Annotated in this window: 38 protein-coding genes and 1 pseudogene (1 of these 39 only partly in view); 18 read left to right on the top strand and 21 right to left on the bottom strand. The window is 72.5% G+C overall.

The genetic code is table 11. The features are described from left to right. Window positions 1-88: 88 nt before the first annotated feature. Window positions 89-691, bottom strand: a complete 603-nt coding sequence (locus ACHUEU_RS11540) for an isochorismatase family protein (RefSeq protein ID WP_394216272.1) — start codon at window positions 689-691, stop codon at window positions 89-91. A 117-nt stretch (window positions 692-808) separates the two neighbouring features. Here ACHUEU_RS11540 and ACHUEU_RS11535 point away from each other — a divergent pair, with 117 nt between their 5' ends. Beyond that, window positions 809-2,872, top strand: a complete 2,064-nt coding sequence (locus tag ACHUEU_RS11535) for an oxidoreductase (RefSeq protein ID WP_394216271.1) — start codon at window positions 809-811, stop codon at window positions 2,870-2,872. A 48-nt stretch (window positions 2,873-2,920) separates the two neighbouring features. Then, the gene (locus ACHUEU_RS11530; RefSeq protein ID WP_394216270.1) at window positions 2,921-3,397 is read left to right on the top strand and encodes a nucleoside deaminase; all 477 of its coding nucleotides are present in this window, start codon (window positions 2,921-2,923) and stop codon (window positions 3,395-3,397) included. A 17-nt stretch (window positions 3,398-3,414) separates the two neighbouring features. On the opposite strand, the gene ACHUEU_RS11525 is transcribed toward ACHUEU_RS11530, so the two are convergent. Next, window positions 3,415-5,307 carry a penicillin-binding transpeptidase domain-containing protein gene (locus ACHUEU_RS11525; protein ID WP_394216269.1) on the bottom strand — a complete coding sequence of 631 codons (1,893 nt, stop codon included), beginning with the start codon at window positions 5,305-5,307 and terminating at the stop codon, window positions 3,415-3,417. Between the two features lie 30 nt (window positions 5,308-5,337). Here ACHUEU_RS11525 and ACHUEU_RS11520 point away from each other — a divergent pair, with 30 nt between their 5' ends. The 6 genes from ACHUEU_RS11520 (at window position 5,338) to ACHUEU_RS11495 (ending at window position 14,820) form a co-directional block, all read left to right on the top strand. Beyond that, a complete protein-coding gene (locus ACHUEU_RS11520) occupies window positions 5,338-6,249 on the top strand; it encodes a PfkB family carbohydrate kinase (protein WP_394216268.1) in 912 nt (303 codons plus the stop codon). Window positions 6,250-6,381: 132 nt separating this feature from the next. Next, entirely contained in the window at window positions 6,382-6,870 is a 489-nt protein-coding gene (locus ACHUEU_RS11515; protein ID WP_394216267.1) for a glutathione peroxidase, read from the top strand. A gap of 65 nt (window positions 6,871-6,935) precedes the next feature. Next, complete coding sequence (locus tag ACHUEU_RS11510) at window positions 6,936-8,057, top strand: SPFH domain-containing protein (protein WP_394216266.1); 1,122 nt, start codon at window positions 6,936-6,938, stop codon at window positions 8,055-8,057. A 112-nt stretch (window positions 8,058-8,169) separates the two neighbouring features. Then, a complete protein-coding gene (locus tag ACHUEU_RS11505) occupies window positions 8,170-10,881 on the top strand; it encodes a PD-(D/E)XK nuclease family protein (RefSeq protein ID WP_394216265.1) in 2,712 nt (903 codons plus the stop codon). Continuing rightward, entirely contained in the window at window positions 10,878-14,156 is a 3,279-nt protein-coding gene (locus tag ACHUEU_RS11500; RefSeq protein ID WP_394216264.1) for a UvrD-helicase domain-containing protein, read from the top strand. Before ACHUEU_RS11505 ends, ACHUEU_RS11500 begins: the two co-directional genes overlap by 4 nt. Further along, window positions 14,143-14,820: a nucleoside/nucleotide kinase family protein gene (locus tag ACHUEU_RS11495; RefSeq protein ID WP_394216263.1), complete on the top strand. Its 678-nt coding sequence runs from the start codon at window positions 14,143-14,145 to the stop codon at window positions 14,818-14,820. Before ACHUEU_RS11500 ends, ACHUEU_RS11495 begins: the two co-directional genes overlap by 14 nt. On the opposite strand, the gene ACHUEU_RS11490 is transcribed toward ACHUEU_RS11495, so the two are convergent. The 5 genes and pseudogenes from ACHUEU_RS11490 to ACHUEU_RS11470 all read right to left on the bottom strand — a co-directional run bounded on the left by ACHUEU_RS11490 (window position 14,807) and on the right by ACHUEU_RS11470 (window position 17,566). After that, window positions 14,807-15,304 carry an FBP domain-containing protein gene (locus tag ACHUEU_RS11490; RefSeq protein ID WP_394216262.1) on the bottom strand — a complete coding sequence of 166 codons (498 nt, stop codon included), beginning with the start codon at window positions 15,302-15,304 and terminating at the stop codon, window positions 14,807-14,809. The two genes, ACHUEU_RS11495 and ACHUEU_RS11490, sit on opposite strands and share 14 nt — an antisense overlap. 230 nt (window positions 15,305-15,534) lie before the next feature. Beyond that, window positions 15,535-16,411 (bottom strand): annotated as a pseudogene (locus ACHUEU_RS11485) (aldo/keto reductase). Window positions 16,412-16,432: 21 nt separating this feature from the next. After that, complete coding sequence (locus ACHUEU_RS11480) at window positions 16,433-16,669, bottom strand: hypothetical protein (protein WP_394216261.1); 237 nt, start codon at window positions 16,667-16,669, stop codon at window positions 16,433-16,435. A gap of 68 nt (window positions 16,670-16,737) precedes the next feature. Further along, window positions 16,738-16,953, bottom strand: a complete 216-nt coding sequence (locus ACHUEU_RS11475) for a hypervirulence associated TUDOR domain-containing protein (protein WP_394216260.1) — start codon at window positions 16,951-16,953, stop codon at window positions 16,738-16,740. After that, entirely contained in the window at window positions 16,946-17,566 is a 621-nt protein-coding gene (locus ACHUEU_RS11470) for a helix-turn-helix domain-containing protein (RefSeq protein ID WP_394216259.1), read from the bottom strand. The genes ACHUEU_RS11475 and ACHUEU_RS11470 overlap by 8 nt, the downstream gene beginning before the upstream one ends. Before the next feature lie 159 nt (window positions 17,567-17,725). Between ACHUEU_RS11470 and ACHUEU_RS11465 the strand changes: the two genes are divergently transcribed. After that, window positions 17,726-18,979 carry an MFS transporter gene (locus tag ACHUEU_RS11465; RefSeq protein WP_394216258.1) on the top strand — a complete coding sequence of 418 codons (1,254 nt, stop codon included), beginning with the start codon at window positions 17,726-17,728 and terminating at the stop codon, window positions 18,977-18,979. A gap of 21 nt (window positions 18,980-19,000) precedes the next feature. On the opposite strand, the gene ACHUEU_RS11460 is transcribed toward ACHUEU_RS11465, so the two are convergent. Continuing rightward, window positions 19,001-20,761, bottom strand: a complete 1,761-nt coding sequence (locus tag ACHUEU_RS11460; RefSeq protein WP_394216257.1) for a glycoside hydrolase family 3 protein — start codon at window positions 20,759-20,761, stop codon at window positions 19,001-19,003. A 13-nt stretch (window positions 20,762-20,774) separates the two neighbouring features. After that, a complete protein-coding gene (locus tag ACHUEU_RS11455; RefSeq protein WP_394216256.1) occupies window positions 20,775-22,136 on the bottom strand; it encodes an exo-beta-N-acetylmuramidase NamZ family protein in 1,362 nt (453 codons plus the stop codon). Between the two features lie 196 nt (window positions 22,137-22,332). Between ACHUEU_RS11455 and ACHUEU_RS11450 the strand changes: the two genes are divergently transcribed. Then, complete coding sequence (locus ACHUEU_RS11450) at window positions 22,333-23,304, top strand: formylglycine-generating enzyme family protein (RefSeq protein ID WP_394216255.1); 972 nt, start codon at window positions 22,333-22,335, stop codon at window positions 23,302-23,304. Between the two features lie 4 nt (window positions 23,305-23,308). Here ACHUEU_RS11450 and ACHUEU_RS11445 read toward each other — a convergent pair whose 3' ends face one another. The 3 genes from ACHUEU_RS11445 to ACHUEU_RS11435 all read right to left on the bottom strand — a co-directional run bounded on the left by ACHUEU_RS11445 (window position 23,309) and on the right by ACHUEU_RS11435 (window position 26,518). Next, entirely contained in the window at window positions 23,309-24,592 is a 1,284-nt protein-coding gene (locus ACHUEU_RS11445; RefSeq protein ID WP_394216254.1) for an alpha/beta fold hydrolase, read from the bottom strand. After that, a complete protein-coding gene (locus ACHUEU_RS11440) occupies window positions 24,589-25,665 on the bottom strand; it encodes a LacI family DNA-binding transcriptional regulator (protein WP_394216253.1) in 1,077 nt (358 codons plus the stop codon). The genes ACHUEU_RS11445 and ACHUEU_RS11440 overlap by 4 nt, the downstream gene beginning before the upstream one ends. Window positions 25,666-25,768: 103 nt before the next feature. Continuing rightward, a complete protein-coding gene (locus ACHUEU_RS11435) occupies window positions 25,769-26,518 on the bottom strand; it encodes a GAP family protein (RefSeq protein WP_394216252.1) in 750 nt (249 codons plus the stop codon). A gap of 102 nt (window positions 26,519-26,620) precedes the next feature. On the opposite strand from ACHUEU_RS11435, the gene ACHUEU_RS11430 reads away from it, so the two are divergent. The 3 genes from ACHUEU_RS11430 to ACHUEU_RS11420 all read left to right on the top strand — a co-directional run bounded on the left by ACHUEU_RS11430 (window position 26,621) and on the right by ACHUEU_RS11420 (window position 30,382). Next, complete coding sequence (locus tag ACHUEU_RS11430; protein WP_394216251.1) at window positions 26,621-27,886, top strand: sensor histidine kinase; 1,266 nt, start codon at window positions 26,621-26,623, stop codon at window positions 27,884-27,886. Beyond that, window positions 27,883-28,584 (top strand): response regulator, encoded by a 702-nt coding sequence (locus ACHUEU_RS11425; RefSeq protein WP_394216250.1) that lies wholly within the window; start codon window positions 27,883-27,885, stop codon window positions 28,582-28,584. Before ACHUEU_RS11430 ends, ACHUEU_RS11425 begins: the two co-directional genes overlap by 4 nt. Before the next feature lie 238 nt (window positions 28,585-28,822). Continuing rightward, entirely contained in the window at window positions 28,823-30,382 is a 1,560-nt protein-coding gene (locus ACHUEU_RS11420; protein WP_394216249.1) for an MDR family MFS transporter, read from the top strand. Window positions 30,383-30,427: 45 nt separating this feature from the next. Here ACHUEU_RS11420 and ACHUEU_RS11415 read toward each other — a convergent pair whose 3' ends face one another. After that, window positions 30,428-32,434, bottom strand: a complete 2,007-nt coding sequence (locus ACHUEU_RS11415; protein WP_394216248.1) for a DUF5107 domain-containing protein — start codon at window positions 32,432-32,434, stop codon at window positions 30,428-30,430. Between the two features lie 256 nt (window positions 32,435-32,690). Between ACHUEU_RS11415 and ACHUEU_RS11410 the strand changes: the two genes are divergently transcribed. The 5 genes from ACHUEU_RS11410 to ACHUEU_RS11390 all read left to right on the top strand — a co-directional run bounded on the left by ACHUEU_RS11410 (window position 32,691) and on the right by ACHUEU_RS11390 (window position 39,544). Continuing rightward, entirely contained in the window at window positions 32,691-34,634 is a 1,944-nt protein-coding gene (locus ACHUEU_RS11410; protein ID WP_394216247.1) for an aconitate hydratase, read from the top strand. Window positions 34,635-34,746: 112 nt separating this feature from the next. Further along, entirely contained in the window at window positions 34,747-36,030 is a 1,284-nt protein-coding gene (locus ACHUEU_RS11405; protein WP_394216246.1) for an ATP-grasp domain-containing protein, read from the top strand. After that, entirely contained in the window at window positions 36,027-38,051 is a 2,025-nt protein-coding gene (locus ACHUEU_RS11400; RefSeq protein WP_394216245.1) for a CocE/NonD family hydrolase, read from the top strand. The genes ACHUEU_RS11405 and ACHUEU_RS11400 overlap by 4 nt, the downstream gene beginning before the upstream one ends. A gap of 212 nt (window positions 38,052-38,263) precedes the next feature. After that, window positions 38,264-38,476, top strand: coding sequence for a CsbD family protein (locus ACHUEU_RS11395; protein WP_394216244.1), 213 nt, complete (start codon window positions 38,264-38,266; stop codon window positions 38,474-38,476). A 387-nt stretch (window positions 38,477-38,863) separates the two neighbouring features. Beyond that, window positions 38,864-39,544, top strand: coding sequence for an AfsR/SARP family transcriptional regulator (locus tag ACHUEU_RS11390; RefSeq protein ID WP_394216243.1), 681 nt, complete (start codon window positions 38,864-38,866; stop codon window positions 39,542-39,544). Between the two features lie 18 nt (window positions 39,545-39,562). Here ACHUEU_RS11390 and ACHUEU_RS11385 read toward each other — a convergent pair whose 3' ends face one another. The 8 genes in view from ACHUEU_RS11385 to ACHUEU_RS11350 are tightly spaced (at most 13 nt apart) and all read right to left on the bottom strand, a layout consistent with a single transcriptional unit that may run on beyond the window. Continuing rightward, window positions 39,563-40,882 carry an ATP-binding protein gene (locus tag ACHUEU_RS11385; RefSeq protein ID WP_394216242.1) on the bottom strand — a complete coding sequence of 440 codons (1,320 nt, stop codon included), beginning with the start codon at window positions 40,880-40,882 and terminating at the stop codon, window positions 39,563-39,565. 1 nt (window position 40,883) lies between these two features. Continuing rightward, a complete protein-coding gene (locus ACHUEU_RS11380) occupies window positions 40,884-44,459 on the bottom strand; it encodes an eCIS core domain-containing protein (protein WP_394216241.1) in 3,576 nt (1,191 codons plus the stop codon). Further along, entirely contained in the window at window positions 44,452-45,990 is a 1,539-nt protein-coding gene (locus tag ACHUEU_RS11375; RefSeq protein ID WP_394216240.1) for a contractile injection system tape measure protein, read from the bottom strand. Before ACHUEU_RS11375 ends, ACHUEU_RS11380 begins: the two co-directional genes overlap by 8 nt. Before the next feature lie 13 nt (window positions 45,991-46,003). Continuing rightward, complete coding sequence (locus tag ACHUEU_RS11370) at window positions 46,004-50,023, bottom strand: hypothetical protein (RefSeq protein ID WP_394216239.1); 4,020 nt, start codon at window positions 50,021-50,023, stop codon at window positions 46,004-46,006. Window position 50,024: 1 nt separating this feature from the next. After that, the gene (locus tag ACHUEU_RS11365; protein ID WP_394216238.1) at window positions 50,025-53,273 is read right to left on the bottom strand and encodes a hypothetical protein; all 3,249 of its coding nucleotides are present in this window, start codon (window positions 53,271-53,273) and stop codon (window positions 50,025-50,027) included. After that, on the bottom strand, window positions 53,270-56,959 hold the full coding sequence (locus ACHUEU_RS11360; protein ID WP_394216237.1) for a hypothetical protein: 3,690 nt from the start codon (window positions 56,957-56,959) through the stop codon (window positions 53,270-53,272). Before ACHUEU_RS11360 ends, ACHUEU_RS11365 begins: the two co-directional genes overlap by 4 nt. Continuing rightward, complete coding sequence (locus tag ACHUEU_RS11355; RefSeq protein ID WP_394216236.1) at window positions 56,956-57,435, bottom strand: GPW/gp25 family protein; 480 nt, start codon at window positions 57,433-57,435, stop codon at window positions 56,956-56,958. Before ACHUEU_RS11355 ends, ACHUEU_RS11360 begins: the two co-directional genes overlap by 4 nt. Window position 57,436: 1 nt before the next feature. After that, a protein-coding gene (locus tag ACHUEU_RS11350) for a PAAR domain-containing protein (protein ID WP_394216235.1) crosses the window boundary here: on the bottom strand, window positions 57,437-57,671 show its 3' portion. It continues 41 nt past the right edge of the window; 235 of the gene's 276 nt are visible here — the last part of the coding sequence; its start codon lies off the right edge, out of view — the gene reads right to left on this strand; its stop codon occupies window positions 57,437-57,439.

Below are 57,671 nucleotides of genomic sequence, written 5' to 3'. Positions count from 1 at the left end.
GATCATCCCTCCCGGCCCCACCCTGGGCGAGACCACGCCGCCCTTCTGATCCGGCGAGGGCGCACCCACCCCGAACCGCCCCTCGCCCTCAGGAGGCGGTGACCGCCACGCCCGCCCCCGCCAGCTCCTGCTCGAGCGCGGGGATCCCCGCCGCATGCACGGCAGCGGTGAGATCGCTGAGCACGCGCACCGGAGCGCCGGCCGCGACCGCGCCGAGCGCAGTCTCCCGCACGCAGAAGTCATAGGCGAGGCCGACCACGTCGATCTGCTCCCAGTCGCCGTCGGCGAGCAGACGCTGCACCGATTCACCGGTGGCGACGACCGTGCCCTCGAGGACGCTGTAGGAAGGGATGCCGTAGCCCTTCTGCACGATCTCGAGCCGCTCGCCCAGCTCCTCGGCGAGCGCCGCCATCTCCGGGTGCAGCGCCGCGCCGGGCGTTCCCGCCACGCAGTGCACCGGCCAGGTGTCGGCGAAATCCGGTGCGGCGGGCGGCACGGCGAAGTGCCCGCCGTTGTCCGTGTCGCCGCGATGCCAGTCCTGGCTGACCAGGATGCGGTCGTACCGCTCCCCCTGCGACTGCACGAGGCCGACGATCCGGGCCGCGACCTCGGCCCCGCCCTCGACACCCAGCGCACCGCCTTCGCAGAAGTCGTTCTGGACATCGACGATGATCAGCATGCGCGACGACAATGGGGGCTCCTCGCTCCGGTGACAGGGGTTGTCCTCCAGGGTACGCAGTGGCCGAGAGACCCGCCCGAGCGGAGCCTTCCCGCAGTTCCGTCAGCGGCTGCTGGCAGAATCGGCCGTATGTCAGTGCCGCTTCCTCCTCCGACCGCGCGCCGCTCCTTCACCCACCTGCTCTCCCCGCTGGACCTGGGGCGGTTCGAGGTGCGCAACCGCATCGTGATGGGCTCGATGCACGTGGGTCTCGAGGATCGCCCGGCCGATGCGACAAAGCTCGCCGCCTATCTCGGCGAACGCGCCCGCGGCGGCGTCGGGCTGATCGTCACCGGCGGCTTCTCCCCCGACCGCACCGGTCGCCTCACACCGCGCGGCGCCCAGGCCGATGCCCGCACCCTGCGCGGCCACCGGGTGATCACCCGCGAGGTCCACGAGGCCGACGGTCGGATCCTGCTGCAGCTGCTGCACGCCGGTCGCTACGCCTTCCATCCGCTGGCCGCCTCGTCGGCCGCGGGGAAGTCCAAGCTCTCCCCGTTCCGCGCCCGGCGCCTGACCCGCCGCGGTGTGGGCCGCACCGTCCAGCACTTCGCCGAGGCGGCCCGCCTCGCGGTCGGGGCCGGGTACGACGGCGTCGAGATCATGGGCTCCGAGGGCTATCTGCTCAACCAGTTCCTCGCTCCGGCCACGAATCGGCGCCGGGACCGCTGGGGGCGCGGGGCCGCGGGTCGGCGGGCAATGCCGCTGGCCGTGGCCGCCGCGGTGCGTGAGGCGATCGGCAAGGACTCCCTGCTCAGCTATCGCATCTCCCTGCTGGATCTGGTCCCGGGCGGTCAGACCTGGGAGGAGACCACGGCTCTCGCCCACGGCCTCACCGAGCGCGGCGTGGATGTGCTCTCCTCCGGCATCGGCTGGCACGAGGCCCGGGTCCCCACGATCGTCACCTCCGTGCCGCGCGCCGCCTTCGCCGAGAATGCCGCGTCACTGCGCGAACTCGTCGACGTGCCGGTCATCGCCTCGAACCGGATCCACGATCCCGCGGTCGCCGACGAGGTCCTCGCCGGCGGCCAGGCGGACCTGGTCTCCATGGCCCGCCCGCTGCTCGCGGACCCGCATCTGCCCCGCAAGCTCGCAGGCGACCGCGCCGCGCAGGTCGTCGCCTGCATCTCCTGCAATCAGGCGTGCCTGGACAAGGTGTTCGTCGGGAAACGGGCCAGCTGCCTGGTCAACCCCCGCGCCGGGTACGAGACGGAGCTGGTGCTGAAGCCCGTGATCGAGCGGCGGGCCCGCAAGGTCGCCGTCGTCGGCGCGGGACCCGCCGGGCTCGAGGCGGCCCTCGCCGCCGCCGAGCGCGGCCACATCGTCACCCTCTACGAAGCCACCGCCGAGCTCGGCGGACAGCTGCGGCTGGCCGCCCGCATCCCCGGCAAGGAGGACTACGCCCAGGCGCTGCAGTCCTGGCGGATGCGGCTGGCGGCCGCCGGCGTCGGGATCCGCCTGGAGACCCGACCCACACCCCGTGACCTGGCCGGCTTCCACGACGTCATCGTCGCCACCGGCGTCACCCCGCGCGAGATCACGCTGCCGGCCGACGGCGGGCCGCAGGTGATCAGCTACGCCGACCTGCTCGAGGGCCGGGCCGAGGCCGGACAGCGGGTGGCGATCATCGGCGCGGGTGGGATCGGGGTGGACGTGGCCGAGTTCCTCAGCGCCCCGCGCCCCTCCCCCACCTTGGACATCGAGACCTGGAAGCAGCACTGGGGCGTCGTCGCGGCCGATGAGGAGCACCGCGGCGGCGTCGCCGCTCGTCCGACCGAGGAGCCGCGGCGCGAGGTCCACCTGCTGCAGCGCAAACAGACCCGGATCGGTGCGGGGCTGGGCCGCACCACCGGCTGGGTGCATCGGGCGGAGCTGCGCCACGCCGGCGTGATCCAGCATCGCGGCGTGACCTATCGCCATGTCGACGAGCAGGGCCTGCACCTCACCGAGGACGAGCAGGAGACGGTGCTCGCGGTGGACACCATCGTGGTCTGCGCCGGGCAGGTGAGTGTGGACGAGCTGGCCCACGAGGTGACCGCCGCCCGCAAGGGCCGCTCCCCGCGGGTGCACGTGATCGGCGGGGCGGATGTCGCCGCGGAGCTGGACGCCGAGCGGGCGATCCGTCAGGCGGTCGAGGTGGCGGCGGGGCTGTAGGGCCCGCGCTCTGGACAGGACGCCGGCGGCGGGGAAGGATCACGGGGCATGAGCTCCTCCGCCGAGTCCGATCTGCTCCAGCAAGCCGTCGACCTGGCGACCACCAACGTCGACGCCGGGGGCGGCCCGTTCGGTGCGGTCATCGTCACCGCAGGTGGCCGGCGATTCGAGGGCGTCAACCGGGTCACCGCGAACCATGACCCGACCGCGCACGCCGAGGTCGCGGCGATCCGTGAGGCCTGCCGGCAGCTCGGCCGCCATGAGCTGCACGGCGCGGTGCTCTATGCCAGCTGCGAGCCGTGCCCGATGTGCCTGGCCGCCGCGCTGTGGGCGCGCATCGAGCGCGTGGTGTTCGCCGCCGGGCGGGACGATGCGACACGGGCCGGTTTCGACGACGCGATGATCTACGAGTTCTTCGAATCTCCGATCCACCGCGGCAGGCTGCCCACGGCGCAGCATCGTCACATGGAGGCGATCGCGCCGTTCGAGGCGTGGCGGGCGCACGAGGGCCGCATCGAGTACTGAGCCCGTCGTGCGCCGGATCAGATCCCCTCGAGCACCTCGCGGGCGATCGGCCCGGCGGTGACCGAGCCGTAGCCGCCGTCCTCGACGAACGCCACCACCACCCGGTCGCCCTGGGCCACGATCACCCAGGAGTGCAGCGCCAGCTCGCCGTCCTCGTCCACCCACTCGGCGGTGCCGGTCTTGCCGATCACGGGCTCGCCGGGCAGGTCCGCGAACTCGTCGAGGCTGCCGTCGGTCACCACGCCGCGCAGCATCTCCTGCATCTGCGCGGCCTCCTGACCGGTGAGCGGGGTGGGCACCTCGGGGGTGACCGGCTGCCGGTCGGCGAGGATCCGCGGGGCGACGGTCTCCCCGTGCTGCACGCTCGCGAGCACCACCGCCATCGACAGTGGTGAGGTGAGCACGCGGCCCTGTCCCATCATCGCCGCGGCATGCTCGGCGCCGGTGTCCTCCGGGTCCACGGAGCCCATGAAGGCGTCGAGGCCCGCCGGCGGCTCCTGGCCGATGCCCAGCGTGGTCGCGGCATCGGCGAGGGTGGGCTGGTCCACCGTCTCGTGCTGCAGCAGCATCGCGGTGTTGCAGGAGTGGGCGATCGCGGAGCGCAGCGGCATCGTCCCGAACAGGGCGGGGTCCATCGAGTCGGCGTTCTTGAAGCTGCGCCCGGCGACGACCGCGGTCTCGGGGCACTGCACCTCGGTCTCCGGGGTGAGCCCCGCGCGCAGCAGGGACAGTGCAGTGACCGCCTTGAAGGTCGAGCCCGGGGCGTACCGGCCGACGAGCCCCACCGGGTAGGACTGGCCGGCTGGCCCGAGCGCGGAGGCGAGCACGTCCCCGGTCGAGGGCTGCAGCACGATCACGGCCGACGGTGAGTCCTCGTCGGCGATCGCGGCGGTGGCCATCCGCTGCACGTCGTCGTCCAGCGTGGTGGGCACCGCGGTGCCGCTGACCGGCTCGATCCGGTGCAGGGAGCGGGCGGCGTCGGTGTGCTCGTCGACCGCGCGGACCTCGAGGCCGGGGGTGCCGAGGACCTCGTCGCGGGCCGCGGCGATCACGCCGCCGCTGGGGACCAGGTCCCCGGCCTCGAGCTCCCCGTCGGAGTCCTCGATGTCCTCGGCGCTGGCCTCCCGCAGGGAGCCGAGCACACCCGGCGCGTAGCCGCGCTCGACGGCCAGGGGCCGGGTCCCCTCCACGGCGAGGTACCCGGTGACCTGTGCGGCCTCGTCCAGCGGATAGTCGTCGGCGGCCTCTTCGCGGATCGTCAGCGCCGCGACGAAGGCCTCCGGGCCGTGGCCCGCGACGCTCTGCGCAAAGCGGTCGGCGTCGATGCCCAGCAGTGCGGCGAGATCCCGCGCGGCGGCGTCGAGCTCGTCCGCGGCCAGCTGCGTCTTGTCCAGGCCCAGGGTGATCACCGGCAGTTCGCTGAACAGCACGGTGCCGTCGCGATCGGTGAGGCTGCCGAGCTCCGGGTCGAGGGTGGTGAGCTCGAGGTGCTCGCTCGCGCTGAGAGCGGGGGCGTAGGCCGCGGGGTCGAGATCGGCCCTCCAGCCGTCCTCGCCGCGGTGCAGGGTCGCCTCTGTGGTGTATTCCCAGGTTCCGGCCTCGTCCGGGAGAGTCCAGGTCCAGGCGAGCGTGGCGGTGCGGGTGCCGTCCCGGGCGCTGCCGGGATCGGCGAGCGAGACCTGCGGGACCGCGCCGGCCTCGAGCAGCGGGCCGAGGATCCGGTCGTGCTCGGCCTGGTCCGGGGCCTCACCCGCCGAGAGCGCGGCGGCCAGCCCCGCGGCCTCCTGCTCCCCGGAGCCGAAGCGGTCGCGCCACAGCAGGGACCCGACCACCAGGGCGGCGATCGCGAGCACGGCGACGAGGGCGAGCAGCAGGCCGCGGCGGCGCGGTGCGGGGGAAGCGGGGGTCATCGCCCCATGCTCCCACCTAGACTCGGGCGCATGTCCCGCGTGCTCCACACCGCCCAGGCGCTCGTCGACGTCATCCTCGAGATCGATGACCTCCCCCCGCGCGGGGGCAATGCCAATGTGCGCCGCGAGCAGAGGTACGCCGGCGGCGCCGTCACCACGCTGCTCGCCGCCGCCCGCACGGGAGCGGTGGCGGTGCACGGCGGGGCGCACGGCACCGGCCCGTCCGGCGATCTGATCCGGGAGGCGCTGGCCCGGGACGGGGTGGCCCTCTCCGATGCGCCGCGGCCCGACGCCGACACCGGGTACTGCACGGTGCTGCTGGAGCCGTCGGCCGAACGGACGTTCCTCACCGTGTACGGGGCGGAGCGGCAGATCACCGCCGCTTCGCTCGCGAGCCTCGACCCGCAGCCCGGGGACCTGGTGTGCGTCTCCGGGTACAGCCTGTTCGAGCCCACCCGGGAGCCGCTGCTGGAGTTCCTCGAGGCGCTGCCCGCGGGCGTGGACGTGGTGCTCGATCCCGGCGCCCCCTTCGCGGACTTCCCGCGCGAGGTCCAGGAGCGGGTGCTGGCCCGGACCACGGTGTGGACGTCGAACGCCGACGAGGCACGGGCGCTCACCGATCTCGATGCGCTCGAGGACACCCCGGAGGCGCTCCGTCGCCGCCTGCGTCCCGGGGCGGTCGTCATCGTGCGCGACGGCGACCGCGGCTGCCTGGTGTTCCATCACGGTCGCGGCACCGAGATCCCCGCCTTCCCGATGACGGCCGTGGACACCAACGGCGCCGGCGACACCCACACCGGGGTGCTGCTGGCCGAGCGGGCGCTCGGCGCGGACTGGGAATCCGCCGCCACCCGGGCGAACGCCGCAGCGGCGATCGTGGTCACCCGGCGCGGGACCGAGAGCGCCCCCACCCGCGCCGAGGTCGATGCTTTCCTCGCCTGAGCGACGAGCTGCGAGGAACGAGCGGCAGGAGCTCAGGCAGACGGCGGAGCATGAGTCCGCGGTCCCGGCTCGCGTCCAGGACCGAGCCCTACGATGGAGGCGCACGTCACCTTCGTTCCGAGTCAGGAGATCATGGCCGAGCCGACCTTCCACGACTTCTCCGCGCTCACCATCGATGGTGTGCGCCGGGAGATGAGTGAGTACCGCGGGCGTCTGGTCCTCGTCGTCAACATCGCCACCGAGTGCGCCTTCACCCCGCAGCTGACGAGCCTGCAGGAGCTGACCGACCGCTACGCCGAGCACGGCTTCACGGTGCTCGGCTTCCCCTCGGACCAGTTCCATCAGGACCCCGGCACCGATGAGGAGACGCACGAGATCTGCACCTCCACCTACGACGTCAGGTTCCCACTGTTCTCGAAGATCGACGTCAACGGGCCCACCGCGCATCCGCTGTGGAGGTGGATGTGCGCGCAGAAGGCCGGGGTGGTCGGGGGGCGCATCGCCTGGAACTTCACCAAGTTCCTCATCGACGGGGAGGGGAAGGTGCTGCGACGCTACGCCCCCCTGGTCCCGCCGGTGCGGATCGCCCGACGGATCGAGAGCGAGCTCGAGCTGCGGTGACCGGAGCCCCTCACGGTTGGTAGCGTGGGTCACAGACGTCATCACTAGAGAAAGTGGGGGACCACATGGAAGGCGCCATCATCGTCCTGATCGTGGTCGTGGGGATCCTGATACTGCTCGCGATCGTCGCGGCACTGCTGTTCGGCGGGCTGCGCACCTCGCTGATGTTCACAGTGCACACGCAGGAAGCGGTCATCGTCGAGAGGTTCGGCAAGTTCAAGCGGGTCGCGCAGGCCGGTCTGAACTTCAAGACCCCGTTCATCGACAACACCACCCGCCCGGTCTCGCTGCGCGTGCAGCAGCTCGAGGTGAACATCGAGTCCAAGACCAAGGACAACGTGTTCGTCAACGTGCCGGTCGCGGTCCAGTACAAGATCCGCGACGAGCAGGTCGTGGACGCGTACTACAAGCTGTCGAACCCCGAGGCGCAGATCCGCTCCTACGTGTTCGACACCGTGCGCTCGGCGCTGTCCGGTCTCGAGCTGGACCAGGCCTTCGAGTCAAAGGACGACATCGCCCGCAGCGTCGAGACCACGCTCTCGGAGCGCATGCAGGAGTTCGGCTTCTACATCATCAACACCCTGGTCCAGGACATCTCCCCGGACCAGCGGGTGCGCGACTCGATGAACTCCATCAACGCCGCCCAGCGCGACCGGGTCGCAGCCCAGTCGCTCGCCGAGGCGGACAAGATCAAGCGCGTCACCCAGGCCGAGGCCGAGGCCGAGTCCAAGCGTCTGCAGGGTGAGGGCGTCGCCGCACAGCGCAAGGCGATCGCGCTGGGCATCGCCGAGCAGTACGAGATGCTGCGCAAGGTGGGCATCGAGAACTCTGCCGAGCAGCTGCTGCTGATGACGCAGTACTTCGACACCATGCAGGACGTGGCCCGCAACTCGCGCTCCAACGTGCTGTACCTGCCCTCGAACCCCGGCGCCGTCGGCGCCATGGGCGACGAGATCCGCACCGCGATGCTGCAGTCGCAGGCCGCCGCCGAGGCGAGCAAGGACGCCGACGCGGATGCCGTCGAGGACCGTCGCCGCGCCTCGGAGGATCAACAGCGCGAGCAGGTGGAGGCTCGCGCCGTTCAGGCCCGGCAGCATGCGGAGCAGCAGGCCCGCGAGGCGCGGCAGCAGGCTCAGACCTCGCAGCAGCCGCCGTGGGCACACCCGGGATCTGCTGACCAGTTCTGATCCTGTCCCGATCGAGGGCCCGGGGCGCCAGTGGCGTCCCGGGCCCTCGGCCGTCCCGGGGTGTCGGTCCGCGCCCCTAAGGTAGGGGCAGCGATGGAAAGGGCTGGCAACGATGCTGATCGACTTCGGATGGACCGCCGACGGTGCCGCCTGGGCCGACGCCCGTGGCGGGATGCAGGGCCGGGTCCGGCTGGGGCCCCGCGGGCTCGTGCAGCTGCTGCAGGCGCGCCTGGGACTGACCCGCCCGGGGGCGGAGCAGGCGGTGCGAATCGCCCAGTACATGGAGCTGCTCCGTGACCACCTCGGCACGAACGAGGAGTTCTGGCCCTCGCGCTCCTTCGCCGTGGACCCCTGGAGCACCTCAGCGCAGCTGCTGCGCTGGCGCGATGCCGCGGTGGAGGCCGGCTGGCGGCCGGCCGCGGCGGAGGGTGAGCTGCCCGCGCGGCTGGCGAGCGTGCGTGCCCTGGAGCGTTCGCTGAGCGTCGGCGTGGGGGGCACCCTCGCCCCCGCCGCGGCGGATGATCTTGCCGAGGTGATCGCGCTGCTCGAGGAGGAGGCGGCGGGATGGCCGCTGGGGATCGAGGAGATCGTGCTGCAGGAGGCAGCTGCGGAGCTGCCCGGGATGTGGCCGCGGCTGCTGGCGGCGCTGGCAGCTGCGGGCGTGCACTGCGTGGACGCCGTGCAGCAGCTCTCCGATGCCCCGGCCCTGCAGGTGGTCGAGGCGCTGGACGAGTGGTCCGCGGCCGATGCCGCCGCCCGCTTCCTGGCCGCCGGCGGAGAGCAGCCGGTGACCGTGCTCGCCTCGACGGACACCGATGTGCTGGACCGAGCGCTGCACCGGCGCGGACTGCCGGCGATCGGGCACGTGCGCCCCTCCCGCGACCGGGCGCACCATCAGGTCCTCGGGCTGTTCCTCGACGTCGCGACCGCTCCGGTGGACGTCCACCAGCTGGCCGCCCTGCTCGATCTGCGGGTGCTCCCGGGGGCCGACGGCGATGCCGAGCCCGTGGGCCTGGTGCCCGCGGCCGCCCGTCGCCGGCTGCTGCAGGCGCTCGGCCGCGAGCCGGGGATCGGCGGGCCGGCGTGGCGCCAGGCTCTCACGGAGCTCGAGGCCGACGGGCTCGAGAAGCCGCTCGCGGCGGCGCGGGAGATCGACCGCCTGGTCTCCGCGCCTCTCGCGGTCGATGGGCTGCGGCCCCGGGACGTGTCCCAGCGGCTCGACTGGCTCGTGGAGCGGCTGCGCGCCGTCGCCCGCGGGGAGGGCGAGCTGCTGGCGAGCCTCGCCCAGGTCCAGGTGCTGCAGCGGGTGCTGGGCATGCTGGATCCGGAGGTGCCGCTCGCCCGTCGCACCCTGCAGCAGATCATCGACAGCTGCGGCGGTTCCGGCCCGTCGCCGCGTGCGGTCCGCGAGGTCTCCGACTGGTCCGTGACCACCCGCCCCGCCCAGCTGCCCGCCGGTGGGGGGATGGTGCTGTGGTGGGGGCCGTCGGCCGACGACGCCCCGCGCACGATGCGCTGGGACCGGGCGGAGGTCGCGGCGCTGCAGGCCGCCGGCGGCCGCGTCCTCGACGCCGCGAAGGTCGCCGCCCTGCAGGTCGACGCCGATCTCGCGGGGCTGCGCCGCGCCGACACCGTGGTGGTCGTACTGCCCGGCCCGCGCTGCGAGGAGACGCCGGGGCCCAGCGGCCTGCTCGCCCATCTCGAGGCCGTATCCGGCCGCTCGCGACTGGCTCCCGAACAGCTCGTGGAGGGCGATCGGTGGCACCTCGCCGGGCGGTCCTTGCCGGTGACGGTGCCCGCCGCGCAGCAGCCCGCGCCGCCGCAGGAGCTCGTGCGCCGGCTCCGTCCGGCATCGCACCTGCTGCCGGAGCGGCTGTCCTTCACGCAGGTCTCCTCCCTGCTCGCCTGCCCCCGGCACTGGGCGCTCGAGTACGCGCTCGGCATCCGCCCGGCCGAGGTCGCCGTGCTGCCCACCGGTGCGAGGATGATCGGCACCCTGCTGCATGCCGTCGTCGAGACGCTGGTGCAGGAGCGCTTCGATCCCGGGCTGGGCGGAGCCGCGCTCGACGTGCCCGCCCCGCAGGAGATCGAGGCGACCTTCGACGCGCTGGTCCCCCAGCTCGCCTCCGAGCTGGACCTGCCCGGCCGCCGTGCCGAACGGACCGAGGTGCGCGAGCATGCCGTGCGGTCCCTGCGCGAGCTGTTCACCGGCACCGCCCGCGCCGGGCTGCGGATCACCGGCACCGAGACCGACTTCGCCGTGCCCTGGACCCTGCCGCTCGCAGGCGGGGAGCACACCGTGCAGTTCCGCGGCAGCCGGGACGTCGACGCCGTCGATGCGGACGGCCGGGCGACCGTGCTGGACCTGAAGTGGTCCCGCAGCCGTACCCGCTACGGGGACCTCTTCGACACCGGCGAGGCGATCCAGCTCGCCTCCTACGCCTGGTCCCTCGGCCAGGACGATCCCGGCTCCCCGCCCGCGGACGTCGGCTACTTCCTGCTGCGCAGCGGCGAGTTCGTCTCGGCGGACCCGGCACTGGACCCGCACCGGCGCTCCCCGATGGACCTCGCCGAGTCGTGGCGACGGATGGAGGCCGCTGTGACCGAGGTGCTCGACGAGATCGCGGCAGGCACCGTGCGTGCCGGCTGCCGAGAGCTGCTGGACGGTGCCGGTCTCGGTCCCGATGCCTCCTGGGACCGGCGCAGCCGCGCCACCTCCAAGGCCCGACAGGCGGCCCGCGAGGCCGGCGGCCTGCTGGTCGAGAACCACTGCGCCGGCAGCGAGCATGCCCAGCTCTGCGGGCTGACGGGAGACTGGCGATGAGCCCCACCTTCACCCTGATCAACGCCTCGGCCGGGTCCGGCAAGACCCATACGCTCACCCACGAGATCGCCCAGCGGATCGCCGAGGGGCTCGATCCCTCCGAGCTGATCGCGACCACCTTCACCACCAAGGCCGCCGCCGAGCTGCGGGACCGGGTGCGCCGCACCCTGCTCGAGCGCGGGCAGCTCGAGGCCGCACGCGGCATCGACAGCGCCCTGATCAGCACCGTGAACTCGGTCTCCGGCGACCTGCTGCGTGAATTCGCGCTCGACGCCGGGATCTCCCCCGACGTGCAGGTGCTCGACCAGGACCGTCAGAAGATCGCCTTCCGCGCCGCGATCGACGAGACCGCGGCCCTCGCCGGCACCCGGGCGTCGGACCTGCTGGCCCGCACCGAGCACGACGGCGAGGAGGACCCGGACCGGCCCTTCGCCACCACCCCGTCCTGGCGGGCGCACGTGCGCGACCTCGCCGCCCGGGCCCGCACCAACCTGCTGGATGCCGCAGCCCTGCGCCGCGGCGCTGCGGCCGCCTGGCAGGAGTACCGCCAGGCGGCGCTGCCGCCGGCGGCGTCCGAGGACCGCCGCTCGGCCTGGTCCTCCCTGCTCGACACTGCTCTCGACGGTCTCTGGGCCGAGCTGCGCAGCTCCGAGGCAGGAGACGGACCGTTCACCGAGAAGGGGGCGGGCACGGTCCGCACGCGCCTCGAGTCGCTGGATGCGCTGCGCCGCCAGGTCGCCGACCCGTCGCGGGCGCCGTGGTCCGCCTGGGCGAAGCTCGCCGCCGTCGCCTCCGGGAAGGCCGCCGATCCCTCCGCGAAGAGCTATGTGTACAGCAAGGACGTCGACCTCGCACTGCTGGGGGTGGCGGGGACGGTGGAGGCCGAGCTGCTGGCCAGTCCCGTGCTGCACGAGGACATCCGTTCCCTCATCGAGCTGGTGATGGGCACCGCAGCGGACTCCCTCGATGCCTACCGGGCCTACAAGGACGAGCTGGGCCTCATCGACTTCGTCGACCAGGAAGTGCGGACCCTCGACCTGGTGCGCACCTCTGCCCGCGCGCGGGCGGTGATCGGCTCCCGCTTCCGCCTGCTCGCCGTCGACGAGTTCCAGGACACCTCCCCCGTCCAGCTGGCGCTCTTCCTGGAGCTGTCGCGCCTGATCGACGACAAGATCTGGGTGGGCGACCCGAAGCAGGCGATCTACGGGTTCCGTGACGCGGATCCGGCCCTGATGCTCGGCATCATGGAGCGGATCGAGAGCGGCGAGTCCGGCCTGGGCACGGCGTCGGTGCGCGACCTCGAGCACTCCTGGCGCTCGCAGGAGCCGGTGCTCGACTTGGTCAACGCCGTGTTCCCGCAGGTCTTCCCGGAGCTGCCGCGCCACCGCGTGGTGATGGACGCGGCCCCGCAGGCGGTCGCGCAGAGGGCGCGGGCCGGGCATGCCCCCGGTCGGCTGGAGGCCTGGCTGCCCGAGGTGCCCAAGAAGCTCACCTATCCGCAGCACGCGACCGCCGTGGCGGACGGCATCGTCGCCCTGCTCGACAGGCCCGGCACTTCCCCCGCGGACATCGCCGTGCTGGTGCGCTCCAATCGCCGCGCCGCCGAGGTGGTCGAGGCGCTCGGCGCGCGGGGAGTGCCGGTCTCGGGAGAGGGTGTGCCGATCCTCGCCTCCCGGGAGGGACGCCTGGTGCGGGCCGCGCTCGCGGTCACGCTGGACCGTTCCGACACCCTCGCCCTCACCGAGCTGGTGGACCTGCTTCCCGACCACGCCGCCCACCACTCCTGGTTCGGGGACCTCGCCGAGGCACCGGACCGGGACGGTCGCCGCCGGGTGTTCGAGCACTGGTGGCAGGATGCGGCTCTCGCCGGACTGCGGGACCTGCGCGAGGACTGCATCTCCCTGACCCCCGTGGAGATGATCACCGCCGTGGTGGACGCGCTGGACCTCCCCGAGCGGATCCGTGCCTGGTCCACCCCCGATCAGCGCCTGCGCACCCTGGACGCGCTGCGGAAGGTCGCCGCACAGTACGCGGACCGCGCCCGGGCCGACTCCGCCCCCATCACGCTCACCGGACTGCGGATCGAGCTCGATGGGGTGGAGCAGGGCCCCGATCTCACCGGCACCCCGGACACCGTCTGGGTGGGCACCATCCACGGCGCCAAGGGGCTCGAGTGGTCGCAGGTGGTGGTGATGCTCGACCACGACCCCACCGAGCGCGCGCAGACCGCGGGAAGCTTCGTCGTCCCCGCCCCGCAGCTCGATGTCGCCGCGCCGCTCGCGGACCGCTCCCCGCGGTACTGGCCCGGCGTGCTGCCGCGGTACGCGCCCCTGCAGGCGGGTCTGGCGGAGTCCGCGCATGCGCGGCGTCGTGCCGGGGCCGAGCGCGAGGAGTCCGGGCGCCTGCAGTACGTCGCCTTCACCCGGTCGGCCGACGTCACCGTGCTCAGCGGCAACGGCTCGGCACCGGTCCTCGACGAACTGGTGCCGGCGACCGACGAGGAGGCGGAGCCGCTGCTGGGCTGGTCCGCCGGGGGCGAGGCGATCCGGGTGCGCGGCGGCAGGTCCCTGCCGGCCGTGGTGCGCACGCCCCAGGGCGAGCTCGCCGGGGAGGCCGCGAGCTACCGCGCCCGCCGCAGCCCGCTCGCGGCGACGGACCTGACCGGGCCGGTGCCCGTGCGGGCTGAGCGGGCCAGGGCCCGGTTCCAGGCCTCCGGCGTCACCTCCGTCGACGACCTGGGCCAGGTGCTCGCGCCGCGGAGGATCGGACGTCGCCTGGTCCCCGGCGGCGGTCCGCAGTGGGAGCGGGTCGGGGAGGCGGTCCACGCCTACCTCGCGCTGCCGCTCGCGCACCTCGATGAGGCGCAGCAGGAGTCGGCGGCCGCGCGGCTGGTGGAGCGCTGGGCGGTCTCCCGGGCAATCGATACCGGCGTGCTGCGGAAGGCGGGGGCGGCCTGGGCGCGCTTCCTCGAGGCGGAGTTCCCCGGGGCCGAGCAGCTCAGCGAACAGCCGATCACCTGGTGGAACGAGGACGACCAGGTGATGGAGGGCTGGGTCGACACCCTGCTGCGACTGCCCGATGGGCAGATCGTGCTGGTGGACCACAAGTCGTATCCGGGGCAGGAGCCGGTCGAGCACGTCCGGGAGAACTACCTGGGGCAGATGGCGACCTACTCCCGCGCACTGGCGGCGGCGGGCCGGGCGCCCGCGCGGATCCTGATGCACCTGCCGCTGCGCGGAGAGGTGGTCGAGGTGGAGCTGCATGAGCAAGCCTGAGGGGATCGGCACTGAGCAGGCGGTCACCGCCGCGCTGACCCTGCTGGACCAGGCGCGGCGCAGCGGCGGGCGGCGGCTGCTCGGGCTCACGGGCGCGCCCGGGGCCGGGAAGTCGACGCTCACCGCGCTGCTGGCCGCACGCCTGCCCCAGGGCTCCTGCGCGGTGGTGCCGATGGACGGCTTCCACCTCGCGGACGCGGCGCTCCATCGGCTGGGCCGAGCCGAGCGCAAGGGCGCGCCGGACACCTTCGATGCCGCGGGCTATGTGGCGCTGCTGCAGCGTCTGCGCGCGGCGGGGCCGCAGGATCCGCCGGTGTGGGCCCCGCTGTTCGAACGGGACCTCGACCAGCCCCTGGCCGGGGCGATCGAGGTGCCCGCCGCAGTGCCGCTGGTCATCACCGAGGGGAACTATCTGCTGCGCGAGCAGGGACCCTGGGGGCACATCGGTGCGCTGCTGGATGCACGCTGGTTCGTCGAGGTGCCCGAGGAGCTGCGCCGTCGGCGGCTGACCGAGCGGCACGAACGCTTCGGGAAGTCACCGCAGCAGGCCCGGGACTGGGCGCTGGGGACCGATGAGGACAACGCCCGCCGGGTCGCGGCGACCCGCGACCGGGCGGACGTCGTCGTGCATCTCGAGCAGGACGAGCCGATCAGCCTGCTCTGACGGCGCGGACGAAGCGCGCCGACCGCTCGCGCAGGCCGGCGATCTTCTGCTCGCGATGGTGGGCCAGCAGCGCCGGGTCCTCAGAGCGCAGCTCGAAGGACGACGGCGCCCGGCGCACATTGCGCGAGCAGCGCAGGTCGGCGCAGATGGCGGTGCCGATGGTGTTGCCTCGTCGGCCGGACTCACCACCGAGCGGCGCCACGAAGCTCGCCGCCCGGATGCCGTCGACGATGTCCTCGCACCAGGAGCACAGCAGCTTCTTCCCCGGTGGCCGCTCGGTGCCGCGCAGCATGATGGTCGCGATCTCGTCGTCGAGCTCGAGGCTCACGTAGTGGAGCTTGGGGCGTTTGGCGTCCTGCCAGCCCAGCAGGTCCAGGCGCTCCCAGGCGACGGCGTCGAGGTCCGGCAGCAGGGCGCGCTTGGCGTCCCCCTTGCTGGCGTTGACGAAAGAGCTGCGGATCAGGGATTCGGTCAGGGGGATCATGGGGACCTCACGGGAGGCGCGCAGCACCGGTCCGACGCGGACGGCCACGCTGTGCGCGGGGAGAGTTCAGGAAGCGGTCGTGACGGCGTGCCGGGCACGCCGGGTCACACCGAACAGGCCACGTGGGCCGCCCCGCTTCCTGCAGGCGTGGTGCTCATGCCGTGCTCCTCTCCCGACGTGGACACGGACACGCTACGCGGCCGGGATCCGCCACGGGATGTGCCTCACCGTCAGGCGATGATGCGGTCCAGCTCCTCCCGCTCCGCGGCGGTGAGCTCGAGGCCCATGGCGGCGGCGGAGTCGGTGATCGACGCGGGACGGCTGGCACCGGGGATCGGGAGCACATGGTCACCCAGGGACAGCTCCCAGGCCAGGACCACCTGCTGCGGGCTCACCCCATGGGTCTCCGCGATGCGCCGGAGCTGCGGGAACCGCTCCCCCACGGAGCTCGCGCCGCCGCCGGTGCCGCCCAGCGGCGACCAGGGCACGAACGTGATGCCGTGCTCGCCGCAGTGCGCGAGTTCGTGGCGGCTGGTGTGGAAGAAGGTCGGGGAGAACTCGTTCTGCACGGCGGCGAGGCCACCCTCCCCGAGCACATCGCGCGCCACGTCGATCTCCTCGACGTTCGCGTTGGAGATGCCGACCTCGCGGATCAGGCCCTCCTGCTGCAGGGCGGCGAGCGCCTCGACGCCGTCGGCGTAGCGGATGCTGCGGTCGGGGCGGTGCCAGTAGTACAGGTCGATGGTGTCGGTGCTGAGCGCCGTCAGCGACTTCTCGAGCGCGGAGCGGAGGTAGGCGGCAGAGCCGTCACGACCACCGCCCTCCGCGGAGCGGGTGATGCCGCCCTTGGTGGCCACCACCACCGAGGAGCGGTCCCCCTCCCAGCTGCGCAGCGCCTCGGCGACGATCCGCTCGTTATGGCCCATGGTGTCCCAGCTGGGGGCGTAGATGTCGGCCGTGTCGAGCAGGGTGATCCCGGCGTCGAGGGCGGCGTGGACGGTGGCGGTCGTGCGGAGCGGGCTCGCCGCGCCCCATCGACAGCGGCATGGCGCCCAGGCCCGGGGCGGAGACGGTCAGGGAGCCGAGGCGGCGGGACGTGGAGCTCATGCGTCCAGACTACGGCAGGGCTCAGACCTTCATGATCCCCGCGGAGCTGCGGCGGAACAGTCCCTCGGTCATGGTGAAGGGTCCCAGATCGGCCTCGAAGTCGACGTGGAGCCAGTCCACGGAGGAGGTGCGGCATTCCTCGATCGTACGGTGCACGAGCTCCTCGGCGTGACCGAAGGCTGCGGCGTGCAGGCCGGAGACCTCCTGATCGGTGACCGGTCCGCGCCACCCGGTGCTGTGCCCCGCCGTCGACATCATGGACCTCAGTATGCAGGCAGTGCCCCTGCCCCGTCCGTGATTCCGGGGAATCGGTGCACCTCCGCGCTCTAGCTGCTGAGCAGATGGAGCGCGGAGCCCTTGTGGGCGGCGATGTGGTCGGTCCTGTCGCTGGCGATCTCGTACTGGGGCTCGTCCTCGCTCGCACGGCGGGTATGGCCCTTGTACTCGAAGTCCTGCGTGTGGACCTCGGTGATGGTGCCGGAGACCTGCCCGGCCTCGGAGTTCCAGCCGACATGGTCGCCGACGGAGAACCTCTCACTCATGACGTGCCTCCTCGATCGTCGGGCTCCCCACCGTAGCGCCAGCTCCACCCCGCGCCGGCCGGGCGAGCAGGGCCACGCTGAAGTACACCGCTGCCTGCCCCTGGTGCGCACGGCAGCGGTAGGGCCCGCCGGTGGTCACCCGGCCGGAGCCGCCGGCCTCGATTACCTCCACGGCCTCGGCGGTCTCGATCTCGAGCGCCCCCTCGACCACGTGATGCATGAGGCCCGGGAGCGGGATGCCTCCGCCGCCCTCGTAGACGTCCTGGCCCAGCAGCTTCCACTTCCAGGTCTCGACGGAGAGCGTCTCGGTGTCCACGGCGTCCAGCAGCACGGCCCAACTGCCGGTGCTGGTGGACCAGATCTCGACGCCCTCGGGGGCATCCCCTGCCCCGACCCCCATCAGGGCGGCGAAGGTGGTGCCCAGACCCGCGGCGATGCGGTCGAGGATCGCGACCGAGGGGTTCGCCTGGCCGAGCTCGATCTGGGTGAGCATGCGGCGGGAGACCTCGCTGAGCTCGGCGAGCGCACCGACGCTGAGGTCCAGCTCCTGACGGGCGGAGCGGATCCGCTCGCCGAGCTGCTCGACCACCGCGGGCCGCATCCCTCCGCTCATCCCGGACCTCCTGGCCGCCTCGCCGCTCACGTCGCTGTCCACCGTCCCCCGAAGCCTAGCGCGAGTGACGGGAACTATATTGCGCACCACCTGGCATGCGCACTATGTTGCGCAGTAGTGGCATCGTCCCTGCTCCCCACCCGTCGAAGGAGGTCCCCCATGGCCGGACACACCGCTCTCGCCCCCGCCGCGCACACCCCGGTGCGTCGGCCCGGCGGGCCTCTGCTGCGCTGGTTCGCCTCCTACGGCTCCTTCGCGTTCCCGCAGGCCGCCGCGCCGATCGCGTTCTCGCTGATCGCGCTGCCGCTGACCGGTGATGCCGCGAGCGGTGCGGCGATGATGCTCGCGATGACGATCGCGCAGGTGCTCGGCGCGGTGCCGATCACCCGCTTCGGCCGCCGTTTCCCCCCGGTCCCCTTCCTGCGGGTGCTGATCGGCCTGCGCACGCTCGCTTTGGTGGCGATCGCCGTGCTCGCCGGCCTCGGCGCCCCCTTCCCGCTGGTGGTGGCCGGTGCCGCGCTCGCAGGGCTGGTCAACGGCGCCGCCTACGGGACCCTGCGCGCGGTACTGAACCACTTGGTGGCCGCGGCGCGACTGCCGCGGGCGCTCGGGGTCGCCGCCACGGTCAACGAGGTCATCTTCGTCAGCGCCCCGGTGCTCGCTGCGGCGCTGGGCAGCATCTCGCCGCAGGCCGCGGCCTGGGCGATGGCGGTGCTGGGGATGGGGCCGGTGCTGCTGCTGCCGCGGATCGCGACCGCCACCGCGCCGGGCCCGGCGCAGCGCCGCAGCCACCTGCGGCTGACCCCGATGATCCTGCTGTGGCTGGCGTGCGGCGGGGCGAGCGCCGGCTCGATCGCCGCCATCGAGATCGGCGCCGTCTCCCTCGCGGTGGGGTTCGGCCTGCCGGCCACATGGGGCGTGCTGTTCCCCGTCGCCCTCTGCGTGACCTCGATCCTCGGCGGGGTCTGGGTGAGCGTCCACAATCGGATGCCGCGCCGCCGCACCGTGCTGGCCTGGCTCGCGGTGACCGCCCTCGGCGTCGCGGCGGTGGGCTTCGGGCACTCGGTGACCGCCACCGTGATCGGGGCCCTGCTGGTCGGTGCCGTGCTGGCGCCGCTGTCCACCTTCTACTCCCTGGTGCTGGACACGCTGGTCGCGCCCGAGCATCGCGCGGAGGTCTTCGCCCAGCTGCGCACCGCGAACGCCCTGGGCATCATCACCTCCAGCGCCCTGCTGTCGCTGGTGAGCTTGCAGGTGACGTATCTGGTGGTGATGACGCTGATGACGGCGGTGCTGCTGGTGGCCGGGGTGGTCTTCACCGCGGCCTGGGTGAAGGCCCGGCGGCAGCGGCTCGCCCGCGAGGCGGCCGAGCGGCGGGCGCGCGAGGCCTCCGCGCCCGCGCCGCACGCCTGAGGAGTCCTCGGCGGCTCCTCGTCAGCGCAAGCCGTGCCCGATCGGGTACGCCTCCCCCGTCCCGTCGGCCGTGGGGATCGGGACCGGCAGCGTGCCCTGCAGGGTCACGTCCCCGGCGAGCACCCCGACGAGCGCCTCGAGGCTGCAGTGCGTGGTGCTGTAGGTGGCGAGCGATGCCGCGACCGGGCCCACGTGCACGATGTCGTAGGGATTGCGCAGCGCGGTGTGGATCACGGGGGTGTCGGTCGCGGCGAGCGCCCGGACCATCGCGACCTCGGCGGCGGCGGTCTCGAACGTGTAGGACCGGGTGAACACCAGCGAGACGTCCACGGCGGCCGCCGCGGCGGCGGCCTGCTCCGGGCTCGCGTCCGCGAGGACGGTCGCCTCCAGCCCGTGCGCCGCCAGCGCCCCGGCGACCACGTCCATCATGCCCGCGGAGCCATAGCCGGTGACCAGCACCGAAGTGCCTGCCGACAGGGGCACGAGGTCCGCGTCGTCGGCGATCAGGGTGATCGAGTCCTCGGCGATCTTCCGGGCGGTGCGCAGCGAACGGTCGGTGCCGAGCGCGTCGGCCGCGGTCGCAGGATCCACGTGGACCTCCTGGAAGAGGCCGCGGCGCAGCTTCTGGGCGAGGAGGCGCCGCACCGACCGATCCAGCCGCTCCTCGGTGATCTCGCCGCTGGCGACCGCGTCGCGCACACCGCCGATCGCGACCACGAGGTCCGGCGGCATCAGCATCTGGTCGGCGCCGGCGAGGATCGCCTCGACCGGGACGCGATCGTCGCCGAACAGCGTGCGCACACCCTCCATCTGCAGGGAGTCGGTGACGATCACGCCCTCGAAGCCGAGCTCCTCGCGCAGCAGACCGGTGAGGATCGGGTGCGAGAGGGTGGCGGGGACCCCGGAGTCGTCCAGCGCCGGGACCATGATGTGCGCGGTCATGATGGTGTCCACGCCCTCCTCGATCGCGCCGATGAAGGGTGGCAGGTCGAGGAGGTCGAGCTCCTCGCGGGTGTGGTCGATGACGGGCAGCCCCACGTGGGAGTCGGTCGCGGTATCGCCGTGCCCGGGGAAGTGCTTGGCCGCGGCCGAGCAGCGTGCCCCCTGGATGCCGCGGATCTGTGCGGCGGCCAGGAGCGCGACCGCCTGCGGGTCCGCCCCCAGCGAGCGCACCCCGATCACCGGGTTGCGCGCCTCGACGTTGACGTCCACCACCGGGGAGAAGGTCTGGTGGAGGCCGGCGGCCCGCACCTCGGCGCCGATGATGTCCCCCGTCTTGCGGGCGTGGGCCCAGGAGCCGGTGGCGCCGAGGGCCATCTGGCCCGGCAGCGGGGTCGCCGGGGCCGGCAGACGATGGACCAGGCCCCGCTCCTCGTCGGCGCTGATCACCAGCGGGATCCCGCTGCTCTCGAGGGCGGCGTCCTGGACGGCGTTCGAGAGGGTCGCGATCTGCTCGATGTCCTGGAGGTTGTCGCTCCACACGAAGTAGATCAAGCCGCCCACGTGGTGGGTGCGGACGATGTCCGCGATGGTGTCCACGCCGGTGGTGGCGGTGTTCGAGGGGTGCGGTGCGTCAGCGGTGGAGCCGTAGCCGACGGCGACGAACAGCTGGCCGATCTTCTGCTCGATGCTCATGCCGGCGAGGATCTCGTCGATGCGCGCGGGGTGGACGGGGGTGCCGGGGTCGGCGTGGGCGACGGCCGGCAGCGCCACGGCGGCGCCGGCCCCGGTGAGGGCGGCGGCTCCGAAGGCACGGCGGGAGAAGGTGTGACGAGCGGTCATGGTGTGCTCCTGCTCAGTAGAGGCGGTAGCTCTGGGTGGTGGCGAAGAAGCGCTGGGCCTCGCGCTCCCAGGCGGCGACGATCGCTTCGGGGCTGTCACCGGCCTCGAGCATCGCGCGGGTGCGCTTGGTGCCGGAGAGCTTGTCGATCCAGCAGACGTCCTCCTCGGTGCGGCAGTCCTCGCCCTCGCGCCAGTCGACCTCCTCGACGGTGCGCAGCAGCGCGGCGAGCACGTGGATGCCGGTGCGCACGGGCTCGTAGGCGACCGGGTCGGTGACGTGCAGCTGCAGGCCGCCGCAGAACTCGCCGGCGTGCTTGGAGGAGATCGGGGTCGCGGACATCGGCCGGTACAGCACGCCGGGCAGCTCCGCGGCCTGCAGCTCCGCGATGATCGCGGCGACCTGCGACTCGGTGATGAACGGGGCGCCGAACCAGAGGAAGGGCGTGGTGGTGCCGCGCCCCTCGGAGATGTTCAGCGACTCGATCAGGCCCGTGCCCGCGTAGACCACAGCGGTATCGGGGGTGGGGATGTTCGGGGAGGGCAGCACCCACGGCAGGTCAGCCGCTGCGGGATCATCGGCGTCGTAGCCGCTCATCGCGATCACCTCGAGGGTGACGGCACCGTCGAGGAACTCGCCGTTGAACAGCTGGGCGAGCTCGCCCACGGTGAGGCCATGGGTCTGGGGGATCTCGCGCAGCCCCACGAAGCTCGACAGCTCCGGCTCGAGCACGAAGCCCTCGATGTCGGCGCCCAGCGGGTTCGGGCGGTCCAGCACGAGGAACCGCTTGCCGTTCTCGCCCGCGGCCTCCATCGCGTAGTACATGGTCCAGATGTAGGTGTAGAAACGGGTGCCGATGTCCTGGATGTCGAAGATCAGCACGTCCACGTCGGCGATCATCTCCGGGGTGGGCTTCTGGGTGGCGCCGTAGAGGGATCGGACCGGCAGGCCGGTCTTCTCGTCGATGTAGTCGCCCACGGAGCCGCCGGCCGGCTCGGCACCGCGTACCCCGTGCTCGGGGCCGAACAGGGCGGCCATCGTGAAGCCGCCGGCGTCCTCCGCCTCGACCAGCAGGTCGATCGTGGAGCGCAACTCGCGGTCGGTGCCGGTGGGGTTCGTGATCAGGCCGACGCGCGCGTCGCGCAGGGTCTCGAGCGTCTCCGGCTCCAGCAGGTTCTCCACGCCGAGGCGGAAGTCGCCATGGGTGGTGTTCCCCTTCCCCTTCCACTTGCCGCCGGGAGCGGCGGCGGCGGCGCCCGCGGAGGCGAGGACGGCTCCTGCCGGGAGGGCGCCGAGGGAGGCGAGGATGCGGCGGCGCCCGGGGCGGGCGACCTCGGCGTCCTGCCGGGCGGTCGGTCGGGATGCAGGCTGGTTCACGGGGGACCTCCGTCGTCGTCGTCGGATCGTGTGCGCCCGGAGGGTCCCTCTGGGGCGGCGCACGATCATCGACCGTACAGGGATGTGCGCTGCGTCACCACCTGTTCCGAGACTCTCCTTCGGCAACCGGGACGTACCGGGCTACCGTGTGGTCTGCGCGGCGCCGCCGCGCGCTCACCGCGAGGAAGGACTGCTGATGGCTGAGACGGGCAGCTGCTGCGCCGCCGGGCGGGCCGGCATGGACGCCGCGGACGGCGACCGGGATGCCACGAGCGCTCGGGACCTCGCAGCGGATCCCCCGTTCCTGGCCGTCGCCGCACCGGTCGCGGAGGTCCGGGCCCGTGCCCGGCGGGCCGTGCTCATCGCGGCCGGGCGCTTCCGGATGGGCACCGAGGACGCGGACCGCAATCCCGGGGACGGCGAGTCCCCCGTGCGCACGGTCGAGGTGCCCGCCTTCCGGATCGACGCCGCCTGTGTGACCAATGCCGAGTTCGCGGCGTTCGTGGCCGAGACCGGGTACGTCACCGAGGCCGAGGAGTTCGGGTGGTCGTTCGTGTTCGGTGCGCTGCTGGGCACGGAGCTGCGCCGGGCGAGCCGCAAGCCGCCGGGCACGCCGTGGTGGCGGGCGGTCGAGGGAGCGCGCTGGGACGCCCCGGAAGGTCCGGGATCGGATCTCACCGGGCGCGGCGAGCATCCGGTGGTGCACGTGTCGCTGCGCGATGCCGAGGCGTTCGCGCGCTGGTGCGGGATGCGGCTGCCCCGGGAGGCGGAGTGGGAGAAGGCCGCCCGCGGCGGCCTGGACCAGGCCCGCTTTGCGTGGGGTGAGGAGCTGGCCCCGGGTGGCGAGCATCGCTGCAACATCTGGCAGGGCGCCTTCCCGGTGCGCAACACCCTCGAGGACGGCCACCTCGGCACCGCCCCGGTGCGGTCCTTCCCGCCCAACGGGTTCGGGCTGTACGAGGTGGCGGGCAACGTGTGGGAGTGGTGCAGCGACGTCTGGACCACCGGCGCTGCGGACTCGCTCACCGGCGACGTGCGGGTGATGCGCGGCGGCTCGTACCTGTGCCACGACTCGTACTGCAACCGCTACCGGGTCGCCGCCCGCTCCGCCACCGCGGCCGAGGACGCCAGCGGGAACAAGGGGTTCCGGCTCGCTGTGGACGCCTGAGCGTTCAGGCGGCGCGGCGGCCGGTGGCGAGGTCGAGCAGGTGGTCCAGGACGCCCTGCCCGCTGGCGCGCAGGCCGTTGTGCTCATACTCGCTGGTGACCCAGGTCCGCAGGCGCGGCAGCAGCGCGGCGGTGGCCATCGAGTGCCCGCGCGGCACGTAGGCGTCGTCGTAGTAGACCGCGGCGGCGCCCGGGACGGTGCAGCGACGCAGCGCCCCAGCGTCGTACAGCGCCGGCCATTCGTGCGCGGCGAGCAGGTCCGCCGCCTCGGCCCACACAGCCAGCTCGGGATTCTCCGCGAACAGGCTCTGATGGATGTGCTCCCCGGCCAGCAGCGTCGGGTCCTCCGCCACCGCGGCCGGCTGGGTGCGGTCACCCGCCCAGCGGGTGGCGATGCCGTCGGCCCAGCAGCTCTCGTGGATCACCGCGTACAGCGGATTGCGCCCGCTGAAGGGCAGCGCCGCGGCGAGGTCGTGGGCGAAGGCCGGGGCGGCCGGGTCGAGGTCCAGCAGGTAGTGGAGACGCTCGGCGCCCTGGGAGGCGCCCAGCAGGTGGCCGAGGCGGCGCAGCCGTTCCACCCCGACCCGCTGCCCATCCGGGAGTCGCAGCCGTCCGGTGTCCGCGGCCTCGGCGAGGCGGCGGAAGCGGTCGCGGTCACCCGGGAAACGGGCCCAGTAGCGTTCGCTGCGGCCGATCATGCCCTGCCAGGTGGTGGCGTAGACCTCGTCCATACCGGGCCCGACCGTGGGCAGACCGCCGGTGAACAGCGCCTTCTCCACGCTCCCGGCGGCGGCGCTGAGGTAGCGCAGGGCGGTGAAGCCGCCGAAGGACTGCCCCAGCAGCGACCAGGAGTCGACCTCGAGGTGCTCGCGCAGCAGCTCGGCATCGCGCACGATCTCGTCGGCCCGGAAATGGGTGAGGTACTGCGCCTGCTGCGAGGCGGTCGCCGCGCGCAGGGTCGCGGCGCCGGGGATCGCCCCCTCGGGCAGCGAGGTGTCGGGACCGACGGGGGTGGAGCGGCCGGTGCCGCGCTGGTCGAGCATCACCACCCGGTGCTCGCGCAGCGCCCGGGTGAGCCAGCCGGGTGAGGAGGCCTCGAGCGGGCGCGGGGCCTCGGAGCCGGGGCCGCCCTGCAGGAAGACGAGGTACGGGCGGTCCTCCCCGCCGGCGGCGGTGACCACACGCGCGAACACCTCGATCTGCGCACCGGTGGGATCGGCATGGTCCAGCGGCACCGGCAGGGTGAGATCGCGCAGTCGCAGGCCGGGCAGGGTCCAGGTGGTCGTCATCGTGCTCCGTCGCTCTCGCAGGTGGTGACGCCGGGGAAGAACTCCCAGTCGAAGGTGTGCAGGCTGCCGGGTCGCCCTTCCCGGTCCACCGCCCGGTCCACGATGATCGCCGACAGCCGGGCGAACACGTCGTCGACGCCGTAATAGCTGATGGGCCCGAAGAATTCGGTGGAGGCGGGGATGTCGCCGATCGAGAGGAACTCCAGATCGTCGGGGACCTGCAGCCCCACCCGTGCGGCCGCGACCTGCAGTGCGACGGCCTGATAGCCGGTGAAGCAGACGATGGCCCCGGGCCGGTCCGGCCCGGTGAGCCAGTCGAGCCCGGCGAGGAAGGCCTCACGGCTGCCGTCGGGGACGATGTGCACCAGCTGCTCGGCGGGGCCGTCGCCGTGCTCCCGCGCCGCGTCGAGGAAGGCGCGGGTGCGCGGGTGCGCCAGGGTGCCGCCGACGCGCCGCGAGAGGTCCGGAGCGAGCAGGTGCACCCGGTCGTGGCGCGCGCGCAGCCGGGAGTAGGCGCGGGCGATCGCCGAGGTCGGGGTGGAGGCGACCACATCGAAGTCCTCGGGCTGCATCTCGGTGCTGAAGGCGACGATCCCGGTCTGGGTCGAGGCGGCGAGGCGTCGCACCCGGTCCGGGCCGTCGTCGACGAAGTCGATGCTGGTGATGAGGGCTGCGTCGGCAGAGGCGCCCAGCAGGTACTCGAACCAGCGCTCATCAGCCAGGACCAGCGTGGAGAGGTCGTGGCGCAGCGCGTCGTCGCGCACCCTCGTGGTGAGCTGCACACCCCAGGGGTCGTCCAGCGTGCCCAGGGCCATGACGATGCCGCCGCCGCGCCCGGTGCGCATCGCCTGCGCATGGCGATTGGGGACGTAGCCCAGCTCGGCCACGGCGGCGCGCACCTTCTCCTTGGTGGCGGCCGATCCCGCGGAGCGGGAGGTGCCGCGACCGGAGAGCACGAAGGAGGCGGTGGCGAGGGAGACCCCGGCGGCGCGGGCGACGTCGGCGAGGGTCGCCGTCCCGCGATGCGCGGGCGCCGGGGCGGCGGCTCCCGGCTCGTGGTCCGTGCGCGTCATCGTGGTATCCCCCTCGAGAACTGCCGCGCGGCGTCGTGCGGCGAATGGTCGACGAGGTCGAGTCTACCGGCCGGTCTCCGCGCCGGAGCCGCCGCCGGGACGGTCAGGGCGAGGCGCCGCCGGTGAGCCAGGCCAGCGCCGGCCCCACGGTGTTCAGCGCGATCAGGACCCCGATGATGCCCACCACCCAGGAGAGGGAGCCGGCGGCGTTCTTCACCGCCCACTCGTGGACGCGGTCGAGGAGTGCATCGGCCCGGCCGCCGAGCAGGGCCCGCACTCCGCACAGCAGCGCGCCGGGCAGGATCATGACGGCGCAGTAGCCGATCAGGAGCAGCGAGCCGGAGGCGAGGCCCACCTCCATGTCGGCGAGGATGCCCATCGCCGCGAGATACGGGATCATCGAGGCGGCCTCGATGACGCCCGCCGTGAGGGCCAGGCCGATCAGGAGGGAGGGCCGGCCGGAGGCACGGTGGGCACGGGAGGTCCAGCGGCGCGCCGCGGCCTCGGGATCGCCGCCCCGCTTGGCGACGGACTTGGGGTCCAGGCGGAAGGACCAGATGATCAGCAGCACGCCGGCCACGGCCAGCACCAGCATCACCTGCGGGGCGGCCAGCAGATGCCCGAAGGAGCCGATCAGCGGCAGCAGCCCGGCCAGCAGCGCGATGCCCAGCAGCAGGTAGAACACCCCGATCACCGCCAGGTAGAGCAGGGTGCGGCCGGCCACCCGCAGCGCCCCGCCCCGGCCCACCACGAGCAGGATCACGGGGATCACCAGGGTGCCGATCGAGGTGGAGTCCACCAGCGCGAGCAGGACCAGGCCGAGCGGGCCGGCGGCGTCCATCAACGATTCCATGCCCTCCATGCTCCCGTCGGCCGAGCCCCGGGGCCTCCTCCCTGGGGAGGAACTGTGCGGGGTCCCCCGGCTCGCGGGACGCTCCCGCCGTACTCTCGGAGCATGTCCCGCGCATCGGCTCCCCCTGGCCCCGGCCCGGCGACTCCGCCCGCCGCAGGACGGGACCTGCTGGTGGTGGGCATGTATGTGCTGCTGGTGCTGGTGCTCGCGGTCTCCGGCGTCGCGAACTCCGGCATCCTGGCCCACGGTGGCGCCTGGCCGCGCGAGGTCTCGGTGGGGCTGATGCTCGCCGCCTGTCTGAGCCTGCTCTGGCGACGTCGGCGCCCGGTGATCGCGCTCGCGGTGGCCGGTCCGCTCAGCCTCGTCGAGATCATCGCGGGTGGGCAGATCGCGGCGTACTTCCTGCTGTTCGAGGCGCTGTTCGTCCCGATCATGCACGGCAGCCGGCACCTGGCCCGGGCGACCACCTGGATCGCCTCCGCGGTCGGTGCACTCGCCGTGCTGGCCGGGCTGCTCGCCCGGGCGCCCGGCGAGGTCGTGTTCCTGATCCTGCTGGTGTCCGCACTGCTGATCTCGACCCCGCTGCTGTGGGGCTGGGAGGTGCGCCATCACCGCGAGGCCCGACGCTCCGCCGAGCATCTCGCCGGTCTCGAGCACGAGCTCGCCGCCACCCGCGCCGCCCGCGCAGTGGAGACCGAGCGGCGCAGCATCGCCCATGACCTGCACGATGTGGTCGCCGGGCATCTCAGCGCCGTGTCATTGCACACCAGCCTCGCCGCGACCCTCGAGGACCCGTCCGCGCGCGACGGCTCCCTGACCACCGCGCGGGAATCGGCGCATGCGGCGCTGCGTGACCTGCGCTCGATGATCGGGGTGCTCTCCACCGAGGAGCAGGGCGCGCTGCCCTCGGCGACGCTCGACTGGTCCTCGCTCACCGCCCGGCTGCGGGGGCGGGACCCGGAGGCACAGGTCAGCATCGATCCGGCGCTCCGCGACCCCGGGCAGGTGGAGCCTGCGGTGCAGGCCGCGCTGCTGCGGATCGGTGCCGAGGCCGTCACCAACGCGGTGCGCCACGGAGAGGCACCGCTCTCGATGGAGGTGCGGGTGGAGGCGACCGAGGTGCGATTCTCGCTGCGCAATCGACGGGCGTCACCGAGCACGACCGGCACCGGGATGGGGCGCGGAGCGATCGCGCACCGGGCCGCGGCGGTCGGTGGCAGCGCGATCTCAGCCCCGGCCCCGACGCCGACGCCGACGGACGGTGCGGCGGTCGACACCTGGCAGATGCTCGCCCGGCTGCCGCTGCGGGTCGACGGCGAGGTCGCCCGCCCTGATCCCGACCGTATCGCCGAGGAGCTCCGCCCATGACCTGCCCGCCCTGCGACGACGGCGTCGCCGCGACACCGACCCCTCCGATCCGGGTGGTGGTGGCCGAGGACCATCCGGCCGTGCGCTCCGGCCTGGTCGCGCTGCTGGGCTCGGCCCCGGACATCACCGTGGTCGCCGAGGCGGCCGACGGCGGCGCCGCGGTGGCCGCGACCCGCGAGCGCCGGCCGGACGTGGTCCTCACCGACGTGCGCATGCCCGGAGCCACCGGCATCGAGATCACCCCGCAGCTGCGCGAGACCGGCGCGAACGTGCTGGTGATCTCCGGATTCGACCTGGACGACTATGTGCTCGGGGCGCTCCGGGCCGGGGCCGACGGGTATCTCGTGAAAACCGAGAGCCCGCAGCGGATCCTCGCCGCGGTGCGGGACGTGCACCGCGGCGATGCGGTGCTCTCCGCAGCCGCGACCCGGGCCGTGGTCGGGGCGCTGCGGGGACCGGCGACGGACGCGCCCGCGGCCGCCGCGCCGCCCGCCCCGCCCGGTCCCGCTCCCCGCTTCACCCGCCGGGAGGAGGATGTGCTCGCCCTGGTCGCGGAGGGGCTGACCAACCAGCAGATCGCCTCGCGGCTCTTCGTCGAGGTCACGACGGTGAAGTCGCATCTCTCGCATGCGCTGATGAAACTGGAGCTCGACTCCCGGGTGCAAGCGGCGCTGTGGTGGCAGCAGCATCGGGGCTGACCGGTGCTCACCGCCGGGAGTCATCGGTCGCCGCGCCCGCCGACACGGGAATGCGCACCGGTGACGGCGCGTTGCATCTCACCGTGACGACGAGCCGCCCGCATGACAGGATCACTGAGGCCGCGGATGGTGTCCGTCGGCCGCCACCGGAAGGTGACCTAACCGCTGCGCCCACCCGCGTGCGGGCCCGGGTCCCGGCCCTCCGGTCCCTCGAGGAAGAAAGCACCACTGCGCTCCCATGACCACGAGCACCCCCACCCCCACCGGAGATCTCCCCGCCCTCGAGCTGCCGGGCAGCCTCGACGGCGACTCCCCCGCAGCCGGGACGGCTCCGCGCGAGGGCGCCGCGGACCCCCGCACCACCGTCGTCGCCAGCCCCGCAGCCATCACTGTCACCCCGATCATCGCGGTGCTGGTGGTCTCCGCCTTCGTGATGATCCTCAACGAGACCCTGCTCTCGGTCGCGCTGCCCACCCTGATGGCGGACCTGTCGATCACGGCGGTCACCGCGCAGTGGCTCGCGACCGGTTTCCTGCTCACCATGGCGGTGGTCATCCCCACCACCGGCTTCCTCATGAAGCGGCTGGCGGTGCGGCAGGTGTTCATGCTCGCGATGGGCCTGTTCCTGGCCGGCACCGTCGCCGCGATGCTCGCGCCGACCTTCCCGGTGCTGCTGGGCGCCCGGGTGGTGCAGGCCGCCGGCACCGCGATGGTGCTGCCGCTGCTGATGACCACCGTGCTGGCGCTCGTGCCGATCCGCTCCCGCGGTCTGGTGATGGGCCTGGTGGGCGTGGTGATCTCGGCGGCGCCGGCGCTCGGTCCATCCCTGTCCGGGTTCATCCTCGAGCATCGCTCCTGGCACTATCTGTTCGCGCTCATGCTGCCGATCATCGTGGTCGCCCTGGTCCTCGGGCTGGTCTTCATGCGCAACTACACCGCACCGGAGAAGGTGCGGCTGGACGCGCTGTCGGTGGTGCTCTCCGCGATCGGCTTCGGCGGTCTGATCTACGCGCTCGCCTCGATCAGCCAGATCGTCTCCGGCACCAGCCGCCTGCTCCCGCTGCTGGCCGCCGGGATCGGCGTGCTCGCACTGTCGGTGTTCACCCTCCGTCAGCTGCGCATCCAGTCCCGCGGCGAGGAGCCGCTGCTGGACCTGCGGCCGCTGCGGGTGCGCACCTTCACCGTCTCGGTGCTGGTGATCACGATCGGCTTCGCGACCATGCTCGGCACGGTGGTGGCGCTGCCGCTGTACATGACCGGGGCGCTCGGGATGGGCACGCTCGAGATCGGTCTGACCATGCTGCCCGGTGCGGCGGCCTCGGGCCTGCTGGGCCCGTTCGTCGGCGCCCTCTACGACCGGGTGGGCCCCCGCCCGATCGTGGTGCCGGGCATGGCGCTGATGGCGATCGTGAGCTGGCTCGAGGTGGTGCTGCTCGACGCGGACGCCACCCAGGGCCTGATCATCGCGCTGAACATCCCGCTGGGCATCGGCATGGCGATGGTGATGACCCCGCTGCTGACGCTGTCGCTGGGGGCGCTGCCGCGGTCGCTGTACGGTCACGGCTCGGCGATCCTCAACACCCTCCAGCAGCTCGCCGGGGCGCTCGGCACCGCGGTGTTCATCGCCCTGCTGTCCCTCGGCGCGGCCGTCGCCGCCGCCTCCGGCGCGTCGGTGCAGGCCGCCCAGGCCCACGGTGCTTCCTGGGCCTTCGTGTTCGGCGGCGTGATCACCACGGCCGCGATCGGGCTGGCCCTCACGCTGCGGCCGCTCCCGGCCGAGGCGGGCACCGGCGGTTGAGCCCCGTTCGCGGCGCCGTGCGGCCGCCGCTCTGCACGGGGTGCTCTATCGGTGCCCGTCGATCGGCGCCGTCTGCCGAGGCTCCTCTGCGGTGCCTGTCGCGGACTCCTGCCCGGGAGCCGACATCCGGAAGTCGTAGTGGGCAGGCAGCGGCTCCGCGGAGCCGGTGAGTCGCTGGAACTCGTCCCACAGCCGGTCCAGACTCGCCTCGCCCTCCCGCAGGTCGGGGAGCACGAGGGGCAGCTCCAGAAGGACGGCGGCGCCCGCGGCGTCGCCGAGACCGACCCGTGCACGCGCCTCCTGGAACCGGACCCGGGGCAGGGTGCGCAGTTCGGGCGGCAGCCCGTGGACCAGGTCCATGGCCTGCTGGTGGCGGGCATCGGCCACCAGGGCGGTCAACGCCTCGATCGCGATCCCGCGCCTGCCCGGCTCCAGCTGATGCGCGCGCAGCAGGCCCTCCGCTTGCTCGGAGGGGTCCTCGCACGTCACGGCCAGGGCCCGGCGCGCATCTGCGGTCTCGCGGATCGCCAGGGACCGCTGCCAGAGGCGCCGGGCCGCCGCGGTCGCACCGTCGGCGTGCTCGACATGACCCAGCAGGAGATCGCGCAACCACCCCGTCGGCCCGGCCTGCAGCCGCTCCCTCCACGCCGCACCGGTGACGGCGCTGCGCTGCACGATCGACGGCGGCTCGTGGCCCTGGGCGACGGCCAGCCAGGCCCTCTGCTCCTGCGTGAGCGAGGCGGGGTCGTAGGGGGTGGCCGGGTCGTGGTCGCGGTGGCCGGCCGCGACCTCGAGCGCACCCCAGCCCTCGGCCTCGTTCTCGGTGGCCCGCCGCGGCATCGTCCCCGTGCCCGCTGCCTCGCTGTGCGGCAGCGTCGTGACCGGATGCGCTTCGAGGGAGGTCAGCCGTTCGTGGTGATGCGCCAGCGCTGCCGCGTCGACGGCCGCTGCGCCGGCGGCGGTCACGGCCGTGTCCCAATCCCCGGTCGCGGCCTCGCCGATATCGATCGCCCGGTAGCTCTCGGTGAAGCGCCAGGTCTCGCCGGGCGGCAGCCGCAGGTGCTCGAGCTGGGTCCGTGCGAGGCCGGCCTGGATCTCCGCGTAGGCGCCGGGGCCGGAGAGCCACCGCTGCCAGGTCTCACCCCCGCGTCCCTCCCCCCAGGTGAACAGCTTGCGGCCCCGGAGCTCAGCGGTCGAGGCCTGCCCCAGGCCGCTCCCGGACTCCTCGACGCTCGCGATCCACGGGTGGGCGGCGGTGCTGAGGAAGAAGTAGTCGGCCGATCCCGGATGCCGGGCGGGAAGCGCGAGGTCACGGCCGTCCGCGAGCGGCACGTCCACCCGCCGCAGCTCGTCGGCGTAGCCGAAGTGGAAGGCGGACTCGGCATCGGCCAGCACCCGGGTGGATGCCGATTGCGGCACCGCGATATTGCTCCACCAGTACACCGGGACGTCCTGGTCGGTGGGATTGGTGAGGCGGGCATGCACGTACAGCGCATCGGACCCCGCCGGGAGCGAGACGTCGATCCTCCATGTCACGCCGAGCAGGCGCTCATGCGCCCACAGCCGCAGCACCGGGTCCTCTCCCGTCTCCGCACTCTCCACGATCCCGGCGCACACGGGTTCGCAGGTCAATCCCCAATGTCCGGTGACGCCGAGGTTCCACTCGACCCCACCGGCGAACCAGGCGTTGCGGAGCGCCAGGTTCGCGAAGCGGATCGCGTCGGGCTGGTGCAGGAGCTCGCGGCCCGTGGTCAGGTCCACGATGCTCCACAGGCGACCCCCGAGGTCCAGGAGGAAGGTGGCGCGCAGCCTCCCGTTCTCCAGGATCGCCACCCGGTGCTCGACCTCCATGGTCTCGCGCCCGTAGAAGTCCTGACGCCGGTAGGGCAGCGCGGTGGGGCGACGGTCGGCATGCGCGGGTCCGTACTCCAGCAGCTCCTTCTCGGCCTCGGTGGGGAGCCTGCCTCCCCCGGAGTCGAGGATCAGCTCCCCGTCGTGCCCCGCGAGACGGGCCTGGGGGATGCGGAGAATGGTCTGGGTGACGGAGGCCACGGGGCTCCTTCGACGTCGATGTCGGAGGAGGGCGGAGCCGCGCACGCCGGTCCCGGACCCTCCGTGAGATGGGTGTCCAGTCTAGGCGAACGGGACCGTCGAGCCCGCGAGGCGCGGTCCCGGGACGGCGACAGGAGCGCGCCTCGGAGGGGGTGCGGAGAGCGGTTCGATGGCATTCCTCGGCGAGCGGGCCTACGGTGGGAGGAGATCCGCCGATGGGCCCTGTCGGCGGTCGCTCGTCGAGGAGGATCGCGCCATGCCCAGCACCGTCGCCCAGAAGCTGATCGCCGCCCATCTCGTGGAGGGGACGCCCGAGCCGGGCGCCGAGATCGGCCTGCGGGTGGACCAGACCCTCACCCAGGACGCCACCGGCACCATGGTGATGCTCGAGCTGGAGGCGATGGGCCTGGATCGGATCCGCACCGAGCTGTCGGTGCAGTACGTCGACCACAACCTGCTGCAGACCGACGAGAAGAACCCCGACGACCACCTGTTCCTGCAGTCCGCGGCGGAGCGCTTCGGGCTGTGGTTCTCGAAGGCCGGCAACGGCGTCTCCCATCCCGTCCATCAGGCGCACTTCGGCCGGCCCGGGGCGCTGCTGATCGGCTCGGACTCCCACACCTGCGCCGCCGGGGCCCTGGGCATGCTGGCGATCGGCGTGGGCGGGCTCGAGATCGCGATGGCGATGGCCGGACAGCCGCTGTACGTGAGCACGCCCGAGGTCTGGGGCGTGGAGCTGACCGGCACGATGCCGGACTGGGTCAGCGCGAAGGACGTGGTGCTGGAGATGCTGCGCCGGCACGGGGTCAGCGGCGGCGTGGGCCGCATCATCGAGTACCATGGCGAGGGCCTCGCCCAGCTCACCGCGATGGACCGGCACGTCATCGCGAACATGGGCGCCGAGCTGGGGGCGACCGCGACCGTCTTCCCGGCCGACGACGCCGCCCGCGACTACCTCGAGGCCGTCGGCCGCGGCGACCAGTTCGCGCGCTGGGAGGCCGACGAGGGCGCCGAGTACGACCACACCGAGCACATCGACCTCTCCCAGCTGGAACCGCTGATCGCGATGCCCTCCTCCCCCGGCAACGTGGTCACCGTCGCCTCCGTGGCCGGCGAGGACGTCTCCCAGGTGGTCGTCGGCTCCTCGGCGAACCCGGGGCTGCGGGACGCCGCGGTGGTCGCCGAGATCCTCGAGGGACGCCAGATCGCCGACGGCCTCTCCCTGGACATCAACCCCACCTCCCGCGAGGTCCTCGCCGATCTGATCTCCGGCGGCTGGCTCACCTCCCTGGTCACCGCCGGGGCGCGCATCCACCAGTCCGGCTGCATGGGCTGCATCGGGATGGGGCAGGCTCCCGCGACCGGCCGCAACTCGCTGCGCACCATGCCGCGGAACTTCCCCGGCCGCTCCGGCACCGAGGAGGACGCCGTCTGGCTGTGCTCGCCCGAGACCGCCGCCGCCGCGGCCCTGACCGGGAAGATCACCGATCCGCGCACGCTCGAGGACAGCCACGACCTCGCCTACCCGCGCCCCGCGATGCCCGAGACCTACTCGACGGTGGACAGCATGCTGATGCCTCCCCTGCCGCCCGCGGAGGCGGCGGAGGTGGAGCTGGTCAAGGGACCGAACATCTCCACCCTGCCGGGCTTCTCCCCCGTGGAGGATGACCTGCGGGTGCCGGCCCTGCTGGTGATGGGTGATGACGTCTCCACCGACGAGATCATGCCGGCCGGCTCCCGGGTGCTGCCCTTCCGCTCCAACATCCCCAAGATCGCCGAGTTCTCCTTCACCCGGATCGACGAGACCTATCCCGATCGGTCGCGTCAGGCCGAGGCGGGGCATGTGGTGCTCGCCGGGAAGAACTACGGGCAGGGCTCCTCCCGCGAACATGCGGTGATCGCCCCGCGCTACCTGGGGCTGCGCGCCGTGATCGCGGTGAGCTTCGCGCGGATCCACTGGCAGAACCTGTCCAACTTCGGGATCATCCCGCTGGAGTTCGCGGACCCCGCCGATCTCGAGGCGGCCTCCGTCGACGACGAGGTGGTGCTCGAGGGCATCCACGACGCGCTGCGCGAGGGCGGTCCGCTGCACGGGACGATCGGCGGGCGCGAGGTGACGCTGACCCATCGGCTCTCCCCGCGCCAGGTGGACATGGTGCTGGCCGGAGGGAGGATCCCGCTGGCGGCCTCGCAGATCTGAGAGGCGGCGCCGACCGGCCGGTCACGGTCCTGTACGGGGCGCGCCCCTGGGCGGACAATGGGGACTGCATCCCCGATCTCCCGGGCACAGCCACGGTCGAAGGAGACCGTCCATGCATCGCAACGTCTTCGTCCTCGGACTCGATCAGCACAACCACGAGATCCTGCGCCGGCTTCCCGGTGCCGCCGACCTCACCTTCCACGGTCTGCTGCCCCGTCGCCAGTTGCAGGGCACCGTGATCGACGTGCCGGAGCTGCTGCACCGGGCGGAGACGGAGCTCGACGCCTTCGACGGGTCCGTGGACGCCATCGTGAGCTTCTGGGACTTCCCCATGGTGACCATGGTGCCGATCCTGTGCGCGCGTCGGGGACTGCCCGCCACCAGCCTGGAGTCCGTGCTGCGCTGCGAGCACAAGTACTGGTCCCGCCTCGTCCAGCGCGAGGTGATCGAGGAGGTCCCCGCCTTCGGGCTGCTGGATCCCGACATCCCGGGGCCGACGCTGCCGGAGGGGATGCGTTATCCGGTGTGGATCAAGCCCGTGAACTCCGTGGCCTCCGAGGGGGCGTACCGGCTCGCGGACGATGACGACCTGCAGCGGCGACTTCCCCAGGTGCGTGCTGTGATCGACCGTCTGGGACCGCCGTTCCAGCAGGTGATGGATATGGCCGAGCTCCCGGGCGAGATCGCGGACCTCGGCGGACGAGGGTGCCTGGTCGAGGAGGCCGTGACGGGTCACCAGATGACCGTCGAGGGATTCAGCCTGGACGGAGAAGTGGTGGTGTACGGCGTCGTCGATTCCTTCGACTACCCGGGCAGCGCGAGCTTCCTGCGCTACCAATACCCCTCGAGCGCGCCGCCGGCCGTGCGGGAGCGCCTCACCGACCTCTCCCGCCGCGTCATCGAGGCGACGGGCCTGACCCGATCGACCTTCAACATCGAGTTTTTCTGGGACGCGGCGACCGGCGCCGTGCACCTGCTCGAGGTCAACGCCCGCCACTCGCAGTCCCATGCGGCGCTGTTCGAGATGGTCGACGGCGTCTCCAACCACCAGGCGATGGTCGACGTGGCCTTCGGCCGCGCCCCTCAGCTCCGCCATCGCGCCGGTGACCACGCTCTGGCCGCCAAGTGGTTCCTGCGACGCTTCGGCGACGGGATCGTGCGCTCGGTGCCCACCGCCGATCAGATCGCCGAGCTCGAACGGGAGCTGCCCGGCACCAGCATCCACGTCACCGCCGTCCCCGGCGAGCGATTGTCGGAGCGGCTGTACGAGGACGGTTACAGCAGTGTGCTGGCCACCGTCTTCACCGGCGGGGCCGACGAGGAGCAGATCACGCACGCCTATCAGCACTGCGCCCGGAGCCTGGAGTTCGGGATCGACGAGGTGGAGGACCGATGAGGACGCTCGAGACCTTCCCGCACGAGGTCCAGGAGACCGAGCACCTGTGGATCCCGATGTCCGACGGCACCCGCCTGGCCGCCCGGCTGTGGCGACCGCTCTCCTCCGATGCCGAGCCGGTGCCCGGGGTGCTGGAGCTGATCCCGTACCGGCAGCGGGACCTCACGGCCCAGCGCGATTCGATCCATCACCCGTACATGGCGGGGCACGGCTACGCCTGTCTGCGGGTGGACCTGCGCGGCAGCGGCAACTCGGAGGGCGTGCTGACCGACGAGTACCTCGACCAGGAGCTCACCGACGCCGAGGAAATCCTCGCCTGGTTGGCCGCCCAGCCCTGGTGCTCCGGCCGCACCGGGATGATGGGCATCTCCTGGGGCGGGTTCAACGCGCTGCAGGTGGCGGCCCGTCGGCCCCCGAGCCTGGGGGCGATCATCAGCTGCAGCTCGACCGACGACCGCTACACGGACGACGTGCACTACATGGGCGGCTGCCTGCTCACCGACAACCTGTCCTGGGCCTCGACGATGTTCGCCTACAACGCGTGCCCCCCGGATCCCGCGATCGTGGGCGAGGCGTGGCGGACGATGTGGCAGGACCGCCTGGACGGCAGCGGACTGTGGCTGGAGACGTGGCTGCGCCATCAGCGTCGCGATGAGTACTGGAAGCACGGCTCGGTCAACGAGGACTACTCCGCGATCGACGTGCCCGTGATGGCGGTCAGCGGATGGGCCGACGGCTACTCCAACGCCGTCTTCCGCCTGCTGGAGAACCTCTCCTCGCCGGTGCGCGGGCTGATCGGCCCATGGAGCCACAAGTATCCTCACCTGGGCGAGCCTGGCCCCGCCATCGGGTTCCTGCAGGAGGCGGTCCGCTGGTGGGACCACTGGCTGAAGGATGCCCGGGAGAACGGCGCGATGGACAGACCGGCCCTGACGATCTGGATGCAGGATGCGGCACCCCCGGCGACCACCTATGTGCGCCGGCCGGGCCGCTGGGTGGGCGAGGCGACATGGCCCAGCGAGAACATCACCCCGACTCGCTTTCCTCTGGGGTTCTACTCGATCCATGCCCCGGGCGAGGAGATCCTCCACGGCGATCCGCGTTCAGTCCGTTCCCCGCTGTCGGTGGGACAGTTCGCCGGCAAATGGTGCTCCTACAACGCGCCCCCGGACATGCCGTACGACCAGCGGGAGGAGGATGGCGGCTCCCTCGTGTTCACCAGCCGCCCGCTCACCGAGACGCTCGAGCTGCTCGGTGCCCCGGAGGTCGAGCTGGACCTGTCGGTGGACCAGCCGTGCGCCCAGCTCATCGTCCGTCTGTCGGACATCGGACCGGGCGGCGAGGCCACCCGCGTCAGCTACGGCGTCCTGAACCTCACCCACCATCACGGAGCAGACGCCCCCGAGGACCTGGTCCCCGGCGAGCGCCGCACCGCGCGGGTGCAGTTGAACGGTTTGGCGCAGTCCTTTCCGCCCGGTCACCAGCTGCGGCTGTCCGTCTCGACGTCCTACTGGCCGGTGGTATGGCCGCCGCCGGAACCGGTGCGGATGACCATCCATCCCCGGAGCAGCGTGCTGGTGCTCCCGGTGCGTCCGCGCCCGGCGCAGGACACCCTCCCGGACTTCGACGAGCCCGAGGGCGCGGAGCCGCTGCAGTCCACGCAGCTGGTCGCCGGCGCGCAGGACTGGCGCGTCAGTCGCAACATGGTCGACCTCTCGGGCCGGCTCGAGGTGATCAAGGACCTGGGGACCGTGCGCTTGGAGGGCATCGGTCTGGACGTGCGGCGCAGTGCCCACGAGACCTACGGGTTCGTCGCCGGGGACGTCCATTCCGTGCGCGGGGAGACGCTGTGGGAGGTCGGGTTCGCGCGAGGGGACTGGTCGGCCCGGGCCACCACGCGCACCGTGCTGACCTCCACGGCGACCGAGTTCCACGTCTACGCCGAGCTGGACGCCTGGGAGGGGTCCGAGCGGGTGCACTCACAGACCTGGAGCACCTCGATCCCGCGCGACCACGTGTGAGTCACCGGCCGGTACCGGAGGTCGGCGCGCTGCGGATCGTCGATGGCCCGGCCGGCCGGGCCGATGTCCCCGATCCTGTCCTCGTGCGGGCCCGCCGGAGACTGCACTGTGGATGCGCTCCGACCGGCAGGTCAGTCACTTCGAACGCTGACGTTCTACACTCGACACCACCGTGCGCCACCGGCGCGCACCCTCGACACAGGAGGTTGGCGATGAGTGCTGACGAGAAGTTCGAGAACGCGAAGGACAAGCTGAGCGGCCAGGCCAAGGAAGGCTTCGGCAAGGTCTCCGGCGACAAGGAGACCGAGGCCGAGGGCCAGGCCCAGCAGGGCAAGGCCGACGCCAAGGACAAGCTCCAGGACGCGCGCGACTCCGTGAAGGGCGCGGCCGAGGGCATGTTCGGCGACAAGGACAAGCGCGACTGACCCTGCCACCAGATCCCTGACGCACATGAGGGTGGAGCGCCGTATGGGCGTTCCACCCTCATATGCGTCGGATTCCTGGTGGGGCCGACGCGCGCTCGGCACGCCGCCCGGGGGCTTGAGCGACGACGGCCGGCGGGGCGAGGGCCCGCCGTTCCGCATCCCACGAGCATCACCTCCCCGGGTTCAGGACGCGGTCATGAGCGCTGCGGACGTCTGAGCGGTGCGGAGCACGCGGACCCCTGCCTGACCTTGACTCCTCTGTCCGATACGTCCAGTATCGAGAGAAGCGATCACCGGGCTCGGAGGTGCGACGTGGACACAGCCCCGCATTGCCGACGAGCCGATCTGAGGGTCCTCCGTGAGGTCATCGCCTCCCGCGACGGTGACATGATCCCGCTGTCCCCCACCTCCGAACGCCTGCTGGTGTATCTCGCACTGCAGCGGGGGCCGGTCTCTCGGCTCCTGGTCCGCGAGACGCTGTGGTGCGGCATCGATGAGCACCGCGCCGGGGCCAGCCTGCGCACAGCGCTGTGGCGGCTGCATCCGGTGGGGCTGGTGCGCTGCTCCGCCTCCCATCTGCGCCTGGACCCTGCGGTCTCGGTGGACCTGCATCGCGCGATCGACGGAGCGCAGTCGGTGCTGCGCGACACCGTGCCGGAGCACGGACTGTCGGCATTGGCGGTCGAGCTCGTCGACATCGGTGATGAGCTGCTGCCGGGCTGGTACGAGGACTGGGTCCTCGCCGAGCGGGAGCAGTACCGTCTGCTGCGGCTGAACGCGCTGGACCGTCTCGGGGAGCGTCTGTTGGCGGCAGGACTGTGGTGCGAGGTGCTGCAGCTCGCCCTTGCCGCGACCCGTGCCGAGCCCCTCCGGGAGAGCTCGCGTCGGTTGCTGATCCAGGTGAACCTGCGGCAGGGGAACATCGTCGAGGCCGTGCGCCAGTACCAGTGCTACGCCGAGCTGCTGCGCGTCGAGATCGGCAGCCGACCCTCCTGGGAGCTGCAACAGCTGCTGCGGCCCTTCCTGAGGACGGCTTCGGCGACCTCGGGTGGGCCGCCGTCCCGCTGAGCGGCGCGCCTCTGATGGTCAGACCATCCTGCCCTCCTTGCCCAGCTCGCGGAGGATCGCCGCCTCGAGCACCGCGCTCTCCAGCGGGCGCATCCCCTGGGCGAGCGTCTCGATCGCGCAGTGCTGGGCGACGTTGACGATGCCCGCACCGGTCAGTTCGAAGCGCCGGGCGATGGCCGACCAGTCGATATCCGGCGCCACCTCGACCTGGGAGGGGAAGACCTTCTGCCAGATCCGCAGCCGGTCCGCGGCCGACGGTGCGGGGAAGGCGATCGATCCCTGGAAGCGGCGCATGAACGCCTCGTCGAGGTTGCCGCGCTGGTTGGTGGCGAGGATGACCAGCCCGGCATGGTTCTCGAGGCGCTGCAGGAGGAAGGCGACCTCCTGATTCGCGTACTTGTCGTGAGCATCTCGGATCTCGGTGCGCTTGCCGAACAGCGCATCCGCCTCGTCGAAGAACAGGATCCAGTCCTTGTGCTCGGCCTTGTCGAACAGGCCGGCGAGGTTCTTCTCGGTCTCGCCGATGTACTTCGAGACCACCCGGGACAGGTCGATCCGGAACACGGCACGGCCCGTGGAGCGGCCCAGCAGCATGGCGGTGAGGGTCTTGCCGGTGCCGGGCGGGCCATGGAACAGGGCCCGGTAGCCGCGGGCGACCCGTCGGCCCATCCCCCAGTCCTCCCGGGCTGTGCGCTCATGGCGCACCCAGTCCTCGATCTCACCGATCTGCCGCACCGTGGTGGGATGGAGCACCACGTCATCCCAGTCCAGCTCTGTGTAGACATGCTCCGCGGGGAAGCTGCTGCTGAACCGGGGCAGGCTGATCCCGCCGGTGGTCAGGCGCTCGACGAGCTCGGAGTCGAGGATCAGGCGGCCGCTCATCACCGGTTCACCCTCCCGGACTCCGTCCAGCCACAGCAGCCGCCGCTGGGTGAGCCAGTGGTCGCCGGAGAGCAGGCGGGCCACGTCCAGCCGACGTCCCAAGTCATCGCCGGCGAGCACGAACTGGGCGGTCTCCCCGGTGGGCAGCACACCGCGGTGGTTCTCGGTGCGGACCCCACCGAACACGGGCAGCTCCCCACCCTCCGGCAGATGCGGGGCCACGATGCTGCTGAAGAAGTCGGGATCCAGATGCGGGACGAGGGCGAGCAGGAGCAGCACATGCTCCTGTGGGGTGGGCTCGCGCCCGTCGAGCGCCGGGGCGAGGACGGCCGGTTCCAGGTCCGGCGGCGGGAGCGGCGAGCCGTCGATCGGTGCGGCCACCAGATGCGCTTCGAGGCGGCCGACGAGGAGGGTGCGCAGGGCGGCGAGTTCGCGGGTGAGAGCGGCGGGGTCCATGTCAGATCTCCTCGCCCTTGTTCCGCTCGCTGGGAGTGAAACCCTGGTCCAGGGCCCAGCCGCGCTTGATGCGGGCGACGTGGTCCCAGAGCTTCTGGCCGGCGAGATCGGGGTGTCCCCCATCCAGGTTCTCCTGGATGGAGCTGTTCTCTCGACTGTCTCCCAGGAAGATGTTCGCGGCGAAGCCGAAGAATGCACGGTAGCGCTTCTTCGCGGCATCGCGGACCGTCTCCTGGGTCAGCGGGGTCTTCACCGGTGTGTGCGAGGCCCCGATCGAGCCTCTCTCCTCCAGCAGGACCTTGGCCCGCACCAACGTCTTGTCATGGAGGAACGTGAGGTAGTGGCTTCGCATGTCCCCGGCGGAGACGACATGTCGGCGGGCGATGCCCCTGGCCACATTCAGGTTTGCTAGCTGCTCGGCCGTCATTCCCTCGCGTTTCGCGTCCCGGAGGTGCTCGGCGCCCTCGGAGATGTTCTCCTTCACATGGGTCGCGATTCCTCGCTTCTGGGCGTCGGAGAAGCTGCCGCGCGAGATCCGGAGCTCCTTGATGATCTTCAGGCCGCCGCCTCGGAGCTCCAGGAACTCCAGCCGCTCGCCGCCGGCGGCACCCCAGCTCGTCAGCGCGTCCACGATCTTCCCGGCGATCCCGTGCAGCAGCCCGTCCAGCCGTGACGCGGTGTCCTCGGCCGTGGCGAGCTCGTCTCCGGAGGCGGCGGCCGCAACGTCCTCGTCGAACGCTCGCAGCTGCTGCTGGAGGGGCTGGGCCTCCTCGACATCCGCCCGCACCGCAGCGACCTTCGGATCGGCATCCTCCTTCTCGACCTCCGCTTCCTTCGCCTGCTGTGCCAGGAACTCGTGAGGCGGCAGCGGCACCGAGCGGACTACGAGCTCGGCACGCTGCGCCCCGCCCTCGAACCCGAGGGTGTGCTGCTCATCCCCGGCCCGGAGCGGGATCCGCTTGCGCCACCACTGCAGGACGCTGCGGGCGGCGCTCTTGGCCTTGTCGGTGGCCTTCTTGAGGGTGCGCTCCAGCCAGTCGACGATCTTGTCGAGCGCCCGGTCGACGGGGGCGCGGAGGCGCTCGACGATCGCCACCAGCTTCTCGGGGATCCCGCCCAGCCCTGCGAAGTTCGCCAGGAAGCTGATCACCAGCGAGAGGGTGCGCACCATGGTCTGCTCGACGCTCTGTGCGGCCCCGACGATGCGGCCGGCCGCGATCGCGGTGATGGAGTCCACGAAGGAGCCGACCACGGCGGCGATCTGCTGGATCTTCTCGACGAAGAAGCTGATGGTCCGCCAGATCGCGACGATGGCCTGCAGGACCGCGCCGGCCGGGTTCAGCATCATCACCAGGCGCGCCACCGCGGCCTGGACCACCTGGGTGGCGACCATGTCCAGGATCGAGGTGATCAGGTGGTCCTTGAGAGCGGTCAGCTCGCCCTGGATCTGCTCCCAAGCGGCCGCAGGGCCCTCCTGCACCAGGGTGACCAGCACGGCCGCGGTGCGCTCCAGGCCCACCAGCACGGGTTCGGGGATGACCCGCAGCAGCTTGCCGCGGATCTTCTGCCAGGTGATCCCGAGGATCGACAGGAGCATCTTGAGGATCTCGACGAGGCTGAAGGAGGTGGGGATGTAGACGTCGGCGGCGGCGAGCGGACCGACCAGCCAACTGATCAGGGCCGTGCGCAGGTGGATGAGGATGTTATCGGCGAAGTTCTGGAAGCCGAGGCGGGCGGCGGCGACCAGGTTCCGCACGAAGCCGACGGGGTCGCGGACGATGATGCCGAAGGTGCTGCGAGCCCTGGCGATGTACGGCATCAGGCGTGGCGCCACCACGTCGACCAGGATGGTCAGCAGACCCAGCACCTGCCGCAGACCCCAGGCCACGAAGTCCTCGGCGATGCCGACGAAGGTGGTGATGACCGTGCCGGCGGCGTCGAGAACGCTCAGCAGATCGGTCCATTCCCAGGCGCTCAGCGCGGCGAGGATCCGCTCGGGGACGGAGGCGACCAGCGGCAGCAGCTCGGCCCGCGCCGTCTGGAACCAGGCCCATGCCCGCTCCACGGCGTTCGCGGCGCGCAGGTTCTCCCAGATCTCGGCCTGGCCGATCAGCGTCATGAACCCGCCGATCAGCGCCTCCGGGGTGGGGTCGACCTCCTCGTCGGTGATCGGGTCGTAGCCCAGCAGGGCGGTCAGCAGCGGATAGCCGCGGGTCTGCGCGGCCCAGGCGGCCACCGGTGGCAGGATCACGGCCTTGACCAGTTCGAAGATGCCGACGGCGACGTCGACGCAGACGTCGATCACCGCGTCCGCCGCGCCCAGGACCAGGTCCTTGCCCCGGTCCCACACGTCGCCGAGATCGAGGATGTCGCTGAGCCCGAGAGAGTCGAGGAAGCGGTCCAGCGCCGCGACCAGCCGCTCACCGAGGTCCAGCAGGCTCCCCAGCTGCTCCTCGATCCACCCGGCGGCGCTCTCGAACACTCCGTGCGCGTCCAGGGTCTGCGTGATCTCGGTGCCGAAGGGCACCAGCTCGACCAGCGCCCGCAGGAGGTTCGCCCCGGAGCGCTCGACGTCCTCGCCTGTGATCGGATCGGTCTCCAGGGCGAGGGTGAGCATCCGGTAGCCCGGGATGTCGCCCACCTTGTCGGCGATGTACTCCAGGACGTCGTCCATCCCGAGCCGCTGGACGTCCGGGGTCGTGGGGCCCACCTGCCGGGCGATATGGGCCGCAGCCGACGGGCCTGCGGTGCGCGGGCCGGAGCGGAGCGGGCCGGTGGCTCCGGGGGCTGCTGTAGTTCCTGTCCCGGCTGCGGGTCCTGCGCCCGTGACCGGCGCGCCGGTCGGGCGTGGGGCGTTGGTCGTGCGGGGCGCCGCGGTGGTTCCCGGTGCCGCGGTCGCTCCGGGGGATGTCGCGCCCTGCTGGATGGTGTGCGTGAGCTCGTGGGCGAGGAGATGGCGTCCCTCCGGGGTGCCCGGGCGGAATTGTCCCGGGGCGAAGAAGACGTGGCCGCGGTAGGTGAAGGCCTTCGCGCCCAGCCGTCGGCTGAGGCGCCCGGCCTGCTCGTCAGTGTGGAGGCGGATAGTGGCCAGGGGCACGCCGAGTCGGGGTTCGAGGAAGGTGCGCTCCGCGGCGGGGAGCGGCTGCCCGCCGGTGGCGGCCGCGCGGAGCTCGGCCGGGGAGACGGGTCCGTGGCGGTCGCGCAGTGCCGTGACCGCCGCGGAGGGGGAGCGCTGGACGGGCTCCTCCTCCGTCGTGCGCTGCGCCTCCTCGCGCGCCGCAGAGGGCTGCACCTCTTCGGCCGCCGCGTCGCGCTGGATCTCCTCCGTGCCGGATGCGCTGCGATGGACCGGGCCGACGGGCATCCGCAGCACGGTGTCGGCGGTGTGCTCGGCCTGCTTCTCCAATGGGTCCGAGGGCGCGCTGACCGTGAGCCCGCCCTGGACCGGCCCGGCCCGGCCCGCGCGCTTCCGGGCGACGCTGCCCGTGCCGGCTCGCTGGGCGGCGGGGAAGAAGCTGTCGTGGCGGTTCCCGACCGAGCTGCGGGAGCGTTTGGTGACCTGCGCCTTCTCAGCCATGGGGCGGCCCCCACTGCACGCTCAGCATCCGGGGCATCCAGGGCAGCTGGATCAGGGAGACCGGCCAGGGCAGGGCCTCGAGCAGCACGTCGGATCCGCGGGTGCCGACGTGCAGCCGGTCCTCCCCAGTGGGATCACCGTCCGTGGCGAGCTCCAGCAGCCCCTCACGGTTCAGGAACTCACCGCGCAGCGCTGCGGGCTCGGAACCGCCCAGAGCGCCCCAGTGCTCGATCGCGGCGCGCAGCAGGGCGTCGGCCTCCTCGTCCTCGGCGGTGCCCAGTCCCTGGTCGGCGTCCAGGGGCGTCGTCAGCGGCATGCCGCACAGCAGTTTGGCGAGGGTCGCCCGATGCTCGGGGACAGTGCGCTCCCCCGTGGCGAGCAGGTGCAGCAGGGCGACCGCCCGCTGGGGCGCGGTGATCATGTCCCCGGAGGCGGCGCCGAGACCCTCGAGGTAGCGGGGCAGGAACACGTGCAGCAGCACGATCCCGGCGGCGTCGACCCGCAGTGTCCGGTCCGGGAGTCCGACGGTCTCCTCGCGCGGTTGGTCGCGGCTCGGGTGATCCGAGGCCGCACTTCTGGTGAGCGGCGGGCCGGCCCCCGCTGGAGGCCGTCCGTCCGAGGGCGCGGCGGGCTCAGTGGACGGGGTGAGGTCGGTGCTCGCCGCGGGTCCGGAGGGTGCAGGGGCTCCGGCGCCGACCAGTCCACGCTGCTCGGGGGAGGCCGTCCGGTCCGGACGATCGCCGGTCTTCGCAGCGGGCCGGTTCTCGGCCGTTGGGGCAGCGGCTCCCTCGAGGACCGCCTCTGCGAGCTCCGCCGCAGTCACGGGGCTCCCCTCGGCTGCCGCGGCGAACGCGGCGTCCAGTACCCGGCGCTCGGCGTGGGACCGGGCCGGCAGATCCCCGTTCCCTCCGGTGAGCACCGTGCGGGCGGCCGCCGCGGTCGCGGGAGCGATCGCCGTGAGCAGGCGGAACCGGAGCTGGTGCGGGAGCTGGCCGTGCAGGCGGGTGCGGGCAGACGATGACCGCAGCACCTCGCGCAGTCGGTCCTGCCGCGTCCCGGTGGCGACCGGGCCGCCGTCCTCGTCCCACGCGGTCTGCAGCGCCGTCGCCAGATCCGCACCCGCGGGAAGGCGGAACGACCAGGGCAGGCGCCCGGTGGTCAGGAAGACCAGCAGGGCCTCATCCGCCGCCTCCCCCACGCTGAGCCGCCGCGCGGTCGCGACAGCGGAGTCCTCGTGCTCGGGCACGAGGGTGTCGACGCCGGCCCGACGCAGCCGGTGCACGCGCTCTCGTACTTCCGCCGCGATCTGCGGGACGACGTCGTCCAGGGCGAGGCCCAGGGTGGGCAGGTCGATGTCGAGGCGGTCGATCCGCAGCACGGCACCGTCGGGATCCAGCGGCGACAGGGCACGCTCGATGGCCGCCGGGAGCTCCTGCGCGCACAGCTGCGCGAGCCGGGCCCGCACGGCCAGGCCCTCGGCCTCGGTGCCCACCACCTTGACCTCGAGGGTCTCGCGCCGGATCCTGATCATCGGTGGGCATCCGTCATCTGCGGACGGAGTCCAGGTCGAGCGAGTCGGAGACCTCGCACCCGGAGTCGGTGTAGATGGTCAGCCGCACCCAGCGCGGGGACTTGTCGTCGGGGTTGAAGGCGACCTCGAACTTCTCCGCATCGGAGAGCGCCGGATCGCCGGCGGGGACCTCCCAGACCCCGGCGAGGACCCTGTCCGTGCCCGAGAGCTTCGGAGTCAGCACAACCCCCGTGGACGGTTCGCCGGACCAGACGATCGACACTTTCTGGTCGGTCCCCGAGCAGCGCGGGACCTCCTCGAGCTCGGGACGGCAGCGGTTGAGATCGACGACGTCGAAGGGCGGGATCGTGACCGTCCCGTCCACATCGTCGCCGCTGACCGTCGTGCCGGTCGCGGTGTACTGCAGCTGGCGCTCGTACTGGTTCCCCGCCTGCTGGTAGCTGACGGAGATCTCTGCCGAGAGCCCGAGGCATGTCAGCCGCTCGATGAGCAGCGCTCCGTGGAGCGCCCCCTTCGGTGCCGGTGCGTAGTCGAAGCTGAACCAGTCCGGAGAGCCGACGGAATCGGCGACCACCTTCCCGATCTGGTCGCGCCACTTCTTGACGAGCTCCGCGAAGGTCCTGACGGAGAGCGATTTCGGGGCCCCGCCGATGATCTTCTGGACCTGCCCGGTGAGATCGATCTGCGCGCCCTCGGGATCGGTGAGGTGGAAGTGCCCCACCTTGGCCTCGTATCCGTTGACCGGTGCGCCGGTGACCGGCTGCGGGATCCAGAAGCGGAACCCCTCCCGCACGGTCTCTCCCTCGCAGGGCAGGTCACAGGGGGTATGTCCCGAGCCGTACTCGCCCTCGGCGGTGCAGCCGGCAGCGTCGGTGACCTCGAGCTGCAGCGTCTCGCCCCGGAGGACACTCTCGCTGAGCAGACGTCCGTCGGTCACGGTCCCGGAGGAGGAGCGGTACGGCGGCGTGCCGCCAAGGACGTCGAGCTCGACGTACCAGGTCCCGGGCTTGTCATCGACCGGTTCAGCGCCCTCCAGTCGCAGCGGTCCGGGCACGGTGAGAGTCACCGGCGCGATGGCCTGACCGTCGGCGTCCTGCAGCGTCAGGGTGTGCTCCCCGTCGTGCAGGGAGAGCGCGCCATCGGTGGTCAGGGCATCGCCGTCGTCGATCCGGACGGTCAGTGGGAGGGTCGCGCCGGGGACGGTGAGGGTGGCCTCGGCGAGGCCGTCCGAGTCCGTGCAGGCCAGGTCGATATCGGCGGTCAAGGTCCGGGCCGGCACTCCGTACTGGATGACCGGGGCGGTGGAACGGGTGAGGTAGGGCAGGAAGAAGTCCGCGATCACCGTGCGGGGCCGCAGCGTCGCGACCGCCTTCCGCAACGAGGGCTGACGCCTCGGCAGGCGCCTCCTGGCCAGGGCATCGTCGACCAGCTCGCCCAGCCCGGCGATGACGTCCACCGGCTGGTCGCCGAGCTCGGCCCGCCGTCCCGCGCCCCTCACGACGTCCAGGAGCCGGCTCGACTCCTGGTCCGGCTGCTTCCTCAGGTACGCGCGGGTGGCATCCCGCACCTCGGACTCTCCCAATGTGGTCTCCCGCGCCCGCGGGGAGCTGAGGAAGAGGTCCGGGTCAAGGCCGCGCATCGGCCCGTTCACCACGACCCGGCCGCCGCTGCGGCCCCCGTGGACCCGCAGCTTCCGGTCGCGGAGCACATCGACCCCGACGGCCTGGACGAGATCCGTCCAGGCGACCGGATTCGCCTGCGTCCACTCCGCGAGGGCATCGGCGACCCGCTTCGTCGGGTCCGGGGCCGGCGGCTCGTGGTAGATGAGGACCAAGGTGCCGCCCAGCGGGACCCCCGAGCGGTGACGGATCCCCGGATGCTGCTCGAGGTAGGCCTCCAGGTACTGCATGCGCCGCACCTCGGCCAGGCGGTCCAGGTACTCGTCGTGGATGTCGAGGACGCTCTTCGGGCGGCAGCTGCGGCCCACCCGCTCCAGCTGCGCCGCGAGATCCCGGAGCCCCTCCATGACCTCACCGGTGCGGAAGTGCCGGGCAGTCTTCTCGGTGAGCTCCTGCAGCTGGGAGTGCTCCTGGGCCACCGCGTCGGGATCGAGGTCGTGGAGGTCCTCGGTGAGGGTCCGGGCGTAGTCCGAGAAGCGGTTCAGCAGGGCGATCAGCTGCTGCTGCCACGGCTCGATGTCGAAGAGCGGGACGTCGGCCGCGAACACCGACGTGCCCTCGACGATCCGGCTCTCGAGCAGCCAGCCCACGGTGCCGGGCTGGACCAGGTACTCCGGGGCGTGGTGGGCCAGCAGCCACAGCTGCGGCGCCTTCGGCGTGGGTTCGAAGGCACGTTGCCAGGGCAGGTCGTAGACACGCTGGACCAGCTCGACCAGGGCGCAGATCTGCTGGTTGCGCAGGGTGTCGTAGTGCATCTCCAGGTCCTGGAACACGGCCTCGTGCCCGCTGAGATCCACCGCCATCCGCGGGTCGAGCTCGCCGGTGCGCAGGGCGACCACGTCGAACGGCAAGCGGTGCTCCTGTCGCTGCTCGAGCAGGGTCCCCAGCACGTCATCGACATCGCTGCCGAGATGGCCCTCCACGCGCAGGACGTCGTGCGGCTCGAGGTCGTAGTCCAGCGGGTCGGTGACGAAGGCTGGCGCCGCGGGCCGGAACTCCTCGGCCCGGTACCCGAGGTTGTGATGGGCCCGGTGCCGGGCGGTCAGGCGCGGATTCCACAGCTCGTGCAGCGCCGGCGTGCCGGTGAGCTCGTAGTAGTACGGGATCGCCCGCTCGCCCAGCGGCGTCTCACCCCAGCGGCTGGGGGTCAGGCGCACCTGCTCACCGCTGGGCTGGTCGGTGAAGCATCGGATGGTCTCCACCAGGCGAGAGAACAGGTCGCGGACCGTCCCGGCCCGGTCGCGGCAGCCGACGACGGCGGGCGAGGGGGCGAAGCGGTGGCGGTAGCGGGCGGCGTCGACACCCTCGTCGGTGGTCCTCGCCCGCGTGCCCCCGGCGGTCGACGCCATGGTGGACAGCGCACCGATCATGAGGTGGCGGGGGAAGGTCTCTCCCGGCGGGCAGCAGCGGGCCAGGAGCCCGTCGGCCGCGGTGCGGATCTCCTCGTACTGCCGCAGCAGGTCGTCGAACAGATCCCAGTAGCCGGGCAGGAACAGCAGCTGTCGGGCGGTGCCGGAGCCGGTGTCGAGGAAGCCGAAGCGGTCGCGGAACCCGGTGAAGGGGTCGGTGGGATGGTCCTCGTCCAGGAGCGGGCGCAGCGTCGCGTACAGCGCGGACAGGGCGTCGGCAGTCGCCTCGGCCAGTCCGGTCCGGCCGAAGGCGCGCTGGAAGGCACCCAGCACGTCCTCGCTCTCGACCAGGGGCGTGGCGGGCACGTCGACGCGGGGCAGTCGCAGATCGGGCAGGTCCAGCAGGGCGGCGGGCTCGGCGCCGAGATCACCGGTGGGTTCGGAGGCGGCGGCGGTCTCGAGGATCTCGTCGAGGTCCTCGAGGCGGAGCAGGAGGGGGCGCACGGTCGCGGTGACATCGGTGCCGGTGTGGCTGCAGCTGCCCGGCCCGCAGCCGCAGCCGGTGCCGGTGCGCAGCTCCCGCAGGAGCAGCAGCGCCATCTCGTCCAGGGTCAGGTCGGCCTCGCTGAGCGGACCGGCGCCGGGGACGTCGTCGTCCGGGACCAGCTCCCACAGCGGGTAGGGCGTGCGGTCGGGGGCGGGGCGGCGCAGCGCAGGGTAGTCGAGGTCATCGGGCAGGACGTAGCGCCGCACGTGGGCGAGGGCCAGGTCCTCGTCGACGACGATGAGGTGGCCCTGCGAGGTGATCCCGCAGCCGCGGCTGAGCGTCACCGTGCCCGGTGCCGGTCGTGCCGCTTGCAGCCCGCACACGATCCCGACGCCGGTGAGATTCGCGCGGGTGAGCCGCCCTTGCTCATCGAGGTGCTCGCGCAGGTCGTTGAGGTGTCGGGCGGAGAGCACCTGGTCGGAGGAGAAGAGGGGATAGAGGGTGTGCGTGGTATCCATGTCAGGCGCTCCCGAGTGCCGTGTGTCCGAGCCGGACGGGGTTGACGTCGGATCCGTCGTCGCGGTCGTGCAGGGTCGCGCGCGGATGGACGGAGCGCAGGCCGGTCAGGGCCTGCATGAGCTGGTCGAGGCGGGCGGAGACCGTCGTATAGCGGCGATAGTGCTCGCGCAGCAGGTCCTGCAGCGTCTCGGCGCTGTCGACGGTCAGCGGTGGCTCACCGCCTGGGCTGGGCAGGGACGGCTCGAACAGCGGCCACTGCTCGAGCGGTGTACCGGCCTCGAGGTGCTGTCGTCGCCAGGCGGCGAAGGCGGTGCCGGTCTCGGTCAGGATCGCGGCGGCTCGGCGCCGGACGGCCTCGCGGGGCTCGGTGCCGGTCGCGACCTCGGCCAGGATCTCCTGGACCGTCTCCTCCAGCCGCTCCTGTGTCCAGTCGATCCGCGCGTCCGCGGCGCGCCAGGCATCCCAGGTGGCGGTGAGGCGGTCCAGGGCGAAGCCGTCGCGGGCGATGCGGGCGAAGTGCGTGGCGGCGAGGACGTGGATCTCCGTGAGTGCCTCCGCCTCGGTCCCGGCGAGGCAGGGGACGGCTGCGAGGTCCACCTCGGCGGTGAACAGGGTGGTGAGGGTGTCGGTGAGCACGGGCAGCGGGAGCTGGGTGAGGCGGTGCTCGGCCAGCCAGGCATCGAATCTCTCGGCCAGCAGGGTGTAGGTGGCCAGTGCGCACTCGCAGGCCTCCTCGTGCTCCGCTCCGCGCTGTTCGAGCACGTCGGCGAGTGCGGCCAGCACCGGGTCGCAGGGATCGATCTCGTGGGCTTCGTTGCTGATCCAGCAGATCCTGACCAGCAGGTGGGAGGGCGTCTGTTCGCGAATGGTGCGGTCGGCGAAGCCGCGCATGCGCACGTCGGAGCCGAACGGCTCGGTCCCGGCCGGCATCACATAGGTCAGGCGGAACGAGTAGGGGTCGGCGAGGCCGTCCTGTGCGGGCAGGATCGCGTCGCCGGGGAACTTGGGGCGCAGCAGCAGATGCTCGATGACCAGGGCACGGGCGTCGGCCGCCTGGCCCAGCAGGAGGTTCACCCGGCGCTGCAGCCCGGAGACGCTGCCGCGCGCGGCGGTCTCCGCGGCGCGGCCGCGGTCGTGGCTCGCCGCCGGCAGCTCGCGCAGCATGGACAGCTTCGCCGGCAGCAGCAGCTCCGGAGCTCGGGCGTGACCCTCGAGGTCGGTCAGCAGCAGGGCGTGATCAGCGAACGATTCCCCGAAGCGGGCCAGGAGATGGTCCAGGAAGCGATGACGGCGGCGCAGGAACAGGGTCCGGGGTTCGACCAGGTCCGCCAGTCCCTCCTGGTCCAGGCCGTCCAGCAGCTCCCCCAGCCCCGCGATCGAGGTCTCGTCCAGGAGGTGCGCGGCCAGGGTGTGGTCCACGCTGTCGTCGAGGGAGAACAGGTCCCCGAGATGGGCGAGCTGGGCGAAGCCGTTGCGCAGCAGCTGCTCGAGCAGGGTGAGGTAGGCGCGCAGCTGCTGCACCTGGGCGCGGCGGCGGACCGTCGCCTCGGCCGGGAGCGAGTCGGGGTGCAGCGCGTAGGTCCGGGGCAGGCTCAGCTGGACGGGGGCGTAGGAGTCCAGGTCCCGGGGGCGGCCCAGCGGGGCGGGCAGGTCCGCGCCGCCGGGGCTGAGCTTCGGTCTGTCCTGGGCGCCGCGCAGCTGGACCAGGATGTCCTCGGCCTCGTCCCGGCGGGGCACGAACGGCAGTCCCGCACTGGTGATCGTGAACTCGGAGAGCCGACGGTGCAGTCGGGGCAGGTGCCCTTCGCGGATCCGCAGCAGCCAGGAGGCGCTGAGCGCGGGCGGTCCTGTGGCGCCGGGGTCGGCGAGTCCGGGGATCGCCTGGCCCGCTTCGTCGTAGGCGGTCAGCTGCACGTGGGAGAGGCCCAGCACGCCGGGCACACCCATCAGGTCCCCGATGATGTCCGAGACCCGCAGCTCGGTGCGGCGCTGCGCCGCCTCGAGCTCCGTGGCCGGCAGGAAGCCGTGCGCGAGGGCGGGGCCGTCGAAGATCTCCTCGACGCTCCTGCCCTCCGCCTGCAGCTCCTCCAGGGAGCGCCAGGCCAGCGGCGGATCGAGGTAGTGCGCGAGCCGGTGCCAGATCTCGGCCTGGACCCGTTCGATATCGGACGAGGGGTCCACCTCCACCTCGGCGCACACGGCGATGTCGTCGACCTCGACCGGGGCGAGGCGGCAGACGTCCTCGGCGAGGTTCCGCTGACCGGCGAGCGCGGTGCGGGCCCGGGCGAGCACCGCGGCGGCGGCGGTGAGCTCGATGCGGTACGCGGCTGCGGCCCCGTCGCCCCCGGTCTCGGCGAGCGCCGCACGGACCGTGTCCACATCGGTCAGTGCGCGGACCTCACGCCCGCCGAACAGGCGCAGGCAGGCGTTCCGGACGGTCAGCACGGCACCGTCCGCGAACCCGATCTCGAGGTCGACGTAGAAGGGCTCGCGCCAGTGGCGGCGCAGCTCCTCGTCCTCCACCTCCGTGGTGCCGGTCCGGGTGCGGTGCGGTCCGATGACTGTGACCGTGAGGGGCCCGTCATCGGCCGCGAAGGCGTCGCGGGCAGCGCCGTGGGCGAGGTCCCCGGCGGGGAAGCGCAGCTCCAGCACCAGCGGGAGCAGGCGGCCGTCGTCGGTGGCGAGGGTGCGGCGCAGCTGCACCCGGCGGTCGTCGAGGTCCCCGAGCACCGGATCGGGTTCCAGTGCCAGCTGCACCGAGAACAGACCGTCGGGGCGCAGGGTCACCGGCTCCTCGGGCAGTTCGGGATGGGCGTCCGGGTCGTGGGAGAGCAACACCTCCCCACCGGCGCACCAGGCCTGCAGCCCGGTGGCGCAGCAGGCGTCCGGGGCGATCCAGGCGTTACGGACGCCGTCGAGGTCGGCGAGCACGCGGCGAAGATCGAGGCTCGTGGTGGCGGCGACGGTGAGCACCTCCCGGGCGGTCCAGAAGACCTGGTCCGGATAGGGGGTGCGCGGTGTATGGCGAGGGTCGGAGGCCAGCAGATCCTCGACGGGGAATCCGGTGCGGTAGGACAGATCGGTCTGGGCGTAGGCGAAGGCCTCGAGCAGAGTGATGCCGGGGTCGTGGGCGTTGTAGTCGGTCCATCGGGCGCTGCCTGCCCGCTCGATCCGGGTGAGCCCCGCGCTGCGCAGGGCGGCGTAGTCGCGGCCGAGGGGCTCACGACCCGGGCGATCGGTGGTGCTCATCGGGTCACCTCCTCGCCGCAGCAGCCTGCTTCGCTCCGCGTCTCGTTCTCGGGGCCGAGCACCTGCACCTGATGCTGCGCCGGTGGCACCGAGACCAGGATCGAGACCGCGCGGGAGGCGGCGATCTCCTCATGGTCTCCCCCGATCCCGGCGTCTCCGGGCAGCTGGTGGTGCAGTCGCACGTCGCGCACGTAGTCGACGAAGGAGAGGTCCTCGAGCATGTCGACCACCTCGGCGCGACGCACCGTGCCCTGGAGCGAGGGGTGCGCCTCCCTGCTGAACGCCCAGGGGGCCAGGAAGCGGGAGATCGCCTCCTGCAGCCGGGAGGTCATGAAGCTCTCGTCGACCCCGTCGCGGAAGCGGACCGCGAGATCCACCTGCACCGGTTCGAAGCGGGGGTTGCGCACGTGCAGGCGGACGAACGGGGAGGTCCGCCGGGCGAGGAAGCGCTGGATCCGCTCCAGCAGGTGCAGGCTGGTCAGCGGGCGCATGGGGTCGCGCGGATCGGTGCCGGCCAGCTCCGGGACGGTGACGACGGTGACGTGGCCGGGGGCGAGCTCGTCGTAGATCCCCTCGTCCCGCTCACCGGGCTCGTAGCGGGTGTGGTTCAGGCAGCGGGCCAGGTGGATCTCGGGGAACTCCTCCAGCAGCAGCCGCTCGTGGTCCCACAGGGTGATCCCCCGGTCCCGGTGGCGGAGGCGTTCGGCGGCCCGGGTGGAGAAGGCGAGCGGGTCCTCGGCGGGTCGGCCGCCGAACGCCGGGAAGGGCTGGTCGAGGGAGGCGACCGCCGGGTCGGCGACCACCAGGGCGGAGACGGGGCCGTGGCTGGTGGCGCCGTCGGGCGGGAGCACGGCGGTGGCCGGCACTGCCTGTGCGGTGACGGCCAGGAGCTCGCAGACGGCCTCGCTCGCGGAGGTGACGGCCAGGCGCAGCCAGTGCAGGCCGGCGGGCATCAGGGTGTGCTCGGTGGTCGCGTCGGCGGGGACGGCGAGGGTGAGGATCCCGGAGGAGATCAGCCCGTCGGTGCCGTCGTCGATCGCGGCGGCCGGCAGCGGGATCCATTGGTCGCCGCGCAGGTAGTCGATGTGGACGTGGTCCTCCGGCTTCCGGGTGAGGGGGTCGGCGCTGCCCTCGAGGACCTGCAGCAGCACGGTGAGGTTCTGGGGTGTGCGCAGGCCAGCCACCCCCAGCAGCAGGGCTCCCGCCAGCGGGGCGTCGCGTCCCTGCTCCTCGACTCCGCGCAGCGGGACCAGCAGCGGCTGCGCGCGGTCGGCGGCGAGCGGGACCTCGGCGTGGCCGAAGGGGGCGAGGTGGAACAGGCGCGGGGCCGCGGTGGTCCTCCCGGTGGCGTCGAGCATTGAGCCCGGCACCGTGCCCACCTGGGTGATTGCCGTGTAGTCGAGGGTGAGGCCCTCGAGCATCGGCACCACCGGGGGGTCCGGGGTCTTCTCCGGATCAGCGCCGGCGGCGATCCAGGACGCCATCTGCGCGGCATAGTCCGTGGTCGGGGACAGCGGGCTCAGGCGCAGCCGCAGGAAGCCGGCGCGGGCGCCGGTGGAGAAGTGCCGCGCCGGGGTGTCGGCCGGGAGGCCGGAGACCGCCGGATCGAGATCGTCCAGGACGATCTCGGCATCGGGATCAGCATCGGGAGCGGCGCCGATGCCGAAGGTTCCGTCCAGGGGCTCCCAGGCGCCGGCGATCAGGGCGTCGGCCGATACCTGCGCCCCCGATGGGGGCGGGACCCGCCATCGCGGATGCAGTCGCAGCTGGGTCAGCGGCTTGGTGAAGGCCTCCGCTGCACCGATGGTCAGGGCGCTTCCCGTGCCGGGCAGCGGGCCGAAGGGTGGGAACGGGGTGGACCCGTCGACGGGGCCGAGGTCGGAGGACAGCTGCAGGGTGCGCAGTCCCTCCACGGTGACGCTGAGCCGCATGCCGGTCAGTCTCTGGGCGGCGAGCGCGTCATAGGCCGACGGGTGCTGCTCGTGCCCCTCCGGCTGGTCGATCAGGATCAGCAGCACGGGCTGGTCGGTGTCGAGGTCGCGGCCGTGCACCGCAGCGTCAAAGGGGGTGATCGCGGGATCAGCGCCGCTCAGGCGCACCACCAGGTCGTGGCCGGCCCGGAGGGAGGTTCGCCGCGAGCTCGCGACCTTGCCCCCGAACTGTGTGTCGGCAGGTTCGACGGAGTCGGGATGCTTCGCCGTCACCTCCAGCCAGCCGTCCTCGATGGTCAGCAGGCACCGCAGGTGCCCGTCGTCCAGCAGGTGGGCGGGAGCGGTGGTGGTGGAGAGATGGAGGGCGATGGTGCGGTCGCCCTGGGCGAGGCGCAGCTCCTGCGCGGCCACCGCCAGCCCGATCTCCGCCCGGGGCGAGGTGATCCGCTGCAGGGCGCCGTCGACCACCTCTGTCGAGACGAAGGGATGCCAGGGCCCCTCCACCTCGGTGCGCCGCGCGGCGAACACCCGCCCGCGGTCGCCGGTCAGGGCACCGTCGCTCGGGTGCCGGTACAGGCTCAGCAGCTCGACCACCTGGGCCCGGTTCAGCACCAGGTCGCGGTCGGTGGTGAAGCGGGCCTCGCGGCCGGTCTCATCGGTCCCGGCGCGCAGCGCGGTACCGGCGGGCAGGAGATGGGAGGCGGTGTGCTTGGCGGGTTCGAGCACGATATGGGCCCGGTCCGGGGCGGCGGGCCGCTCAGCCAGGCGCAGCACTCGTCGGTAGTGGAACAGCAGGTGCTGTGCGGCCAGGCTGTTCGCCTCGTCCCGGGAGTGCTGCAGCAGATCGATCACGGCCAGCAGCAGTGCCATGTGCGGGGGGTGGGAGTCCTGCTCGAGGCTCGCTCGCAGCTCCTGCTCCGCTTCTCCGACCACCCGCGCCAGCGCGGCCAGGAAGACATCGGTGACACTGCGGAAGGCGTGATGGGAGGCCAGATGGTTGAGCAGGGCGGCAGTGTCGTCGGGCGCGATCGCAGGCACCCCGTAGGCGGCGACATGCGCGGCGGCGTCGACGGTCGCGAACTGCGACCAGTCCGTCGCGCCGATGCCGAAGGGCCACTCGGGGGCGCGCAGGCCGTCGGCGACGATCGTGGCGAGCGGCTGCACGTCCCGGCCCAGCACCTGGCGGCCGGCCGGTCCGGCCACCGGTGCTGCCGGGAGCACCCCGAGCTCGATCCCGGCGGCGTGCCATCCCAGCAGCCGGTGCAGGGCCGGGCTGAGCCGGGTCCGGATCAGGGTGGCGATCGCGTCGTGCAGGCTCCCCTCGGCGGGCAACTCCTGGTTGAGCTGGTCGAGTCCCGCGGCGAGGGTCCCCAGGAGGTCGAGGACCCCCCTCAGCGCGGCGGTCATGTCTGCGGGCACCCGCGGCAGCGGCGGGTCCTCGAGGCGCTGCAGCAGGTCGCGGAGCTGGCGGCGCAGCCCATCGACGTCCTCGACGCTCACCACTGCCAGGCGCACCGCCGGGTCGGTGAGGAGGAAGGGCTCCCAGCTGCCGTCGGCCCCTCCGTCGGAGCCGATGAACCGCAGCTGCCGGGCCAGCGCGGCGGCGAGCACCAGGTCGTCGGCCCGGCCGCGCGAATCGATGGGCACCGCGGCGGGATCCAGGGCCGCCGGGCGCCGATCACCCTGGCGAGCGCCCGGGCGGGAGTCCTGCAACGGATCGAGGTGCTCGCGGCCCCCGCCGCACAGCCGGGTCATGACTGCTCCGGCAGCACGGTGGTCTCCGGCTCCAGGTCCACGTCGGTGGCCTCGTCACGGTAGAAGGGGAACACGACGTTGCGCCGCGAGTTCGTGGCGCGCACCCGGAAGACCACCGCGATCCGTACGCGCCCCTCCTGGATGTCCTGGGGCGACTCGTCGATCCGCACCTCCTCGAGGTCGATGCGGGGCTCGAACAGCAGGATCGCGGCCCGGATCGTGTCCGCCACCAGGGTGCGGGTGCGGGTGTCGAGGGTCTCGAACATCAGCGGGTCCAGGCTGCAGCCGTAGTCCGGGAGCATGATCCGCTCCCCCGGCACGGTGGTCAGCAGCACGTGCAGGCTGGAGACGATGTCCTCCTCCTGCTCGAGCATCCGCACGCCGGGCAGCGCCCGCGTGAACTCCGGCGGGAAGGACCAGCCGCGCCCGAGGAAGGGACGGTCCGCCCGGGCGGGGTCGGGGCTCGAGGTGGTCATCTCATGCTCCGATCAGCACGGTGGGGGCCCCGGGCGGCAGGACCATGCCCCCGCCGGCGGTCGGATCCATCACCCGGGCCGCGGGTTTCCCGCCGCACAGCACGGTGGTCGAGCCGCTGAGGACGGCGTCGACACCGCAGCTGTCGCCGAGCACTGCGGCCGGCAGCCCACCGATCAGCACCGTCGGCGCACCGGGGCCGGTCAGCGGCAGGGGGACGCCCTGGGTGGCGGTGCTG

The organism is Brachybacterium vulturis, from assembly GCF_043641765.1.
Lineage (GTDB): Bacteria > Actinomycetota > Actinomycetes > Actinomycetales > Dermabacteraceae > Brachybacterium > Brachybacterium vulturis_A.
The sequence above is the reverse complement of the archived record's forward strand: the minus strand, read 5'-3'. Positions and strand labels throughout refer to the sequence as shown.

What these genes read in the sequence shown, in the direction of transcription:
- ACHUEU_RS11535 (WP_394216271.1), top strand. Translation starts at nt 809, where the DNA reads ATGTCAGTGCCGCTTCCTCCTCCGACCGCGCGCCGCTCCTTCACCCAC.
- ACHUEU_RS11530 (WP_394216270.1), top strand. Translation starts at nt 2,921, where the DNA reads ATGAGCTCCTCCGCCGAGTCCGATCTGCTCCAGCAAGCCGTCGACCTG.
- ACHUEU_RS11525 (WP_394216269.1), bottom strand. Translation starts at nt 5,307, where the DNA reads ATGACCCCCGCTTCCCCCGCACCGCGCCGCCGCGGCCTGCTGCTCGCC.
- ACHUEU_RS11520 (WP_394216268.1), top strand. Translation starts at nt 5,338, where the DNA reads ATGTCCCGCGTGCTCCACACCGCCCAGGCGCTCGTCGACGTCATCCTC.
- ACHUEU_RS11515 (WP_394216267.1), top strand. Translation starts at nt 6,382, where the DNA reads ATGGCCGAGCCGACCTTCCACGACTTCTCCGCGCTCACCATCGATGGT.
- ACHUEU_RS11510 (WP_394216266.1), top strand. Translation starts at nt 6,936, where the DNA reads ATGGAAGGCGCCATCATCGTCCTGATCGTGGTCGTGGGGATCCTGATA.
- ACHUEU_RS11505 (WP_394216265.1), top strand. Translation starts at nt 8,170, where the DNA reads ATGCTGATCGACTTCGGATGGACCGCCGACGGTGCCGCCTGGGCCGAC.
- ACHUEU_RS11500 (WP_394216264.1), top strand. Translation starts at nt 10,878, where the DNA reads ATGAGCCCCACCTTCACCCTGATCAACGCCTCGGCCGGGTCCGGCAAG.
- ACHUEU_RS11495 (WP_394216263.1), top strand. Translation starts at nt 14,143, where the DNA reads ATGAGCAAGCCTGAGGGGATCGGCACTGAGCAGGCGGTCACCGCCGCG.
- ACHUEU_RS11490 (WP_394216262.1), bottom strand. Translation starts at nt 15,304, where the DNA reads ATGATCCCCCTGACCGAATCCCTGATCCGCAGCTCTTTCGTCAACGCC.
- ACHUEU_RS11480 (WP_394216261.1), bottom strand. Translation starts at nt 16,669, where the DNA reads ATGATGTCGACGGCGGGGCACAGCACCGGGTGGCGCGGACCGGTCACC.
- ACHUEU_RS11475 (WP_394216260.1), bottom strand. Translation starts at nt 16,953, where the DNA reads ATGAGTGAGAGGTTCTCCGTCGGCGACCATGTCGGCTGGAACTCCGAG.
- ACHUEU_RS11470 (WP_394216259.1), bottom strand. Translation starts at nt 17,566, where the DNA reads ATGAGCGGAGGGATGCGGCCCGCGGTGGTCGAGCAGCTCGGCGAGCGG.
- ACHUEU_RS11465 (WP_394216258.1), top strand. Translation starts at nt 17,726, where the DNA reads ATGGCCGGACACACCGCTCTCGCCCCCGCCGCGCACACCCCGGTGCGT.
- ACHUEU_RS11460 (WP_394216257.1), bottom strand. Translation starts at nt 20,761, where the DNA reads ATGACCGCTCGTCACACCTTCTCCCGCCGTGCCTTCGGAGCCGCCGCC.
- ACHUEU_RS11450 (WP_394216255.1), top strand. Translation starts at nt 22,333, where the DNA reads ATGGCTGAGACGGGCAGCTGCTGCGCCGCCGGGCGGGCCGGCATGGAC.
- ACHUEU_RS11445 (WP_394216254.1), bottom strand. Translation starts at nt 24,592, where the DNA reads ATGACGACCACCTGGACCCTGCCCGGCCTGCGACTGCGCGATCTCACC.
- ACHUEU_RS11440 (WP_394216253.1), bottom strand. Translation starts at nt 25,665, where the DNA reads ATGACGCGCACGGACCACGAGCCGGGAGCCGCCGCCCCGGCGCCCGCG.
- ACHUEU_RS11435 (WP_394216252.1), bottom strand. Translation starts at nt 26,518, where the DNA reads ATGGAATCGTTGATGGACGCCGCCGGCCCGCTCGGCCTGGTCCTGCTC.
- ACHUEU_RS11430 (WP_394216251.1), top strand. Translation starts at nt 26,621, where the DNA reads ATGTCCCGCGCATCGGCTCCCCCTGGCCCCGGCCCGGCGACTCCGCCC.
- ACHUEU_RS11425 (WP_394216250.1), top strand. Translation starts at nt 27,883, where the DNA reads ATGACCTGCCCGCCCTGCGACGACGGCGTCGCCGCGACACCGACCCCT.
- ACHUEU_RS11420 (WP_394216249.1), top strand. Translation starts at nt 28,823, where the DNA reads ATGACCACGAGCACCCCCACCCCCACCGGAGATCTCCCCGCCCTCGAG.
- ACHUEU_RS11410 (WP_394216247.1), top strand. Translation starts at nt 32,691, where the DNA reads ATGCCCAGCACCGTCGCCCAGAAGCTGATCGCCGCCCATCTCGTGGAG.
- ACHUEU_RS11405 (WP_394216246.1), top strand. Translation starts at nt 34,747, where the DNA reads ATGCATCGCAACGTCTTCGTCCTCGGACTCGATCAGCACAACCACGAG.
- ACHUEU_RS11400 (WP_394216245.1), top strand. Translation starts at nt 36,027, where the DNA reads ATGAGGACGCTCGAGACCTTCCCGCACGAGGTCCAGGAGACCGAGCAC.
- ACHUEU_RS11395 (WP_394216244.1), top strand. Translation starts at nt 38,264, where the DNA reads ATGAGTGCTGACGAGAAGTTCGAGAACGCGAAGGACAAGCTGAGCGGC.
- ACHUEU_RS11390 (WP_394216243.1), top strand. Translation starts at nt 38,864, where the DNA reads ATGATCCCGCTGTCCCCCACCTCCGAACGCCTGCTGGTGTATCTCGCA.
- ACHUEU_RS11385 (WP_394216242.1), bottom strand. Translation starts at nt 40,882, where the DNA reads ATGGACCCCGCCGCTCTCACCCGCGAACTCGCCGCCCTGCGCACCCTC.
- ACHUEU_RS11380 (WP_394216241.1), bottom strand. Translation starts at nt 44,459, where the DNA reads ATGGCTGAGAAGGCGCAGGTCACCAAACGCTCCCGCAGCTCGGTCGGG.
- ACHUEU_RS11375 (WP_394216240.1), bottom strand. Translation starts at nt 45,990, where the DNA reads ATGATCAGGATCCGGCGCGAGACCCTCGAGGTCAAGGTGGTGGGCACC.
- ACHUEU_RS11370 (WP_394216239.1), bottom strand. Translation starts at nt 50,023, where the DNA reads ATGGATACCACGCACACCCTCTATCCCCTCTTCTCCTCCGACCAGGTG.
- ACHUEU_RS11365 (WP_394216238.1), bottom strand. Translation starts at nt 53,273, where the DNA reads ATGAGCACCACCGATCGCCCGGGTCGTGAGCCCCTCGGCCGCGACTAC.
- ACHUEU_RS11360 (WP_394216237.1), bottom strand. Translation starts at nt 56,959, where the DNA reads ATGACCCGGCTGTGCGGCGGGGGCCGCGAGCACCTCGATCCGTTGCAG.
- ACHUEU_RS11355 (WP_394216236.1), bottom strand. Translation starts at nt 57,435, where the DNA reads ATGACCACCTCGAGCCCCGACCCCGCCCGGGCGGACCGTCCCTTCCTC.